This window comes from Sphingobium fluviale, assembly GCF_004122115.1.
Classification (GTDB): domain Bacteria; phylum Pseudomonadota; class Alphaproteobacteria; order Sphingomonadales; family Sphingomonadaceae; genus Sphingobium; species Sphingobium fluviale.
In genome coordinates this window covers 220,061-276,421 of sequence record NZ_SBKP01000001.1, presented here as the reverse complement: position 1 = coordinate 276,421, position 56,361 = coordinate 220,061, and the positions used below count along the sequence as shown (strand labels likewise).

General features: G+C 61.8%; 52 protein-coding genes, 1 tRNA gene and 1 other RNA gene (1 of these 54 running past the window's edge). 27 read left to right on the top strand and 27 right to left on the bottom strand.

Going from position 1 to position 56,361, the window contains the following annotated elements; genetic code table 11:
• The 5 genes from EQG66_RS01500 to EQG66_RS01480 form a co-directional block, all read right to left on the bottom strand.
• Positions 1 to 920 carry the 5' portion of a nitrite/sulfite reductase gene (locus EQG66_RS01500; protein ID WP_129402754.1) on the bottom strand. It extends 712 nt beyond the left edge of the window, so the window shows 920 of its 1,632 coding nt (coding positions 1–920); its start codon is at positions 918 to 920; the stop codon falls past the left edge of the window.
• 1 nt (position 921) lies between these two features.
• Positions 922 to 1,218, bottom strand: a complete 297-nt coding sequence (locus tag EQG66_RS01495; protein WP_129402753.1) for a DUF2849 domain-containing protein — start codon at positions 1,216 to 1,218, stop codon at positions 922 to 924.
• Positions 1,215 to 2,003, bottom strand: coding sequence for a uroporphyrinogen-III C-methyltransferase (cobA, locus tag EQG66_RS01490; RefSeq protein WP_129402752.1), 789 nt, complete (start codon positions 2,001 to 2,003; stop codon positions 1,215 to 1,217). The genes EQG66_RS01495 and cobA overlap by 4 nt, the downstream gene beginning before the upstream one ends.
• 88 nt (positions 2,004 to 2,091) lie before the next feature.
• Entirely contained in the window at positions 2,092 to 3,525 is a 1,434-nt protein-coding gene (locus EQG66_RS01485; protein WP_129402751.1) for a succinylglutamate-semialdehyde dehydrogenase, read from the bottom strand.
• Positions 3,526 to 3,571: 46 nt separating this feature from the next.
• Positions 3,572 to 4,966 carry a protein adenylyltransferase SelO family protein gene (locus EQG66_RS01480; protein ID WP_129402750.1) on the bottom strand — a complete coding sequence of 465 codons (1,395 nt, stop codon included), beginning with the start codon at positions 4,964 to 4,966 and terminating at the stop codon, positions 3,572 to 3,574.
• A gap of 37 nt (positions 4,967 to 5,003) precedes the next feature.
• Between EQG66_RS01480 and EQG66_RS01475 the strand changes: the two genes are divergently transcribed.
• The 3 genes from EQG66_RS01475 to EQG66_RS01465 all read left to right on the top strand — a co-directional run bounded on the left by EQG66_RS01475 (position 5,004) and on the right by EQG66_RS01465 (position 8,550).
• The gene (locus EQG66_RS01475; protein ID WP_129402749.1) at positions 5,004 to 5,882 is read left to right on the top strand and encodes an alpha/beta fold hydrolase; all 879 of its coding nucleotides are present in this window, start codon (positions 5,004 to 5,006) and stop codon (positions 5,880 to 5,882) included.
• Positions 5,875 to 7,038: a glycosyltransferase gene (locus EQG66_RS01470; RefSeq protein ID WP_245987769.1), complete on the top strand. Its 1,164-nt coding sequence runs from the start codon at positions 5,875 to 5,877 to the stop codon at positions 7,036 to 7,038. Before EQG66_RS01475 ends, EQG66_RS01470 begins: the two co-directional genes overlap by 8 nt.
• A gap of 108 nt (positions 7,039 to 7,146) precedes the next feature.
• Entirely contained in the window at positions 7,147 to 8,550 is a 1,404-nt protein-coding gene (locus EQG66_RS01465) for an NAD(P)H-dependent flavin oxidoreductase (protein WP_129402933.1), read from the top strand.
• A 95-nt stretch (positions 8,551 to 8,645) separates the two neighbouring features.
• On the opposite strand, the gene EQG66_RS01460 is transcribed toward EQG66_RS01465, so the two are convergent.
• Entirely contained in the window at positions 8,646 to 9,365 is a 720-nt protein-coding gene (locus EQG66_RS01460; protein ID WP_129402747.1) for an endonuclease/exonuclease/phosphatase family protein, read from the bottom strand.
• Between the two features lie 88 nt (positions 9,366 to 9,453).
• Here EQG66_RS01460 and radA point away from each other — a divergent pair, with 88 nt between their 5' ends.
• Positions 9,454 to 10,833, top strand: coding sequence for a DNA repair protein RadA (gene radA / locus EQG66_RS01455; RefSeq protein WP_129402746.1), 1,380 nt, complete (start codon positions 9,454 to 9,456; stop codon positions 10,831 to 10,833).
• Between the two features lie 9 nt (positions 10,834 to 10,842).
• Positions 10,843 to 11,409, top strand: a complete 567-nt coding sequence (locus EQG66_RS01450) for a CvpA family protein (RefSeq protein ID WP_129402745.1) — start codon at positions 10,843 to 10,845, stop codon at positions 11,407 to 11,409.
• Positions 11,410 to 11,426: 17 nt separating this feature from the next.
• On the opposite strand, the gene EQG66_RS01445 is transcribed toward EQG66_RS01450, so the two are convergent.
• Entirely contained in the window at positions 11,427 to 11,705 is a 279-nt protein-coding gene (locus tag EQG66_RS01445) for a chorismate mutase (protein WP_129402744.1), read from the bottom strand.
• 100 nt (positions 11,706 to 11,805) lie between these two features.
• Here EQG66_RS01445 and EQG66_RS01440 point away from each other — a divergent pair, with 100 nt between their 5' ends.
• Positions 11,806 to 12,819, top strand: coding sequence for a polyprenyl synthetase family protein (locus tag EQG66_RS01440; RefSeq protein WP_129402743.1), 1,014 nt, complete (start codon positions 11,806 to 11,808; stop codon positions 12,817 to 12,819).
• A 58-nt stretch (positions 12,820 to 12,877) separates the two neighbouring features.
• On the opposite strand, the gene EQG66_RS01435 is transcribed toward EQG66_RS01440, so the two are convergent.
• Positions 12,878 to 12,951: transfer RNA gene (locus tag EQG66_RS01435), tRNA-Gln, on the bottom strand.
• 173 nt (positions 12,952 to 13,124) lie between these two features.
• On the opposite strand from EQG66_RS01435, the gene EQG66_RS01430 reads away from it, so the two are divergent.
• Positions 13,125 to 14,222, top strand: coding sequence for a Ppx/GppA phosphatase family protein (locus EQG66_RS01430; protein ID WP_129402742.1), 1,098 nt, complete (start codon positions 13,125 to 13,127; stop codon positions 14,220 to 14,222).
• A complete protein-coding gene (locus tag EQG66_RS01425) occupies positions 14,219 to 14,899 on the top strand; it encodes an RlmE family RNA methyltransferase (protein ID WP_129402741.1) in 681 nt (226 codons plus the stop codon). Before EQG66_RS01430 ends, EQG66_RS01425 begins: the two co-directional genes overlap by 4 nt.
• Here the strand turns inward: EQG66_RS01425 and EQG66_RS01420 are convergent, their stop codons facing one another.
• Positions 14,900 to 17,161, bottom strand: coding sequence for an NADP-dependent malic enzyme (locus EQG66_RS01420; RefSeq protein WP_129402740.1), 2,262 nt, complete (start codon positions 17,159 to 17,161; stop codon positions 14,900 to 14,902).
• Between the two features lie 151 nt (positions 17,162 to 17,312).
• On the opposite strand from EQG66_RS01420, the gene mutS reads away from it, so the two are divergent.
• Both mutS and EQG66_RS01410 read left to right on the top strand, forming a co-directional pair.
• A complete protein-coding gene (mutS, locus tag EQG66_RS01415) occupies positions 17,313 to 19,955 on the top strand; it encodes a DNA mismatch repair protein MutS (RefSeq protein ID WP_245987767.1) in 2,643 nt (880 codons plus the stop codon).
• Positions 19,956 to 19,963: 8 nt separating this feature from the next.
• Entirely contained in the window at positions 19,964 to 22,729 is a 2,766-nt protein-coding gene (locus EQG66_RS01410; RefSeq protein WP_129402739.1) for a [protein-PII] uridylyltransferase, read from the top strand.
• A 2-nt stretch (positions 22,730 to 22,731) separates the two neighbouring features.
• On the opposite strand, the gene EQG66_RS01405 is transcribed toward EQG66_RS01410, so the two are convergent.
• The 12 genes from EQG66_RS01405 to EQG66_RS01350 form a co-directional block, all read right to left on the bottom strand.
• On the bottom strand, positions 22,732 to 23,256 hold the full coding sequence (locus tag EQG66_RS01405) for a L,D-transpeptidase family protein (RefSeq protein WP_129402738.1): 525 nt from the start codon (positions 23,254 to 23,256) through the stop codon (positions 22,732 to 22,734).
• Between the two features lie 58 nt (positions 23,257 to 23,314).
• A complete protein-coding gene (ribA, locus tag EQG66_RS01400) occupies positions 23,315 to 24,388 on the bottom strand; it encodes a GTP cyclohydrolase II (RefSeq protein ID WP_129402737.1) in 1,074 nt (357 codons plus the stop codon).
• Positions 24,388 to 25,182: an exodeoxyribonuclease III gene (locus EQG66_RS01395; protein ID WP_129402736.1), complete on the bottom strand. Its 795-nt coding sequence runs from the start codon at positions 25,180 to 25,182 to the stop codon at positions 24,388 to 24,390. Before EQG66_RS01395 ends, ribA begins: the two co-directional genes overlap by 1 nt.
• 249 nt (positions 25,183 to 25,431) lie before the next feature.
• A complete protein-coding gene (locus tag EQG66_RS01390) occupies positions 25,432 to 26,049 on the bottom strand; it encodes a LolA family protein (protein ID WP_425470203.1) in 618 nt (205 codons plus the stop codon).
• A 68-nt stretch (positions 26,050 to 26,117) separates the two neighbouring features.
• Positions 26,118 to 26,789: a COQ9 family protein gene (locus EQG66_RS01385; RefSeq protein ID WP_129402734.1), complete on the bottom strand. Its 672-nt coding sequence runs from the start codon at positions 26,787 to 26,789 to the stop codon at positions 26,118 to 26,120.
• Between the two features lie 45 nt (positions 26,790 to 26,834).
• On the bottom strand, positions 26,835 to 27,257 hold the full coding sequence (gene ribH, locus EQG66_RS01380; protein ID WP_129402733.1) for a 6,7-dimethyl-8-ribityllumazine synthase: 423 nt from the start codon (positions 27,255 to 27,257) through the stop codon (positions 26,835 to 26,837).
• A 10-nt stretch (positions 27,258 to 27,267) separates the two neighbouring features.
• Entirely contained in the window at positions 27,268 to 28,548 is a 1,281-nt protein-coding gene (ribB, locus tag EQG66_RS01375) for a 3,4-dihydroxy-2-butanone-4-phosphate synthase (RefSeq protein WP_129402732.1), read from the bottom strand.
• A gap of 49 nt (positions 28,549 to 28,597) precedes the next feature.
• Complete coding sequence (locus EQG66_RS01370) at positions 28,598 to 29,221, bottom strand: riboflavin synthase (protein WP_129402731.1); 624 nt, start codon at positions 29,219 to 29,221, stop codon at positions 28,598 to 28,600.
• Positions 29,222 to 29,230: 9 nt separating this feature from the next.
• The gene (gene ribD, locus EQG66_RS01365; protein WP_281273882.1) at positions 29,231 to 30,214 is read right to left on the bottom strand and encodes a bifunctional diaminohydroxyphosphoribosylaminopyrimidine deaminase/5-amino-6-(5-phosphoribosylamino)uracil reductase RibD; all 984 of its coding nucleotides are present in this window, start codon (positions 30,212 to 30,214) and stop codon (positions 29,231 to 29,233) included.
• On the bottom strand, positions 30,211 to 30,693 hold the full coding sequence (locus tag EQG66_RS01360) for a DUF4200 domain-containing protein (RefSeq protein ID WP_129402730.1): 483 nt from the start codon (positions 30,691 to 30,693) through the stop codon (positions 30,211 to 30,213). The genes ribD and EQG66_RS01360 overlap by 4 nt, the downstream gene beginning before the upstream one ends.
• 212 nt (positions 30,694 to 30,905) lie before the next feature.
• Complete coding sequence (gene rpoH / locus EQG66_RS01355; protein WP_129402729.1) at positions 30,906 to 31,808, bottom strand: RNA polymerase sigma factor RpoH; 903 nt, start codon at positions 31,806 to 31,808, stop codon at positions 30,906 to 30,908.
• A gap of 69 nt (positions 31,809 to 31,877) precedes the next feature.
• Positions 31,878 to 32,837 (bottom strand): RluA family pseudouridine synthase, encoded by a 960-nt coding sequence (locus tag EQG66_RS01350; RefSeq protein ID WP_129402728.1) that lies wholly within the window; start codon positions 32,835 to 32,837, stop codon positions 31,878 to 31,880.
• A gap of 17 nt (positions 32,838 to 32,854) precedes the next feature.
• Here EQG66_RS01350 and EQG66_RS01345 point away from each other — a divergent pair, with 17 nt between their 5' ends.
• From EQG66_RS01345 to EQG66_RS01310, 8 genes are all read left to right on the top strand, one after another.
• Complete coding sequence (locus tag EQG66_RS01345) at positions 32,855 to 33,265, top strand: M67 family metallopeptidase (protein ID WP_129402727.1); 411 nt, start codon at positions 32,855 to 32,857, stop codon at positions 33,263 to 33,265.
• Positions 33,266 to 33,332: 67 nt separating this feature from the next.
• Positions 33,333 to 33,998 (top strand): histidine phosphotransferase family protein, encoded by a 666-nt coding sequence (locus EQG66_RS01340; RefSeq protein ID WP_129402726.1) that lies wholly within the window; start codon positions 33,333 to 33,335, stop codon positions 33,996 to 33,998.
• A gap of 82 nt (positions 33,999 to 34,080) precedes the next feature.
• Positions 34,081 to 36,498: a chemotaxis protein CheA gene (locus EQG66_RS01335; RefSeq protein WP_129402725.1), complete on the top strand. Its 2,418-nt coding sequence runs from the start codon at positions 34,081 to 34,083 to the stop codon at positions 36,496 to 36,498.
• On the top strand, positions 36,495 to 36,950 hold the full coding sequence (locus tag EQG66_RS01330) for a chemotaxis protein CheW (RefSeq protein ID WP_129402724.1): 456 nt from the start codon (positions 36,495 to 36,497) through the stop codon (positions 36,948 to 36,950). Before EQG66_RS01335 ends, EQG66_RS01330 begins: the two co-directional genes overlap by 4 nt.
• A 75-nt stretch (positions 36,951 to 37,025) precedes the next feature.
• Positions 37,026 to 37,388, top strand: coding sequence for a response regulator (locus EQG66_RS01325; RefSeq protein ID WP_129402723.1), 363 nt, complete (start codon positions 37,026 to 37,028; stop codon positions 37,386 to 37,388).
• Between the two features lie 35 nt (positions 37,389 to 37,423).
• Positions 37,424 to 38,503 (top strand): chemotaxis protein CheB, encoded by a 1,080-nt coding sequence (locus EQG66_RS01320; RefSeq protein ID WP_129402722.1) that lies wholly within the window; start codon positions 37,424 to 37,426, stop codon positions 38,501 to 38,503.
• Complete coding sequence (locus EQG66_RS01315; protein WP_129402721.1) at positions 38,500 to 39,339, top strand: CheR family methyltransferase; 840 nt, start codon at positions 38,500 to 38,502, stop codon at positions 39,337 to 39,339. Before EQG66_RS01320 ends, EQG66_RS01315 begins: the two co-directional genes overlap by 4 nt.
• A gap of 121 nt (positions 39,340 to 39,460) precedes the next feature.
• On the top strand, positions 39,461 to 40,090 hold the full coding sequence (locus EQG66_RS01310) for an N-acetylmuramoyl-L-alanine amidase (protein WP_129402930.1): 630 nt from the start codon (positions 39,461 to 39,463) through the stop codon (positions 40,088 to 40,090).
• Between the two features lie 68 nt (positions 40,091 to 40,158).
• Here EQG66_RS01310 and EQG66_RS01305 read toward each other — a convergent pair whose 3' ends face one another.
• Positions 40,159 to 40,962: a PEPxxWA-CTERM sorting domain-containing protein gene (locus EQG66_RS01305; RefSeq protein ID WP_129402720.1), complete on the bottom strand. Its 804-nt coding sequence runs from the start codon at positions 40,960 to 40,962 to the stop codon at positions 40,159 to 40,161.
• Positions 40,963 to 41,090: 128 nt separating this feature from the next.
• Positions 41,091 to 41,514, bottom strand: an RNA gene (gene rnpB / locus EQG66_RS01300) — RNase P RNA component class A.
• Positions 41,515 to 41,621: 107 nt separating this feature from the next.
• Between rnpB and EQG66_RS01295 the strand changes: the two genes are divergently transcribed.
• On the top strand, positions 41,622 to 42,155 hold the full coding sequence (locus tag EQG66_RS01295) for a J domain-containing protein (protein WP_129402719.1): 534 nt from the start codon (positions 41,622 to 41,624) through the stop codon (positions 42,153 to 42,155).
• Here the strand turns inward: EQG66_RS01295 and EQG66_RS01290 are convergent.
• The 3 genes from EQG66_RS01290 to EQG66_RS01280 all read right to left on the bottom strand — a co-directional run bounded on the left by EQG66_RS01290 (position 42,145) and on the right by EQG66_RS01280 (position 44,238).
• Positions 42,145 to 43,146 (bottom strand): LLM class flavin-dependent oxidoreductase, encoded by a 1,002-nt coding sequence (locus EQG66_RS01290; RefSeq protein ID WP_129402718.1) that lies wholly within the window; start codon positions 43,144 to 43,146, stop codon positions 42,145 to 42,147. The two genes, EQG66_RS01295 and EQG66_RS01290, sit on opposite strands and share 11 nt — an antisense overlap.
• A 40-nt stretch (positions 43,147 to 43,186) precedes the next feature.
• Positions 43,187 to 43,591, bottom strand: a complete 405-nt coding sequence (locus tag EQG66_RS01285; protein WP_129402717.1) for a SufE family protein — start codon at positions 43,589 to 43,591, stop codon at positions 43,187 to 43,189.
• Positions 43,592 to 43,674: 83 nt separating this feature from the next.
• Positions 43,675 to 44,238, bottom strand: a complete 564-nt coding sequence (locus tag EQG66_RS01280; protein ID WP_129402716.1) for a urate hydroxylase PuuD — start codon at positions 44,236 to 44,238, stop codon at positions 43,675 to 43,677.
• 228 nt (positions 44,239 to 44,466) lie between these two features.
• On the opposite strand from EQG66_RS01280, the gene EQG66_RS01275 reads away from it, so the two are divergent.
• The 3 genes from EQG66_RS01275 (at position 44,467) to EQG66_RS01265 (ending at position 48,521) form a co-directional block, all read left to right on the top strand.
• A complete protein-coding gene (locus EQG66_RS01275; RefSeq protein ID WP_129402715.1) occupies positions 44,467 to 45,081 on the top strand; it encodes a superoxide dismutase in 615 nt (204 codons plus the stop codon).
• 74 nt (positions 45,082 to 45,155) lie between these two features.
• On the top strand, positions 45,156 to 46,274 hold the full coding sequence (folP, locus tag EQG66_RS01270; protein WP_129402929.1) for a dihydropteroate synthase: 1,119 nt from the start codon (positions 45,156 to 45,158) through the stop codon (positions 46,272 to 46,274).
• Between the two features lie 93 nt (positions 46,275 to 46,367).
• Positions 46,368 to 48,521 (top strand): glycosyltransferase, encoded by a 2,154-nt coding sequence (locus EQG66_RS01265; protein WP_129402714.1) that lies wholly within the window; start codon positions 46,368 to 46,370, stop codon positions 48,519 to 48,521.
• Here the strand turns inward: EQG66_RS01265 and EQG66_RS01260 are convergent.
• Complete coding sequence (locus EQG66_RS01260; protein WP_129402713.1) at positions 48,484 to 49,263, bottom strand: hypothetical protein; 780 nt, start codon at positions 49,261 to 49,263, stop codon at positions 48,484 to 48,486. The two genes, EQG66_RS01265 and EQG66_RS01260, sit on opposite strands and share 38 nt — an antisense overlap.
• A gap of 196 nt (positions 49,264 to 49,459) precedes the next feature.
• Here EQG66_RS01260 and EQG66_RS01255 point away from each other — a divergent pair, with 196 nt between their 5' ends.
• The 5 genes from EQG66_RS01255 (at position 49,460) to EQG66_RS01235 (ending at position 56,355) form a co-directional block, all read left to right on the top strand.
• Positions 49,460 to 50,242 (top strand): succinate dehydrogenase iron-sulfur subunit, encoded by a 783-nt coding sequence (locus EQG66_RS01255; protein ID WP_129402712.1) that lies wholly within the window; start codon positions 49,460 to 49,462, stop codon positions 50,240 to 50,242.
• Between the two features lie 16 nt (positions 50,243 to 50,258).
• Positions 50,259 to 51,368 (top strand): cell division protein ZapE, encoded by a 1,110-nt coding sequence (gene zapE / locus EQG66_RS01250; RefSeq protein ID WP_129402711.1) that lies wholly within the window; start codon positions 50,259 to 50,261, stop codon positions 51,366 to 51,368.
• Positions 51,369 to 51,516: 148 nt separating this feature from the next.
• Positions 51,517 to 52,479, top strand: a complete 963-nt coding sequence (mdh, locus tag EQG66_RS01245) for a malate dehydrogenase (protein WP_129402710.1) — start codon at positions 51,517 to 51,519, stop codon at positions 52,477 to 52,479.
• Between the two features lie 83 nt (positions 52,480 to 52,562).
• Positions 52,563 to 53,447: a succinate--CoA ligase subunit alpha gene (sucD, locus tag EQG66_RS01240; protein WP_129402709.1), complete on the top strand. Its 885-nt coding sequence runs from the start codon at positions 52,563 to 52,565 to the stop codon at positions 53,445 to 53,447.
• A gap of 94 nt (positions 53,448 to 53,541) precedes the next feature.
• Complete coding sequence (locus tag EQG66_RS01235) at positions 53,542 to 56,355, top strand: 2-oxoglutarate dehydrogenase E1 component (protein WP_129402708.1); 2,814 nt, start codon at positions 53,542 to 53,544, stop codon at positions 56,353 to 56,355.
• Positions 56,356 to 56,361: the final 6 nt, after the last annotated feature.

Here is a 56,361-nt window from a genome sequence, read left to right as displayed (position 1 = left end):
CGGTCGAGATCGTCCGACAGGCCGCTTTCATAGGCGGGGGTGGCGAAATGCGCCGCAATCCGTGCCAGCTCTTCGCGCGGGGGATTGAGGCCCAGTGCCTTCATGTGCGCAAATTCCTCGGCCACCTGGCGGCGATATTCCTCGACGCCCAGTTCGTGCACCAGAATCTTGATGCGCGCCTTGTACTTGTTGTCGCGGCGGCCATAGCGGTTGTACACGCGCAGGCATGCCTCGACATAAGAGATGATTTCATCTTCGGTTATGAACGCATTGATTTCAGGTGCTACTATCGGCGTCCGCCCCATGCCGCCGCCCACGAACACGCGCGCGCCAATGACGCCGTCCTTCTTCACCAGCTCCAGCCCGATGTCATGCAGGCGCATCGCCGCGCGATCTTGCGCCGAGGCGATCACGGCGATCTTGAACTTGCGGGGCAGATAGCTGAACTCCGGGTGGAAGCTGGACCACTGGCGCAGCAGCTCTGCCCAGGGGCGGGGGTCTGCCACCTCGTCTGCCGCAACACCGGCATATTGATCGGAGCTGATGTTGCGGATGCAGTTGCCGCTGGTCTGGATCGCGTGCATCTCGACACTCGCCAGATCGGCCAGGATATCCGGCGCGTCAGACAGCTTGATCCAGTTGTACTGAATGTTCTGTCGCGTGGTGAAGTGGCCATAGCCGCGGTCATATTTGCGGGCGATATGCCCCAGCATGCGCATCTGCTTGCCAGACAGCGTGCCATACGGCACCGCGACGCGCAGCATGTAGGCGTGGAGCTGAAGATAGAGGCCGTTCATCAGGCGCAAGGGACGAAACTGCTCCTCCGTCAGCTTGCCTTCAAGGCGGCGGGCTACCTGATCGCGAAACTCCGCCACGCGGGCATCGACCATGGCCTGATCGTAATTGTCATACTGATACATCTTAAATCACCCACGCTGTAAGGTCGCCCGCTTCGGGCTTCAGGGTCAGGTCCGGACGCACGGTGGGGCCGAGGCCGCGAATACGCTCCTTGATATGGGCGGGGCGGGGGCCGTCTGCGGTCTGCTCGGCATCCACGACGTAAGCGCCGACGACATGCCGCGCGGCTTCCTCACGCTTGCCGATGTCCTCGCCATCCGCGCCTGTATCCACCGCTTGCTCCAGCAGGCGGCTCCAGCCATCGCCTGCCCACCAGACGACATCGCCGGTCGCGAGATCGTTTGCCGTTAAAATCTTCACGCTGCTTTCTCCCTTGCTCGGTCTGCCATTGACCGTAGCGATTGTTCCTCGGCCCTGCCCGCCACTTCGCCAATGACGATAAGCGCCGGGCTGACCACCTGTTCCGTTTCAACGATATACGCGAGTTCTGACAGCGCCCCGCGCAGCACCCGGCTGTCCGATCGTGTGCCCTTTTCGAGCACAGCGACCGGGATATCTGGCGACAGCCCGTCAGCGATCAGTTTTTCGGCGATCAGTGGCGCGGAGGCGATGCCCATATAGATGACAAGCGTGCGGTCTTTTCCCGCCAGCCCCGCCCAATTCTGCTCGGCCAGCCCCTGGCACTGCCCGGCGACAAAGGTGACGGCGCTCGACAAGCCACGATGGGTGAGCGGCAGGCGCGCTTCCGCTGCGCAACCAACAGCGGCACTGACGCCCGGCACCACCTCAACCGTGACACCGGCGGCGGTGCAGGCGTCCATTTCCTCGCCACCACGGCCAAAGATGAAGGGATCGCCGCCCTTGAGGCGCACCACATCGCGCCCGGCCAGCGCCTCGCGCACCAATAGCGCGTTAATCTCTTCCTGCGGCAATGTGTGGCGCGCCCGACTTTTGGCGACCGAGATCAGCTCTGCTCCTTGTGGTGCCAGCGCCAAAATCGCTTCGTCGACCAGCCCGTCATGCACAATAAGGTCTGCCCCGCCGATCAACCGCGCAGCGCGCAGCGTCAGTAGCTCCGGGTCTCCCGGACCCGCGCCAACGAGATATACCGTCCCGCGCACTAAAGAGGATGGAACTTCGGCCATGTTCGGGAGATGGCGCGATGCGGATCATTTCGCAACGCAAAATGATTTTGGCACTGCCAAGCAAAACTATTGTTGGCGATAAGGGCGCTTAATCGCCCATGCCGCTCGTGTCGATAGGCGTCAAACCAATGCCGATGCTGGCGCGCGGCTGATCCGCCTCCGAGGACGTAACCGGATAGGCGCAGAAATCCGCAGCGTGGCCACCTGCCGGGCGATGATTGCCCGACACACCAACGCCGCCGAAAGGCGCGGAGCCGCCTATGCCGAAGGTTGGGCCGTTCCAGTTGATGATCCCGGCGCGAACCTGCCGCCAGAACTGCTCATAATGCTGGGGTGAGCCGCCTATGAGCGCGGCGGAGAGCCCATAGCGCGTGGCGTTCGCCTCCTTGATCGCGTCGTCGAAATTTTCGACGCGGATGAGCTGCAGGATTGGGCCGAAAAGCTCGATGTCAGGCCGCTCAACCACCTGAGTCACGTCGATAAGCGCGGGGGTGAGGAACGGACGCGTCGCATCCGGCCTGCCCAAATGCACCAGAGGCCGCCCGCCCATGCTCATCAGCGCCATGAAGCTCTCGCCCAGCCCGTCCGCCGTTTCGTTGTCGATCACCGGCCCCATGAACGGCGCCGGGCTGGCGTGAGGCGGACCGACTATCAGACGCGCAATCAGCTTACGCAACTCGGCGATGATACCGCTGGTCAGACTATCCTTGACGATCAGCCGCCGCGCGGCGGTGCAGCGTTGGCCGGATGTCCCATAGGCGGACTGCACGATGATGGCGGCGGCGGCGGCGAGGTCCGGCGTGTCCCACAGGATCAGAGGATTATTCCCACCCATCTCCAGCGCGACGATCTTCTCCGGGTAGGCGCCGAGCGCGCGGTTGATGGCGATGCCAGTTCGTGCCGAGCCGGTGAACAGCACGCCGTTGACGCCTTCATGCCTCACCAAGGCCTTGCCTTCATCCGGCCCGCCAACAAGCAGACGCACCACATCACGCGGCACTCCGGCCTCATAAAATAGTTCAATGAGCATCGCGCCGCTCGCGGGCGTCTTTTCCGAAGGCTTGAACACCACAGCATTGCCCGCAATCAGCGCCGGGATGATCTGGCCTGCAGGCACATCCGCCGGGAAGTTATAGGGGCCGATTACAGCCACAACGCCATGCGGCTTGTGGCGCACGGACTGGCGGCTGTTCATCGCGCCGTCCATGCGTTTTTGCCCGGTGCGCTCGGAATAGGCGGATATGTGCATATCCACCCGTGCGATGACGGAGGAAACCTCCATCCGCGCTTCCCACAATGGTTTGCCAGTTTCGCGCGCGATAAGGTCACACAGCGTATCCTCTCGCCCCCGCACGGCGTTGGCAAAGCGGCGCATCGCTTCCATACGAGTGGTAACGGGCTGCGCTGCCCACAGCGGCCAGGCGGACGCGGCGCGTTCCACCTCCGTATCGACATCGCCTTGCAACCCTTCCCACAGCAATGCACCCGTAGCGGGCTCAAAGGACTGGAGATTTTCTATCATTACCCCATGATATGCCCGATTTTTGAGCGCGAGGGAAGCGGGGCTATTACGCCTGCGACATGGCTTCGCGCAGCATATTGATTTCCGCGATCTTGGCGTCGAGAGGGCTCCAGTCGTCGCGCCCGTCTATCGCCGCCCAGATCGCCTCCACCTCGTCGATATGCATGGAGCAAGGGGCGTTGCCCTGCCAATAGGGATGTCTGGCGGCGGCGGGGTTGGCGAACGGCGCGATCTGTTGACGAAATTCCGCCCACTCCGGCCCGGCATAGCGGCCTGCCGCTTCGGGATTGCGCAGCGTGCCACCGCGCCAGTCAAAGAAGAAACGGTCTACTGGCGTCTTGCTCTCCATCATCGCGCGCACCGCGCTTTCGGTAAGAGCAGAAGTTACGTTGATATCGCGCTCTGCTACACCCAGCCTCCAGCAGAAGCGCCGACGCATCGCCGCAGCGTAGAGATCGGGAAACAGATTGAGAGCCTCTACCAGTGGCTCTGTCTCCGAAAGCGTGCGCAAGGATAGCGCGAGTTGCGCTACATCCCAGTGGATCGCTTCCGCCTGCCGTGCGAACGCATATAGTCCCTGATGATCGAAATAGGCGGCGGTAAAGCCGGGCTCCCAGAGCGGCGTAAAGCGCCAGGGGCCATAGTCGAAGCTCTCGCCGGTGACGTTGATATTGTCGCTGTTGAGGACGCCATGAACAAATCCCGCGATCATATAGCTGGCAGCTAGGTCTGCCGTGCGCTCGACCACGAGGCCGAGAAGCTGAGCGGCCGGGTTGTCGCCCGGCGTGGTGTTGTAAAGCTTCGTTAGCGCATAATCGGTCAGTGCCTCCAGCAGAGCCTCGTCCTGAAGTGCCGCTGCGCGCTGAAAACTGCCGATACGAATATGGGAGTGCGACAGCCGCACCAGCACCGCGCCACGGGTGGGCGATGGTTCGTCGTTGCGCTCAAGCGCCTCGCCGGTCTCGATTAGCGAGAAGGTCTTGGAAGTATGTACGCCCAGCGCCTCCAGCATTTCGGTCGCCAGTATCTCGCGTACCCCGCCTTTCAGCGTCAGGCGCCCATCGCCAAAGCGGCTGTAAGGCGTCTGGCCTGATCCCTTGGTGCCAAGGTCCATGAGTCGGCCGAGATGATCACGCATCTGGGCGAACAGGAAGCCGCGCCCGTCGCCGATATCCGGGTTATACACGCGGAACTGATGGCCGTGATATCGCAGTGCCAGCGGTTTCTCCAGACTGCCCTCAAGCGATGCGAACCGCCCGAAATGATCGATCCACTCCGTATCGCTCAACCCCGCAAGCCCGATGCTCTGTGCCCAGCGATCGTTCCGATAGCGCAGAATGTGGTGCGGGAAAGATGCGGGAGCGACCGGATCACCGATGCCGGTGACATCGAGGATTTCGCGCGCGGGAGTGAATTTCGCGGGTTGCGGGCTGAGGATCATGCGTCAATATGGGGGGCGAGGCAGGCAGGGATCAAGTATGGCGCGCTATGAGGACAAATATTGGTGGTCGAACGATGGCCTGCGCCTGCATTACCGCGACTTTGCGGCGTACGCGGGGAATGACGCCCGCCCGGCGCTGCTTTGTCTGCCGGGGCTGACCCGCAACGCGCGGGATTTCGCCAATCTTGCGGAACGCTATGCGGGGGCATGGCGGGTGATCTGCCCGGAGATGCGCGGGCGGGCCGAAAGCGCCTATGCGAAGGACCCGATGACTTACGTGCCGCTCACTTATGTGCAGGATCTCGAACGGCTGCTGACTGACCTCGCGCTCAAGCGGTTCGTTGCCATCGGCACCTCGCTTGGCGGGATCATGACGATGATCATGGCGCCCACGCATCGGGACAGGCTGGCGGGCGCGCTGCTCAACGACATCGGCCCAACGATCGAGAAGGCGGGGCTGGATCGCATCCGCGCCTATGTCGGTTCGGGCGGGGGCTATCCCACCTGGGTGCATGCTGCGCGGGCGCTGGCAGAGAATCAGGGAGATATATATCCGGGCTATGGGCTGGAGGACTGGCTGGCAATGGCGAAGCGGCTTTACCGGCTGAACAACCACGGGCGGATCGTGCTGGATTATGATTTGCGCATTGCCGAGCCGCTGAAAGTGCCGGGCAACGAGGCGGGAGTGGACATGTGGCCGGTATTGACGGCTTTCCGCGATTTTCCATGCCTTTTTCTACGTGGAGAGTGTTCTGACATCATGAGCGAGGCGACCGCGTGTAGGATGTTGGAAACTGTTGGAAATAGCGCGGAGCTGGTGACGGTGCCGGGCGTGGGCCATGCGCCGACGCTGGACGAGCCCGAAGCGGTGGCAGCGATCGACCGGCTGTTGGAGCGGGTGCTCGCGCGTGCCTGAACGGTCGGAAACGCCGCCGCGCATCCTGCACCTTCACAGCGGCTTCAACCTTGGCGGCAAGGAGGCGCGGGCGGTGCGCCTGATGAACCACTGGGGCGGGAGGGCGCACCACACGATCATCAGCGCCGATCACGCCGCGATGGGCGCGCGCGACGCCATCTCACCCATAGTCCCCTGCGCCTTCCCGATGGACTCCGCCCCCTCGCTCAATGGCCTGCCGGGATTACGGCGCTATCTCGAATGGGCGCGATACATGCGCAATTTCGATCTCATCCTCACCTATAACTGGGGTTCGATGGACGGGGTGATGGCGCACCGCATCTTCAGCCCCTTCGTGTGCCTGCCGCCGCTGATCCACCACGAAGATGGCTTCAACGAGGACGAAGCCGAGCGCCTGAACCCCAAGCGCAACCTGTTCCGGCAGGCGGCGCTGGCGCGCGCATCCGCGCTTGTGGTGCCCTCGCGGGTGCTGGAAGACATCGCACAGGGCGCATGGGCGCAGCCCAAGCGCCGGGTCGTGAGGATTTCCAACGGCATTGACGTTGCCGCCTATGAGGTGCCGCCGAAAGCCGACGCAATCCCCGGCCTTGCGGCGCAACGGGGCGTCGTCACCATCGGCACGCTCGCCGGTTTGCGCGCGGTCAAGAACCTGCCCCGCCTCGTGCGCGCCGCCGCGCCGCTTGGGGATAAGGGCCGGCTCGTGATCGTCGGCGAGGGGCCGGAGCGAGACGCGATTGTCGCGCAGGCGCGCGCGCTAGGCTTTGAAGACCGCCTCATCCTGCCCGGCTTCATGACGAACCCGGCGCAATTCATCGGCCTGTTCGACATTTTTGCGCTGTCGTCTGACAGCGAACAGTTCCCGATATCGTTGGTGGAGGCGATGGCGGCTGGCCTGCCGGCGGTGTCCACCGATGTCGGCGATGTGCGCAATATGGTGACGGAGGAGAACCTGCCGTTCATCGTGCCGGTGCGGGATGAACACCGGTTCGCCAGTGCGCTGATGCGGCTTGCAGGCGATGCGGACCTGCGCGCCACCCTGGGCGCCGCCAACCGGAAGAAGGCGCGCGCCGAATATGGACAGGCGGAGATGCTCTCTCGCTATGCGGCGCTTTATACCCAGGCAATGGGCCGCCCCGGAGTGCTTTCAGGGGGGTGAGCAGCTGCGTTCTGCCTTCCCTCACTTTTTCCATGCGCGTCCCATAAAAGTTGCTATAGGCGGCGTTTCACCCGGCGTATCCGGGGTCGCGGTTAGGAGCTGGTGATAGTGTTCAAGGGGTTGAAGCCCATTAATTACGGCGGGCGGGAAGTGTGGCCGCTGGTCGAGGGTGGCAAAGGTGTCGCCGTTTCCAATCATTCCAGTTCCGGCGCGTGGGCGGCTGCTGGCGGCATCGGCACCGTCTCTGCCGTCAACGCAGACAGCTATGACGCGGATGGCAACCCGATCCCGCAGATCTATCATGGGCGCACCCGGCGCGAGCGGCACGACGAGCTGGTCGCCTATGCTATCGAGGGCGGGGTGGAGCAGGTGACGCGCGCGCATGAGATTGCGGGCGGCAAAGGCGCGATCAACATCAATGTGTTGTGGGAAATGGGCGGCGCGCAGCAGGTGTTGCATGGCGTGCTGGAGCGCACGCGCGGCATGGTTGCGGGTGTAACCTGCGGCGCGGGCATGCCCTACAAGCTTAGCGAGATCGCCGCGCATTATGGCGTCTATTATCTCCCTATCGTCAGCTCTGGCCGTGCGTTTCGCGCGCTGTGGAAGCGGTCTTACTCCAAGGCGGCGGAGTGGCTGGCGGCGGTGGTCTATGAAGACCCGTGGCTGGCGGGCGGGCACAACGGCCTTTCCAATGCCGAAGACCCGCTGAAGCCTGAAGATCCCTATCCGCGTGTGAAGGCGCTGCGCGATGTGATGCGCGAAGGCGGCATTTCAGACGAAGTGCCGATCGTGATGGCGGGTGGCGTGTGGTATCTGCGTGAGTGGGACAACTGGATCGACAACCCGGAGCTGGGCAGCATCGCCTTCCAGTTCGGCACTCGCCCGCTGTTGACTCAGGAAAGCCCGATCCCGCAGCTGTGGAAAGACCGGCTGACCCAGCTCAAGGAGGGTGATATCCTCCTCCATCGCTTTTCGCCCACCGGCTTTTATTCGTCCGCCGTGCGCACGCCGTTTCTGCGCAGCCTTGAAGGGCGGTCAGAGCGGCAGATTGCCTTTTCGCTGGAGCATGCGGGCGACCATACCTATCAGCTCGATGTGGGTGTGAAGGGCAAGAATTTCTGGGTCACGCCCGGCGATCTGCTGCGCGCGCGCGAGTGGTTTGGCGCGGGCTACACCAGCGCGCTGAAGACGCCGGACAACACGCTCGTCTTCGTCACCGACGCCGAGCGCGCCGAAATCCGCAAGGACCAGACGGATTGCATGGGCTGTCTCTCCCATTGCGGTTTTTCGAGCTGGAAGGATTATGACGACTACACCACCGGGCGGCTCGCCGATCCGCGCAGCTTCTGCATCCAGAAAACCCTGCAGGACATCGCGCATGGCGGAGACCCGGACCGCAACCTGATGTTCGCCGGGCACAGCGCGTTCAGGTTCGGGCAGGATCCGTTCTATTCCAACGGCTTTGTGCCGACGGTGAAGCAGCTCGTCGACCGCATATTGACGGGAGATTGAGCCGCGTGCTCCTGCGCAGGCAGGAGCCCAGGGTATTGGACGCCGCGCCTCGCACTCTGGGTTCCTGCCTGCGCAGGAACACTTGGGTGCGGGCTTCAGGCGATGGTAAAATCCGCCCAGATCGGCAGATGATCGGACGCGCGGCGGGCGAGGGCGCTGTCATGCACCCCCGCCGCCACCGCCTCCAGCCGGTCGCAGTGCAAAATCCGGTCGAGCCGCGCCACGGGCCTGCGCGCATGAAAGCTCTTGCCCGTCTCCGCGAACCGGAAATGGCGCGCGAAATCGGCGAGGCAGCCGCGCTCGGCGCTCCATTCGTTCAGATCTCCCGCCAGCACGGTCGGCATTGCGGGCAGATGCGCCTGCGCATGAACGATCGCCGCTGCCTGCCGCCTGCGCCATAGGCCGGAAAGATCGAGGTGCATGCCGATCAGCCTTAGTGTAAATCCATTCAGCTCGACCTCGGCCAGCACGGCTCCGCGCGGTTCCAGGCAGGGCAGGTGAATGATGTCGGATTGGCGTAACTCCGCCGATTTGCGCAGCAGGATCGCGTTGCCGTGCCAGCCGATACTGTCGGACTGCACATTCAGGGGCGCAGCGCGATAGGCGCTGTGCGACTCCAGCAGCACGGGGGGCAGGGCGGCGGTGCGCAGGCCAAAGCGCCGGTCTGCCTCCTGCAGCACGACAATATCGGCGTCGATCTCTGCCAGCACGGCCAGAATCCGCTCCGGGTTGCGGCGGCGGTCTGTGCCGATGGCCTTGCGGATGTTATAGCTGGCAATGCGGACGCTGTCGGGTCGGCGTGTGGAGAGGGGCATCGTTGCCCAATGCCCCAAGCCCGGTCCCGTTTCCAGCGCGATGTCGATTTCCCCTTGATGTTCCTGAAATGTTCTGCATAGTGGCGGCATGGCGAAGGCGAAAAAGACATTCACATGCCAGCAGTGCGGCGGCACATCGCCGCGCTGGCAGGGGCAGTGCGACGATTGCGGCGGCTGGAACACTCTGGTTGAGGAAGCCGCGCCTACCGTCTTTGCCGCGCGGCATGATCTGCAAAAGGGCGGGCGGGCGCTGATGCTCACCACGCTTGATAGCGAGATTGCCCTACCCGAACGCGCGGCGACCGGCATTGCCGAGTTCGACCGGGCGCTGGGCGGCGGGCTGGTGGCGGGCAGCGCGACGCTGATCGGCGGTGATCCGGGCATCGGCAAATCGACCTTGCTGCTGCAAACCGCGGCGCAGATGGCGCGGGCTGGCCTCAGCGTCGCCTATATCAGCGGTGAGGAGGCGGCCGATCAGGTGCGGCTGCGCGCGCGGCGGCTGGGGCTGGGCGATGCGCCGGTCCTGCTCGCCAGCGCCACCTCTGTGCGGGATATTTTGACCACGGTGGGCGGGGCAGGGCCGGATGGCGCCGCGCCCGATCTGCTGGTGATCGACTCGATTCAGACGATGCACTCTGACCTGATAGACAGCGCGCCCGGCACCGTGAGCCAGGTGCGCGCCTCGGCTCAGGAGCTGATCCGCTTTGCCAAGGAAAGCGGCACCGCGCTGGTGCTTGTGGGCCATGTGACCAAGGATGGCAGCATCGCCGGGCCGCGCGTGCTGGAGCATATGGTCGATACCGTGCTCGCCTTCGAGGGCGAGCGCAGCCACCAGTATCGCATTTTGCGCGCGCTCAAGAACCGCTTTGGCGGCACGGACGAGATTGGCGTGTTCGCTATGGTGGAGCAGGGGCTGGAACAGGTGCCCAATCCCAGCGCGCTGTTCCTTACCGACCGTGCCGAGAGCGTGGCCGGCGCAACTGTGTTTCCGGCACTAGAGGGCACACGCCCGGTGCTGGTCGAGATTCAGGCGCTCACCGTGCGGCTGCAAAGCGGGGCGACGCCGCGCCGCGCGGTTGTGGGGTGGGACAGCGGGCGGCTTGCGATGCTGCTCGCGGTGCTGGAGTCGCGCTGTGGATTGAGCTTTGCCAATTGCGAGGTCTATCTCAACGTTTCCGGCGGATACAAGATCGCGGAACCGGCGGCAGACCTTGCGGTCGCGGCGGCGCTTGTCTCCGCGCTGGCGGAAAAGCCGGTGCCGACTGGCGCGATCTTCTTTGGCGAGGTGGCGCTGTCTGGCGAGATTCGTCCCGTCTCGCACGCCCCGCTCCGCCTGCGCGAGGCGAAGAAGCTAGGGTTCGAGATGGCGGGCGTGCCCGCCAACATCAGCGCGGAGGAAAGCGGCCTCAAAGTACAAGGCTATCGCGCGCTCTCGCAATATGTTGACCGGGTGCTGGGGCGCGGCTAGCGAAGGTGCATGACCGCGCTCGATATGGCCTTGCTGCTTTTGATGGGGGGAATGGCCGTGATGGGCTTTCTCCGGGGTTTTGTGCAGGAGGTGCTGTCTCTCCTCGCCTGGGGCGTGGCGGTGATCGCGGTGCGCCTGTTCCTCGCGCCGGTGGCGGACCTTGCGGGGCTGTGGATCGGCGCGGGTGCTGCGGCCTCTTTGCTCGCATTTGCGGGGCTGTTTGCGCTCACCTTTTTCGCGGGCAAGCTGATCGCGGGCAAGGTGGGGCAGGGGGTGCGCTCTTCGCTTGTCGGGCCGGTGGACAGGGTGCTCGGCGCGGGCTTTGGCGCATTGAAAGGGCTGGTGATCGCGACGCTCGCCTTTCTTGCCTTCTCGCTCGGCTATCAGTTCTTCTTTGGCAAGGAGGGCGGTCTGCCTGGCTGGATCAGCACCTCGCGCAGCTTCCCGCTGTTGAACGCCAGCGGAGAGGCGATGAGCCAGATGATCGGCCGCCGGATGGACGATACCGAAACGCCTGAGCCAGAGCCGGATGCAGCCTCAAGCCCCTCGCTCGCGGACGAAGAAAGCGCGATATAGGGCGCTGGGCGCCTAGCTCAGCCTTCGCGTATCTGCTGGTGGTGGCGGATCACCTCATCAATGATGAAACGCAGGAATTTCTCCGCGAACACCGGGTCTAGCTGCGCATCCGCCGCAAGCTGGCGCAGCCGCGCGATCTGCCGCTCCTCGCGCCCCGGATCGGCGGGGGGCAGCGCATGCTCGGCCTTGTGGCGGCCCACCGCCTGCGTCACCTTGAACCGCTCGGCCAGCATATAGATGAGCGCCGCGTCGATATTGTCGATGCTCTGCCGATACTGCTCCAGCGATTCGCTCACCGCCACTCTCCCCTGTTGATCAAGCGCCTTTTTGCCGCTGGGAAGCGCGGGCGCAAGGGTTAAGACTTGCCTTTGGCGCATGAGGGCGTAAATCCCCGCCATGACTGCAACCATTCACCGCATTGGCCGCGCCACGCCGCCCTCGCTCGATCCGCTGATGACCCTCGTGGCGGAGGATATGAACAGCGTCAACGCCGTGATTCTCGACCGGATGCAGTCGCGCATCCCGCTGATCCCGGAGCTGGCGGGCCATCTGATCGCGGGTGGCGGCAAGCGCATGCGCCCGATGCTCACGCTCGCCTGTGCGCGCCTCATCCAGTATATGGGCACGCGCCACCACAAGCTTTCCGCCGCGGTGGAATTCATCCACACCGCGACGCTGCTGCATGACGATGTGGTCGATGGCTCTGGCATGCGGCGCGGGCGCAAGACGGCGAACATCATCTGGGGCAACAGCGCCAGCGTGCTGGTGGGGGATTTCCTGTTCAGCCGCAGCTTTGAGCTGATGGTGGAGGATGGTTCGCTGAAGGTGCTGAAAATCCTCTCTCATGCCTCCGCCGTGATTGCGGAGGGCGAGGTGAACCAGCTTTCCGCCCAGCGCCGGATCGAGACCGACGAAGAGCAATATCTCGATATCATCAATGCCAAGACGGCCGCGCTGTTTGCCGCCGCCTGCCGCATCGCCGCCGTGGTGGCGGAGAAGGACGAAGCGCAGGAGCAGGCGCTGGATACCTATGGCCGCCATCTTGGCATCGCGTTTCAGCTGGTGGACGATGCTATCGACTATGCGTCTGACGAGGCGACGATGGGCAAGGACGCGGGCGATGACTTCCGCGATGGCAAGGTGACGCTGCCCGTCATCCTCGCTTATGCGCGCGGCAATGACGAGGACCGGGCCTTCTGGCGCGCGGCGATTGCCGGGCACAAGATCTCTGACGACGATCTGGCGCATGCAACAGCGCTGCTGCGGCGCTCCGGCGCGATTGACGACACGCTCGCCCGCGCCCGCCATTATGGCCAGCGCGCGACGGATGCACTCGGCATTTTTCCCGCCAGCAAGGCAAAGGACGCGCTGATCGAGGCGGTAGAGTTCGCGATTGCGCGGGCGTATTGACAGGCCGTCTGCGCAATGGAGCGCACAGCACTGTAATCCGGCATAAATTTTGTAAGGTTGGATGCCCCGCGAGGATTCGAACCTCGATTGACGGAGTCAGAGTCCGTAGTCTTACCTTTAGACGACGGGGCAACGGAGGCGTCGATCTAGGCGGGCGCGTCGGCGCTGTCAAGGCGAGAGACGCCGGATTCTCCCGCCGCTGCATCGCTCACTGCCCGCACGGCTTGCGCATGGCGCGCCGAACCCCTAGGGTTGGAACCAAGTACCGCGCGCTCCGCGTGGAATATATAAGTGAGTGACGAGGCATGGCGCAGCAGACCCGCCAAAGGGCCGAGAAAATGCGCCCTTCCGGGGCCAATGAGGGAACGGGCAGTGCCGCACCCGCTTCAGGCAGGCCGCCGGTTCGTTCTGCTCCCCCGCGCTCTGGCCCCGCCCGCACCGGCGCCTCGCGCACCAGCTATGCCGCGATCGATCTGGGCACCAACAACTGCCGCCTGCTGATCGCCAAGCCCTCCGCCGATGGCTTTGTGGTGGTCGATGCCTTTTCGCGCATCGTGCGACTGGGCGAGGGGCTGGCGGCGACGGGCGCGCTGTCCGACGCGGCGATGGACAGGGCAGTGGCGGCGCTTTCCGTCTGCGCGGAAAAGCTGCGCGCCCGGCAGGTGACGCTGGCGCGCTCGGTTGCGACCGAGGCGTGCCGTCGCGCGTCCAACGGCGCGGCGTTCATTGAGCGGGTGAAGCGCGAGACGGGCATCGCGCTCGATATCATTTCGGCGCAGGAAGAGGCGCGGCTCGCGGTGCTGGGATGCCATGCGCTGCTGGAGCCGGGGGATGGCCCGGCGCTGATCTTCGACATTGGCGGCGGCTCTACCGAACTGGTGCTGGTGGATAGCACCGGCCCAAGCCCGCGCATCATCGACTGGCTGAGCATGCCGTGGGGCGTGGTGTCGCTCACGGAGTGTGAGGCCGCGCCGGAAGACAGCCATGTGGATGTGCGGGCGGCGGCCTATGCGCGGATGCGGGCGCGCGTGGCCGATGCGATTGCGCCCTTTGCCGAGCGGGTGCCCCCTGACGCGGATCAGCCCCGCCTGCTCGGTACATCGGGCACGGTGACGACGCTGGCCAGCGTCCATCTCGACCTTCCCAAATACAACCGCCAACTGATCGACGGGCTGATTGTGCCGACCGGCTCTATGCGCGCGATTTCGCAGCGGCTCTCGCTGTTGACGCTGGACGAGCGGCGCGCGCTGCCGAGCATCGGGCCGGACCGGGCCGATCTGGTGGTGGCGGGCTGTGCGATTCTGGAGGGCATACTCGATATCTGGCCCGCGCCGCGCCTTGGCATAGCGGACAGGGGCATCCGCGAGGGGATATTGCGCTGCCTGATGGACCAGCGGCTATGAGGGGCGCGGGCGCAGGGCGCGTGCGGGTCAAGACCGCGAAAAACCGTACTGCGCAATCGACACGCTGGCTGCAGCGGCAACTGAACGACCCTTATGTGAAGCAGGCGAAAGCCGAAGGCTGGCGTAGCCGCGCTGCGTTCAAGCTGATGGAGCTGGATGACAAGTTCGGGCTGCTGAAGGGTGCGCGCGTGGTGGTGGATCTCGGCGTGGCGCCGGGCGGGTGGGCGCAGGTGGTGCGCAAACGCGCGCCGCATGCGAAAGTGGCAGGCATTGACCTGCTGCCGGTGGACCCGATGGATGGCGTGGTGCTGCTCCAGATGGATTTTCTGAGCGAAGAGGCGGATGCAGCGCTGGCCGAGGCGCTGGGCGATGCGCCCGATCTGGTGCTGTCAGACATGGCGGCCAACACCGTCGGCCATGCCCAGACGGATCATCTGCGCACCATGGGTCTGGTCGAGGCAGCGGCGTGGTTCGCGGTGGAGCATTTGAAGCCCGGAGGGGCGTTTGTGGCGAAAGTGTTTGCGGGCGGCACGGACAAGGATCTGCTCGTGCTGTTGAAGCGCAATTTTGCTACGGTAAAGCATGCCAAACCCCCTGCCAGCCGCAAGGGCAGCAGCGAATGGTATGTCATTGCGCAAGGATTCAAGGGGCGGGCTGAGCCACCCCCGGAAGTCTGATTATCCCGCGATTCCGCCTGCCGCCAGCACTGCCAGCGTCAGCAGCTCGCTGGCGTTCGATGCCATCGTCGCCACCTGAACCGGCTTTTCCATGCCGACCAGCATCGGGCCGATCACGCTGTCTCCGCCCAGTTCGCGCAGCAGCTTGGCCGAGACATTGGCCGATTGCAGGCCGGGCATGATGAGGCAGTTGGCCGAGCCGGAGAGGCGGCAGAACGGATAATTCTTCATCACAGCCGGGTTGAGCGCGACATCGGGCGCCATTTCGCCCTCATATTCGAAATCGACTCCACGCTCGTCGAGGATCGCGACCGCCTCGCGGATATTTTCCAGCCAGTTGCCCCATGGATTGCCGAAGGTTGAGTAAGACAGAAACGCGACGCGCGGCTCATGACCCATGCGGCGCGCAACCGCGGCGGTGCCCTCGGCGATATCGGCCAGCTCGATGGCCGAGGGGCGCTCATGCACCGTCGTATCAGCCATGAACACCGTATGGCTCTGGCCGACAAGAATGTGGATGCCGAAATTGGTGCGGCCCGGCACGGTGTCAATCACCCGGCGCACTTCGCGCATTGTCTGCGCATAGGTGCGCGTCATGCCGGTGATCATCGCGTCCGCCTCGCCCATTTTGAGCAGCAGAGAGCCGAAGATGTTGCGATCCCGGTTCACCATCCGCTCGCAATCGCGGCGCAGATAGCCGCGCCGCTGCAGGCGTTCATAGAGCGCATCCACCATCCTGGGCACCAGTGGCGAGTTGACGCTGTTATGCACCTCAAAGCTGTGCGGATCGGCAACGCCGAGCGCGCGCAGCCGGTCATACACATCTTGCCGCCCGACCAGCACCGGGATGCCATATCCGCCATCGCGGAACTGGATGGCGGCGCGCAGCACCACTTCCTCTTCGCCCTCGGCAAAGACGACGCGTTTCGGGTGGGCCTTCGCACTCTCATAGGCGAGGGTGAGCACCGATGTCGTCGGGTTGAGGCGCGCCTTGAGGGACTGGCGGTAGGCGTCCATATCCTCGATCGGCTTTTGCGCGACGCCGCTGTCCATCGCCGCCTTGGCGACGGCGGTGGAGACGACCTCCATCAGACGCGGGTCAAACGGGGCGGGGATGATATAATCCGGCCCGTAATTATGCTGTATGCCATAGGCCCGTGCCACTTCCTCCGGCACCTGCTCCCGCGCGAGGGCGGCGATGGCGTTTGCGGCGGCAATCTTCATCGCCTCGTTGATCGCGGTGGCTCGCACATCGAGCGCGCCCCGGAAGATGAACGGGAAGCCGAGCACGTTGTTGACCTGGTTGGGATAATCCGAGCGGCCGGTGGCTACGATGGCGTCTGGCCGGGCCTTTTTGGCATCGGGCGGGGTGATTTCCGGGTCCGGGTTCGCCATTGCGAAGATGATCGGCTTGGGCGCCATCTCTTGCACCATGTGGGGTTTGACCGCTCCAGCCGCCGATAAGCCGATGAAAATGTCCGCGCCCTTGAGCGCTTCTTCGAGGCTGCGCTTGTCCGTCTTGGCGGCATGGGCGGATTTCCACTGGTCCATGCCCTCGGCGCGGCCCTGATAGATGACGCCGGCGCGGTCACACATGATGATGCGGGATTTGTCCGCACCCATCGCGATGATCAGCTCTGTGCAGGCAATCGCCGCTGCGCCCGCACCATTAACGACAATAGACACATCCTTGATGTCGCGCCCGGTGATGTGCAGCGCGTTGATGAGGCCCGCAGCACAGATGATCGCGGTGCCATGCTGGTCGTCATGCATGACCGGGATGTTCATCCGCTCTTTCAGCGCCTGCTCTATGATGAAACATTCCGGCGCCTTGATATCCTCAAGATTGATTCCGCCGAAGGTAGGCTCCAGCAGCGCGACCGCCTCGATAAAGGCCTGTGGGTCTTCGGTCGCCACCTCGATGTCGATTGAGTCCACATCGGCGAAGCGCTTGAACAGCACCGCCTTGCCTTCCATCACCGGCTTGGATGCGAGCGCGCCCAGATTGCCCAGCCCCAGTATCGCCGTGCCGTTGGATATGACCGCGACGAGGTTGCCCTTGGCGGTATAGTCATATGCAGTGGCGGGATTCTCCGCGATCGCCCGCACAGGCACCGCGACGCCGGGCGAGTAGGCGAGCGAAAGATCGCGCTGTGTCGCCATCGGCTTGGAGGCGATGATCTCGATCTTGCCGGGGCGCCCGGTGGAGTGGAAAAACAGGGCTTCACGCTCGGAAAATTCGATGGTGGGGCGGTCAGACATGAATGTCTCCAGTTATAGGAACCGATGCGTGCAGGCGGTTTTGCACTAGCTTCATTTATAGGCGCGCCACAAGGGGAAGGGCGCAATTTTGTTTGCATCAAACCCGTCGCTCAATTCCCAAACCGCATTGGAGGCGCTATCGCATTGGTCGATGAACCGCCCCGCTGCCTCTGTAACTGACACGCTTGTGCCGATGACGCCGATGATGGCGCAATATTTCGCGCTGAAGGCGCAGGCAGAGGACTGCCTGCTATTCTATCGCATGGGCGATTTCTTTGAGTTGTTCTTCGATGACGCCAAGGCGGCGGCGGCTACGCTCGATATTGCGCTCACCTCGCGCGGGGATCATGGCGGAGCGCCGATCCCCATGTGCGGTGTGCCGGTGCACAGCGCGGAGGCCTATCTCGCGCGCCTCATTCGCGCAGGCCATCGCGTGGCGATTGCCGAGCAGACCGAGACGCCCGCCGAGGCGAAGGCGCGGGGGGGAAGCAAGGCGCTGGTCGCGCGCGGGATCGTGCGTTATGTCACGCCCGGCACTTTGACCGAGGACACGCTGCTCGATGCGCGGGCGGACAATATGCTCGTCGCTGTCGGCGAGGCGGGCGGCGAGATCGCGCTGGCGGCGGCGGATATCTCCACGGGCCGGTTCGAGGCGATGAGTGTTGATGGCACAGCTTTGGGGGCAGAGCTGGCGCGGCTTGGCGCGTCTGAGATTGTGGTGGCGGAAGGCTGTGCGCTCGATGTGCCGGGCGCGCATGTGTTCGATAAATCGGCATTTTCCTCTGCGCGGGCCGAGACGCGCCTGAAAAGCCTGTTCGGGGTGGCGACGCTGGACGGCTTCGGCAGCTTTTGTCGCGCGGAGCTGGCGGCCATCGGCGGACTGCTGAGTTATCTCGATCATGCCGGGCAGGGGCGTCTGCCTCACCTCGCGCCGCCGGTGCACATCGCGCCAGGCAGCCATATGGCGATCGACGCCGCCACGCGCGAGAGCCTGGAGATCGTCTGCACGATGAGCGGCAGCCGGGCGGGCAGTCTGCTCCACAGCATCGACAGGACCGTGACCGGCGCGGGCGCGCGTCTGCTCGCCGCCGATCTCGCCGCGCCGCTGCTGGATGAAGGCGAGATCGGCGCACGGCTCGATCTGGTGCAGTGGCTGCATGACGACAGCGGCAGAAGGGAAGCCCTGCGTGCGGCGCTGAGGGCGCTGCCGGATATCGGGCGGGCGCTGGGGAGGGTCGCGGTTGGGCGTGGGTCGCCGCGTGACCTTGGGCAGTTGCGCGATGGCCTCTCCGGTGCGCGGACCCTGCGCGAGCGGCTGGGCAGGACGGAGGCACAGCCGTCGTTGCTCAACAGCTTGCTTCCCGCTCTCGATGGCCATGGCGCGCTGGTGGATGAGCTGACATGCGCGCTTGTGCCCACGCCGCCGACCGAGGCGTCTTCCGGCGGCTATATCGCGGAAGGGTTTGACGCGGCCCTCGATGAGCTGCGCCGCCTCGCAAGCGACGGTCGCCGCGCAATCGCGCAGCTTGAGGCCCGCTATCGCGATGAGACAGGCATTTCCGCCCTCAAGATCCGCCACAATGCGGTGCTGGGCTATCATGTTGAGGTTCCGGGGAAGCATGGCGATGCGCTGATGCGCGAGGGATCCGGCTTCACCCATCGGCAGACGCTCGCCGGAGTGGTGCGCTTCAACTCTGTCGATCTGCACGAGGAGGCTACCCGCGTTTCTCAGGCGGGCGCGCATGCGCTGGCCGCCGAAGCAGCGCATCTCGAAAGCCTGATCGAGATGGTGCTTACCCGCAAGGAGGCGATCACCCGCGCGGCGCAGGCGCTGGCGCGGCTGGATGTGGCGGGGGCATTGGCCGAGCGCGCGGCGGAAGGGGGATGGGCGCGGCCTGCCTTCGTGGCGGAACAGCGGCTGGACATCGTCGGCGGGCGGCATCCGGTGGTGGAGGAAGCCTTGCGGCGCGAGGGACAGGCGTTTGTTGCCAACGATTGCGCGCTTAAGCCAACGGACAGGCTCTGGCTCGTCACTGGCCCCAATATGGGCGGCAAATCGACGTTCCTGCGGCAGAATGCGCTGATCGTGCTGATGGCGCAGGCGGGGAGCTATGTGCCTGCCCAATCCGCCACGCTCAGCCTTGTCGACCGGCTTTTCAGCCGCGTTGGCGCGTCAGACAATCTCGCGCGCGGGCGCTCTACCTTCATGGTCGAGATGGTCGAGACCGCAGCAATCCTGTCTCAGGCGACCGAGCGCAGCTTCGTCATCCTCGATGAGGTGGGGCGTGGCACCTCGACTTATGATGGCCTTGCGCTGGCATGGGCGGTAGTGGAGGCGGTGCACGAGGCCAACCGCTGCCGCTGCCTGTTCGCAACGCATTATCATGAGCTGACGCGCCTTGCCGAAACATTGCCCGCGCTTTCGTTGCACAATGTCCGCGCGCGTGAGTGGAAGGGCGATCTGGTGCTGCTGCATGAGGTGGCGGATGGCCCGGCGGACCGCAGCTATGGCATCGCGGTTGCGCGCCTCGCGGGCTTGCCGCCCGCTGTGCTGGCGCGCGCCAAGGCGGTGCTGGCAAAGCTGGAGGCGGGGCGGGCAAAGACTGGCGGCATCGCGGCGGGGCTGGACGATTTGCCGCTGTTCGCTGCCACAATGCCCGATAAGGAAGACCTTAACCCCGATCCGCTACAAGAGCTGATAAACGCCACAGACGCGGACGCATTGACGCCGCGCGAGGCGCTGGAGCTGATATATAAGCTCAAGGCGGTAGCGGATGCGGCGAGGAAACCCTAGATAAGACTATGACCGATTTTTTCTCAGCATTGCCCAATCGCCGGGCGATCATAGACCGCCGCGCGGTGGCCGACCGTCTGGAGCAGTTGCTGGCCGAGGCGGCGGGGCAAGACGCGACGGCGTTGCGCGGCAAAATAGTCGCGGTGCTTGCCGACGCTCTGGCTTCGGGCCGCGCGGAGGCGATGCGGCGGCTGGACGCACACCCCACAAACGGGCGCGAGACAGTGCAGGCATTTGCGTTCCTGACCGACCAGATTTTGCGCATCCTCTATGACGCGACGCTCCGCCATCTTTATGACCCCGGCAACCGCAGCACGTCCGAGCAAATGGTGTTGCTGGCCGTTGGGGGCTATGGCCGGGGCGAGATGGCACCCGGCTCTGACGTCGATATCGCGTTCGTTACCCCCTACAAGCCGACAAGCTGGACCGAGCAGGTGATCGAATCCATGCTCTATTCGCTGTGGGATCTGGGGCTGAAGGTCGGGCACTCCAGCCGCTCGATCGACGAGATGATCCGCATGGCGAAGGCCGACCTCAGCGTGCGCACCGCCCTGCTGGAGGCGCGCTATGTTTGGGGCGACCGCGCGGTCTATGACACGGCGCGCGGGCGCTTCGGCACCGAGGTTGTGAAGGACGGTGCGCGGAGCTTCGTTGCCGAAAAGCTGGCCGAGCGCGAAGCGCGGCACAAGCGCATGGGCGATAGCCGCTATGTGGTCGAGCCGAACGTCAAGGAAGGCAAGGGCGGGCTGCGCGATCTCCAGACCCTGTTCTGGATCGGCAAATATGTGAACCGGGTAGACAACATCGCCGGGCTGGTCGAGGCCGGGCTGCTCAGCCCGCAAGAGCTGAAACAGTTTCAGAAGGCGGAAAATTTCCTCTGGGCCGTGCGCTGCCATCTTCACAGCCTCACCGGGCGCGAGGAAGACAGGTTGACCTTCGATTTGCAGCTGGAGGTTGCCAAGGCAATGAACTTCACGCCGCGCGCCGGGCGATCGGGCGTCGAGCGGTTCATGCGATATTACTTCCTGATGGCGAAGCTGGTGGGGGACCTGACCGGCGTGTTCCTCGCGCATCTGGATGACCAGTGGGCGGTGCGCGGGCGGCGCTTCATGCCGACATTGTTCCGCCGCCCGCGCAAGCTCGACGGCTTTGTGCTGGAGCGGGGGCGCATTGCGCTGCCCGAAGACGACTTTTTCCAGAAAGACCCGGCACGCCTGCTGGAGATATTTGCGCTGGCGGACAAGCATGGCCTTGCCATTCACCCCAGCGCGATGATCGCGGCACGGCGGGATGCGCCGCTGATCGACAACGAAACGCGCAAAGACCCCCGCGCCAACGCCTTTTTTCTGGATGTACTCACCTCGCCGCGCGACCCGGAAACGGTGCTGCGCTGGATGAACGAGGCGAATGTCTTTGGCCGCTTCGTGCCCGATTTCGGCCGCGTCGTGGCTCAAATGCAGTTCGATATGTATCATCACTATACGGTGGACGAGCACACGATCCGCGCTGTCGGCCTGCTCGCTCAAATTGAGAAAGGCGAGTTGGCGGAGGATCATCCGCTGTCCAGCAATCTTATGGGCAAGCTCGTATCGCGCAGGGTCCTCTATGTCGCGGTGCTGTTGCACGATATCGCCAAGGGGCGGGGCGGAGATCACAGCGTCCTCGGCGCAGAGGTCGCGGAAAAGCTCTGCCCGCGCTTGGGCATGAGCGCGGCAGAGACCGAGATGGTCGCCTGGCTGGTGCGCTATCATTTGCTGATGAGCGCCACGGCCTTCAAGCGCGACCTGTCAGACTATAAGACGATCATGGATTTCGTCGAGGTGGTGCAGAGTGCCGAGCGGTTGCGGCTGCTGCTGATGCTGACGACGGTGGATATCCGCGCTGTTGGGCCGGGGGTGTGGAATAGCTGGAAGCGCCAATTGCTGAGCGATCTCTATCACGCCGCCGAAGAAGTGCTGCGCCTTGGCCACAAGTCCAACGGGCGTAAGGAAAAGGTCGACGCCAAGCTCGCGGCGCTTAAGTCCGCACTCAACGTGAGCGAGGCGGAGTTCGCGCGGTTGGCGAAGCGCCTGCCCGAAAGCTATCTCATCGCAGAGGCGGATGACATATTGGCCCACAACGCGCGTCATATTTTGGCGGCGGGCAAGGCGCCGCTCTCCATCGCCGCACAGGTATATCCGGAGCGTGGGGCGAGCCTCGTCACCATCTATGCGGCGGATCACCCCGGCATTTTCTATCGCATTGCGGGCGCGATCTATCTCGCGGGCGCCAGTATCATCGACGCGCGCATCCACACCACGCGCGATGGCATGGCGATCGATAACTTTCTGGTGCAGGACCCGCTTGGCCGCCCATTTGATGAGCCGAGCCAGCTCGCGCGGATCGAGCGGGCCATCGAGGATGCGCTGGCCAACAAGCAGAAGCTTCAGCCTAGGCTGGAGGCGCGGCCGCTCTCGCGCACCCGCGCCGAGGCCTTTGCCATCGCGCCGGTGGTGCTGATCGACAACAAGGCCTCCAACCGCTTTACCGTGATAGAGATCCACGCGCGCGACAAGCCTGCGCTGTTGTTCAATCTCGCCTATGCGCTGTTCCAGTCCAAGGTGACGGTGCATAGCGCGCACATCTCCACCTATGGCGAGCGGGCTGTGGATACGTTTTACATCACCGATCTGCTCGGCGGGAAGATAGAGAGCAAATCCCGCCTGCAAACGCTGGAGCGCAGGTTGCTCGATGCGTCAGAAGTGCGGGCGGTGGAACAGCAGATCGCGGCCTGAGGTCAGGCGATTTCCATCATCATCCCCGGCTCCAGCAGGGGCAAGATGCGGTCCATATCCGCGCGCGATATGGCGATGCAGCCCTCGGTCGGCTTGGGGGTGCTGTCATCTCCCGTCACCCAGATATGCCAGAAGATCGCGCTGCCCATGCCCGGAACGGGCGGCGCATCATTATGACCCAGCACGATGACGATGTCATAGGCGGCGTCATCGCGCTGAAGGCGCTCGTGCGAAAAGGAGTGGGGGAGGGTTACGGGGCGGTTATAGGCGGGGTCGTCCGCGCCATCTGACCAGCCATCATTGTCGCGCGTCCAGCGCCAGGGAATGTGCAAAGGCTGCGCAAACGTGACCCGGCCCGCCCTCAAAAGCGCGCCCCGGATTGGCCATCTCCCCAGCGGCGTGCAGCCATCGCCCTCATGCTTGGATTCGGCCGCGCAGGCGCCGCCCTTGCCAATGGCGCAGGGGATGATCTCGCCATTGAAATGCAGCAGCCGCGCGGCGGTGTCCACGCGCACAGCCATGCTCATGTTAGTGTGCTCGCATCGCTGTGTGCGGAAAACCGGTGCCTACTTTTCCGCGCGATGCTCATAGCTGATGCCCGGTGCGGTCCCGCTTGGTGTCGAGATAGCGGGCATTATGCGGGTTCGCGGCGATACTGAGCGGTACGCGCTCCGTCACTCTCACGCCTTCCGCCTCCAGCCCGGCGACCTTGGCGGGATTGTTGGTCAGCAGGCGAATGTCGCGGATGGCAAGCAGCTTAAGCATCTGCGCCGCGACCGAAAAATCCCGCGCATCTATCGCGAAACCGAGGCGGGTGTTGGCGTCCACCGTGTCAAACCCCTGATCCTGCAGCGCATAGGCGCGCAGCTTGTTGATCAGGCCGATGCCGCGCCCCTCCTGCCGCAGATAGAGCAGCACGCCCCAGCGCGCCTCGGCGATCTGGTGGAGCGCGGAATGGAGCTGCGGCCCGCAATCGCATTTGAGGCTGCCGAGCACATCGCCGGTCAGGCACTCGCTATGCAGCCGCACGACAGGCAGGCTGTCGTCGCGCGTACCGACGACGAGGGCAACATGCTCGCGCGGGTCGCCGGGAGTACGGAAGGCGACGATCTCCGCGTTTTCCGCCGCCGATACAGGCAGACGCGCGCGCGTGGCGATATGCAGTTGCGAGCCGCCGTCAAAGGCCACTATCGCTGCCGACTCTGCGCTTGCCTCTGTGATTATGGGAGCGGGCGCGACGAAGAAGGCGGGCAAAATCCCGGCCAGCCGGGCAAGGCGCAATGCCGCCGACGCTACATCAGGGTCGGCGAGGGGCAGCGCACGATACGGCCCTTTCAACGGGGTGGCGAGATCGCGCACCGGGTCCGCTATTGCCATTGCACCGCCAAGGTCGATCCAGCTTTCCCGCTGCACCAGCACCGGGGCTTCAGGGTCTGCCGCCTCGCGCTGGTTGGCGAGGCGAAGCGTCTGCGCCCGCGCGGCGGAGATGAGGATATTTGCCCGGCTGTCTGCATCGAAGGCAGGCAGGCTCGTCTCGTCCGCGCTTTCGACCGCTAACAGATGGAGGCTCCGATCGCCCGCCGAAACCGTGACCGGCCAGCCGCGCCGCAGCGCGTCGATCGCTCTGGCGACAGCCCGCGCGGTCGCCTCGGCGCTCATCAGAACACGAACTCGGTAATGAGCGGCGCATGATCAGAGGGTCTTGCCCAGCTGCGGCAGTTTTCAGCGACGCGATGACTGACCGCCTTGCTCGCCAGTTCCGGGCTGACCCACATATGATCGAGCCTGCGCCCACGATCAGACGCGAGCCAATCCTTCGCGCGATAGCTCCACCAGGTATATAGCCGCTGCGGCGCGGGGTAGAACTGGCGACCCAGATCGACCCAGTTGTGCGCGGCCTGCATCCGGCCGAGCAGCTCGCACTCGACCGGCGTGTGGCTGACGACATCGATGAGCTGCTTGTGACTCCATACATCGCACTCAAGCGGCGCGATGTTGAAATCTCCCGTCAGGATAGTCGGCGTCGAGAGATTGGAGGACCACTCGATCATTCTCTCAAGGAAATCGAGCTTCTGGCCGAATTTGGGGTTCTCTACCCGGTCCGGCACTTCGCCGCCAGCAGGCACATAGACATTTTCCAGCCGCACGCCGTTGTCGAGCCTGACGCCGACATGGCGTGCCTCGCGGTTGGCCTGCCAGTCCAGCCGGTCGTCCTCCCGGATAGGCACCTTGCTGATGATAGCGACGCCGTGGTGCATCGGCTGGCCATGAAGAATATGGTGGTTATAGCCCATCTGGCGGAAGACTCCGCCGGGGAAAATATCGTCCGTCACCTTGGTTTCCTGAAGGCACAATATGTCTGGCGCTTCTTCGGTGAGGAACCGGGTGACAAGGTCTATACGGGCGCGGACACTGTTGATGTTCCACGATGCGATTTTTAGAGTTTGAGGCATGGCCCCATCCCCTAGGAGGCTTGGCAGGACGACGCAAGAGGGCTTCAACGTTAATGAAAGACCCTCGCTCCGGGGGCGTGGAGCGAGGGTCCGAGTGTGCGCTATTGGGCGCAATCACAAAGGGGCAGGCCGGATAACAGGGGGGAAGTCCGGCCTCTTCCTCTGCGGTTGATCCCTTCTACCTGAGTCTGGCTGTCGCCAACATTAACGGATGAAAAAAACGCACCGTTTATCGTTTGCGAAGACCGCTTAACCGCCTCCGCGCGGGCCGGGTGTGCGCGGGTCGCGCCAGCGGAACGCCGAATCCGCCACCGGCGCGTTATAGCGCTGCCCGCCGAGACGGACGGCGGTGCGGTTGCCCTGCGCATCACGCGCCACCCAGCCATAGAGGCTAAGGCCTGCCGGCGCGGAAGGCTGGCGCTGGAAGACCAGCGTGATCGTGCCGAACTCCGGTCGTTTGGGGTCTCGCGCCTCGACAGAGAGCAGGGCGGAGTCGCCGGTCTGGATTACCTTGCTGAACTTCGTGAAATCGCGCGAGGGATCAATAAGCGCGCCGAGTGGCGAGCTGCCGATCGGCCAGCGCTGAACCTGCCGCACTTCATAATCGATCACGGTCAACGCCTTGCCATCGCCCACGATGAGCAGCGGCACGCCCTTCTGATATTGAAAGCGGATTTTGCCGGGTTGCTTGAGGGTGAGCACACCTGTCAGCGTCTGGCCGTTACGGTCGGTCTGCGCGAAGTCCGCGACGAGGCTCCTGGTCTGGCGGATATAGTCCGCCACGCGGGCGAGGTCTTGCGCATCGGTGCCGGTTTGCGCGCGCGTGGGCATCTGCACAGTGAGCGCCTGCAAGGCGCAGCACATCATCAAGAGGGCGGAACGAAGAGCTTTCATTGCTGGGGTCAGTATCCGGCGCGGGGTGAACTGGGGGTGAATCAGGATTGCGCGCGATAGCGCAGACGACCGATGAAGCGCGCGAGGCTGGGGCGGTGTTCCGCATTGGCGGTGAGCCGCGCCTTGGCCTTTTCGAACTGCATCACGCCTTCGATTCTGCGGGCCAGGAAGGCGCGGGTATCGGCATGGCCCTCGCTCTCGTCGTTCACGAACGCGAGCAGCGTTGCAGAATATATGCCGGTGAGCAGCGTACGCTTGGTGTAGTGGTTGTAATCGACCGCCGTATCACCCGCCGCGCGCCACATATGGTCCGCCGCGCGCCAGCCGAGCTTTGCGGCGTGGGCGATATTCTGTGGCAGGGCAAGGATGGACAGCGCCCGACGCAGTGCTTCTTTGTCTGCCGATGCCGCATCAAGCCGTGCCTCGACCAGCGCTGCTATTTTCTCGCGAATCTTCATGGCTGAGAGGCGTTCTGGTGGGCAGGCGGCCAGCATGCTTGCGTCAATATGTGCGAACCAGGCGTCGATCATGCTGAGCGCCTTGCCTTCAAAGGCGAGGGCGGCGATTTCCGGGTCTACCCCAGCCTGTGCCGCCGCCAGCTCCACCGCCGCTGCGCTCCAGCCATCGAACGCGGCATTGCGCGCGACGAGCGGAGCCAGTGCGGCGCGCACTTCGTCTAGAGTCGGGTCATCGGGGAGGGGGGGGCTGGCCATGCCTCCTATTTAGGGCCGGTCGTGATGGAGGCAAGGCGTAACCTGTCAGCCCGCAAATTTCTCGCGCAGTTCCAGCATCCGTATCGCCGCCTTTGCGGCCTCGCCACCCTTGTCTTTTTCGGTGCGGCGGGCGCGGGTGAGCGCCTGCGCCTCGTTCTCCACGGTGAGGATGCCGTTGCCGATGGGGATGCCATCGAGCGAGAGCGCCATCAGCGCGCGCGCACTCTCGTTGGAGACGACCTCGAAATGATAGGTCTCACCACGGATGACGACACCGATGGCGACATATCCGTCATAGCGCCCGCTCTCCGCCGCCAGTGCTACCGCGCCCGGAATTTCCAGCGCGCCGGGAACGGTGATGACCTCGTGGCTGTGCCCCGCCGCAGCGAGAGCGGCGACCGCGCCCTCAATCAACAGGTCGTTGAGGTGATCGTAAAAGCGCGCCTCGACAATCAGGAATTTCGACATACCGTATCTCCTAAATCTCGATGGTGCGCTGGCCGACGACGGCGAGGCCATAGCCATCAAGCGCGATCAGGCTGTGGCTGCTGTTGGTGAGCAAGATCATGTCATGCACGCCCAATTCTGCAAGGATTTGTGCGCCTACGCCATAGTCGCGCAGCTCATCCATATCGCGGGGCTGTGCGCCGTCGCGCATCATCAGCAGGCGGGAAAAATCGTCTGGCGCGCGTCGATTGATGGCGACGATAAGCCCAGCGCCTTCTTTGCCGATAATCTCCATCGCACGGGCCAGCAGGCCGCTGCGTTCAATATCCTCGCCGAATATATCGGCGAAGGGGTTGATCTGGTGCATGCGGACGAGGGTGGGGCTGTCAGGATCGATATTGCCCTTTTGCAGCACCAGCTGTTCGGATTGCGTGGCGGAGTTGAAGAAGGTGATCGCTTTCCATTCGCCGCCCCAGCGGCTGGTGAAGCTCGCTTCGGCCCGGCGCTCCAGCAGATGATCATGCCGCCGCCGATAGGCGATGAGATCGCGGATCGTGCCGATCTTCAGCCTGTGCTTCTGCGCGAAGGGGATGAGATCATCGAGCCGGGCCATGGTGCCGTCATCCTTCATGATCTCGCAGATCACGCCGGAGGGATTGAGGCCTGCGAGACGCGAGACATCTACTGCCGCCTCGGTATGGCCGGTGCGGATCAGGACGCCGCCATCACGCGCGACCAAGGGGAAGACATGACCTGGCGAGACGATATCCTGCCGCCCTTTGGATGAGTCTATGGCAACAGCGATAGTTCGTGCCCGGTCCGCCGCCGATATGCCGGTGGTCACGCCCTCGCGCGCCTCGATGGAGACGGTGAAGGCGGTTTCATGCCGGGTGCCGTTGGCGCGGCTCATAAGATCCAGCCCAAGCTGATCGACCCGCTGCTTGCTGAGCGCGAGGCAGATGAGACCGCGCCCGTGAGTCGCCATGAAATTGATGGCATCCGGCGTCGCCATCTGCGCGGGGATGATGAGATCGCCCTCATTCTCGCGGTCTTCATCATCGACGAGAATATACATGCGCCCGTTGCGCGCCTCGTTGATGATTTCCTCCGGGCTGGCGAGTGCGGTGCCGCTTTCGCGCTTCGTCAGATAGGCCTCAAGGCGGGAGAGGGTTTCAGCGGTGGGGTTCCAGTCGCCATCGCCCAGCTTGCGCAGGCTGTTGGCGTGGAGGCCGGCCGCACGGGCAAGGCCAGAGCGCGACATGGCGCCGCTGCGGATGAGGGATGTGATCCGATCGATAAGCTGTATAGACATTTATGAATAAAATCACATCACAATGTGATCGTCAAGACGGTAAATCACATCATACGACGGTGATGCGTTCCTTCATCCGTGCAAGATAGCGCGCCAGTACATCGATCTCGATGTTTACCGCGCGCCCCTGCACCAGCTCGTCCAGTGTGGTGACGGACCATGTGTGCGGAATGAGGTTAACGCTGAAATGCGTCTCGCCCTTGTGATCTGTGACCTCGTTCACGGTGAGCGACACACCATCTATGGTGATAGAGCCCTTCTGCGCGACAAAGGGCGCTATGTCAGGCGATACGGTGAAGCCGACGCGACGCGATTCGCCTTCCTCGCACACGCCGATCACGGTGGCGACGCCATCGACATGGCCGGTGACGATATGCCCGCCCAGCTCATCGCCCAGCTTGAGCGCCCGCTCAAGGTTGAGGCGGCGGCCAGATTCCCACATGCCCACAGCAGTGCGGCGCACGGTTTCGGCCGAGGCGTCGACCGCGAACCAGCCTTTGCCATCGGCGCCTGTGCCCTTGTCCACCACCGTGAGGCACACGCCGGAACACGCGATTGACGCGCCGAGCGCCACACCGTCCATGTCATACCCGCAGGCGATGACGAGGCGCAGATCTCCGCGCTGATCGGCAGAGAGGATAGTGCCAATGTCTGTGATGATGCCGGTAAACATGGCTTGGCTCTAGCCCGCTCTTGCGCGCGCGTAAACCTCCATCGCGTCGACACCCAGCATACGCCTGTCGACAAGCCGCCAGCGGCCGTGTGCGGCATCGAGCGAGGGCAGGCCGATGTCCGCCACGCCGGGTTTGCCGCCGCCAAGGATGATGGGCGCACGATAAAGCAGTAGCGTATCGACCAGATCTGCCGCGAGAAACGCGGCGGCTGTCTGTGCGCCACCCTCTACCATCAGACGGGACGCGCCTTCGATGTCCGCTATGCGGGTGGGATCGTCGATGATTGCCCAGCCATCAGGTGGGGCGCCATGGCCCAGCAGGATGCGCTGCGGCGCGTGGTCTTCGAGGCCGGGCAGGCGTATGTTGAGACGGGGCTTGTCTGCCCACCATGTTCCACGTCCGACAAGTATCGCGTCATGATGCGCGCGCATCACATGTGCATGATGGCGGGCGGGAGCAGAAGTGATCCACTGGCTGCTGCCATCTCCACAGGCAATGCACCCATCCAGCGACAGGCCTAGCTTGAGTGTGACCGCCGGGCGGCCCAAAGTCTGTCGGGCGAAGAAGCCATCCATCGCGGCGCGCGCTTCATCCGCCAGCACGCCTGTGTCGACCGTGATGCCCTGCGCGCGCAGCCAGGCGATGCTCTGGCCGTTGGTACGGGGATCTGGATCGGCCGCGGCGATGACGACGCGTGCAATCCCGGCGCGGGCGATCAATTCCACACAGCGCGGGCCACGGGGGGAGAGATGAAAACAGGGTTCGAGCGAAGCATAGGCTGTCGCGCCGTCGGTCAGGCCATCCGCCTGGGCCAGCGCCTGCGCCTCGGCATGGGGGCGACCGCCGGGTTGGGTCCAGCCGCGCCCGATGACGACAGTACCCTTGACAATGATACAGCCCACATTGGGGTTGGGCGCGGTGCGGCCCTGCCCGCGCAATGAGAGCGCAATCGCTGCGCGCATGAAGCGCGCGTCATTCCGCGTTGCCGTCATTCCACCGGGCCGGAGGGGGAAGGCTCTGGCCTCGCAAGCGGCTGGCCCGCGTCCAGCTTGGCCTGTGCCTCGGCCAGCTTCTTGTCGAGCTGGGCGTTGAGATAGCGCACTGCCTCGGCCTCACGCGCGGCGTTGCGCTTGGCATCCTCGCGCCATTCGATGCCGAACATATCGGCAATCTTTTGCATTTCCTTCTGCTTGGCATGCAGCGCCTTAACCCGTGCCGCCAGATCCGCCTTCTGTTGCAGGATAATGGTGACGTCGGATCGGTCCGCCGTCCAGTTCTGGAAATACATGATCTGGTTTTGCTTGGGCATCGTGTTGGTGTTCGCATCGACCATGAACACCCAGATGATCACCCATGTCAGCGCGGCCGAAACACCGAGTAGCGGCCAGCGATGAGTCCGCTTTTCGAGCAGATAGCCCCACAGGTCTCCTGCTGCGCTTTTGGGAGAGACGGGGCGAGGAAAGATAGCCATGAACGTCCTATAGGGGCTGCCCGGCCCGGATGCAAAATTTACGATGTTTGACTGAAGTCACGGAACATTAGCACAAGATATTTATTATGATGACCGCGACCTGATGGGATTGCCAATGGCTATCCTTATCACCTTACCCGGCACTCCTAACAGGGTGCCGGGTTTTTCCTTTTCTATCAGATTGATACGCAAAATAAGCCAGTCGAACCCGCTCAGGCGGGCAGCAGATGCCGTTCGCCAGCGATTCGCATCATCGCCTTTTGCAGCTTCTCGAACGCGCGCACCTCGATCTGGCGGACGCGCTCACGCGAGACGCCATAGACCTGGCTCAGTTCTTCCAGCGTTTTCGGCTCTTCGGCGAGGCGACGCTCGGTCAGGATATGCTGCTCGCGGTCATTAAGGCTGTCCATCGCTTCCAGCAGCAGCTGGTGGCGCATGTCCTGCTCTTCGGCATTGGCCACGCGCTCATCCTGCAACGGGCCATCGTCGGCCAGCCAATCCTGCCACTGGCCCTCGCCATCCTCGCGCATCGGCACATTGAGCGAGGTATCCCCGCCCATCGCCATGCGGCGGTTCATGCTGACGACGTCCTCCTCGCTGACGCCGAGATCAGTGGCAATCTTGGTCACGTCATCGGGGTGAAGATCGCCGTCCTCAAACGCCTCGATATTATTCTTCATGCGCCGCAGGTTGAAGAACAGCTTCTTCTGCGCCGCCGTGGTGCCCATTTTGACCAGCGACCAGCTGCGCAGGATGAATTCCTGTATCGATGCCCTGATCCACCACATCGCATAGGTGGCGAGGCGGAAGCCGCGATCCGGCTCGAACTTCTTGACGCCCTGCATCAGACCGATATTGCCCTCCGAAATCAGCTCGGAAACCGGCAGGCCATAGCCGCGATAGCCCATCGCGATCTTGGCGACGAGGCGCAGGTGGCTGGTGACGAGCTGCGCGGCGGCTTCGGGATCCTGATGTTCCTGATAGCGCTTGGCGAGCATATATTCCTGCTCCGGCGTCAGGATCGGGAATTTCCTGATCTCTGCCAGATAGCGGTTGAGGCTGGCGTCTGAGCCGAGAACCGGCACGACTGCGTTGGAAGTATTGCCTTTGGCCATGTTTTCTAACCCTGGTCCCTTTCTGCCGTCCCCGTGTGGGCGGCGGCGTTGCACACTGCCAGCCCCCGTCTATACGCGAAGCTGGCTTAACAGTTCCTGCATATCGGCGGGCAATGCGCTTTCAAACGCAAGCCGTTCTTTCGTTATAGGATGGATAAACCCCAGCGCGGCGGCATGCAACGCCTGCCGGCCAAAGCTTTGCTTGGTGGCGCCATTGCCAAACTTCATCCGCCCAGCGCGGCCATAAACCGGATCGCCGATCAGCGGGTGGCCGAGATGGCTCATATGCACGCGCACCTGATGGGTACGGCCTGTCTCCAGCTGACATTCCACCAGCGCCGCGCCCTTAAGCGCTTCTATCGTGCGGTAATGGGTGATGGCATTTTTGCCGCGCCCCTCGCGCAGCACGGCCATCTTCTTGCGGTCATGATCGGAGCGGCCCAGCCAAGTCTCTATCCTGCCTGACGACGGGCGCGGATGGCCGCGCACAATGGCACGATAGCGGCGCTCAATGCTGTGATCACGGAACTGAACGGAAAGCCCCTCGTGCGCCGCGTCAGTCTTGGCGACGACGAGCAGGCCGGAGGTGTCCTTGTCTATGCGGTGGACGATGCCGGGCCGGGCGACCCCGCCAATGCCCGAAAGCTGGCCCCCACAATGATGCAGCAGCGCATTGACCAGCGTGCCATCGAGATTGCCCGCCGCCGGGTGAACGACAAGGCCGGCGGGCTTGTTCACCACCACGAGGTGCGCGTCTTCGTAGGCGATATCGAGCGGGATGTCCTGCGCCACCGCTTCGGCCGGCGCGGCTTCGGGCAGAGTGACGGTAAAACTCTGCCCTGCCGCTACTTTCAGCGCCGGGTCTCGCAGTGGCTGGCCCCGCTTGCCCGATACATGGCCATCCAGGATAAGCGCCTTCAGCCGCTCGCGCGAGAGGCCCGGCACAAGCCCGGCGAGCGCCTTGTCCAGCCGTGCGCCGGAAAGAGCCTCGTTTACGATGGCTGTCATACTGGAACTTGCTTCCCCCATAGGCTAGCCATGTGGGGATGGTGGTTCATATATCAAGAGATGTGCTGGAGCAGATTTTGGCGCAGGCGGCAGCGGCGCCAGAGATGGAGGTTTGCGGCCTGCTTCTGGGTGGGGAGGGGCGGATTACCGAGGCGCGCCCCGCTGCCAATATTGCCGACGATCCTGCCCATCGGTTCGAGCTGGACCCTGCCGTGCTGATCGCTGCGCACAGGGCCGCGCGCGCTGGCGGCGCGCAGATTCTGGGCCATTATCATTCTCACCCCGGCGGAAACACCGAGCCATCGGTGTGTGACGCAGCAATGGCGGATGTTGCCGGCGCGCTCTGGCTCATCTGCGCACCGAATGGAGGCTATGCGTTGTGGCGCGCAGGAACAGACGGGCTGCATGGCCGTTTCACCCGAAATAGGTTTGAAGTGGAGGGGCAATAGCCCATAATGCTTGCTTCCCTGACGGCATGGCGGCAAAGACCAAGGGAAGTATTTTTCGGGGGATGGGATGAGCAGTCAGTCAACAGGGCAACAGGGCGATCCGGCGCTGGATTTTGCGGCGCTGCTATGTTCGCGCCTGTGCCACGATCTCTTGAGCCCGGTCGGCGCGTTCAACAACGGGCTGGAGCTGATGGCCGACGAGACCGACCCGGAAATGCGGGCGCGCTGCCTCGATCTGTTGGCAGAAAGCGCACGGACATCGGCGGCGAAGCTCAAATTCTTCCGTTTGGCCTTCGGTTCCGCTGGCGGCTATGGCGACGCTGTGCCGCCAGAGGAAGCGCGGCAGGCGATTGAAGGGATGTTCGCTTCGTCCGGCCGCGTGAAGATTGGCTGGCTGGTGCCGCAGGAGGCAATCAACAAGCGCGCGGTTAAAGTGCTGCTCAACCTCGCGCTGATTGCGGGCGATGCGCTGGTGCGCGGCGGACAGCTCGATATAGGGGTGGAGATACAACCCGGCGGCATCGAACTGGCCGTGCGCGGGCAGGGGCAAAAGATCGTGCTGGATGAGGAGTTGCGCGCCGCGCTCTCCGGCCAGTTGCGCGACGATGCAGTGACATCCCGCTCCGCCGCAGCATGGATGGCGCGCCAGATGGTTGAGCGCGCGGGCGGCTCGATGATGCTGTCCGCCCCCGGCGAACCGGCTCTGGTTTTTGGCGCGGTTTTGCCCACATAACTTCCGATTATTCCCCGTTTTTAACGCGGAATTAACCATGGCTGTTCGATCATGCCTGAGAACAGGTGTCGCGAGCGGGTGAATGGAAGAACTGCTTTCCGATTTCGTAGCGGAAACCCAGGAGGGGTTGGAAGCGCTCGCCAATGTAGTGGTGGCGCTGGAGGCGGACCCGTCTGACCGCGTCCGGCTCGACGAGCTGTTCCGCTTTTTTCACACCGTCAAGGGCAGCTCCGGCTTCCTCAACCTGCCGCGCTTTGAAAAGCTGAGCCATGCGGCGGAAGATGTGCTCTCGGAAATGCGCGGCGGCGAGGGCACGCCTGATGCCGCGACGATCACCGCCGTGCTCGCGATCATGGATCGCATCGCAGAGCTGTGTGCCGCCATCGAATCTGGCGATACGCTCGATCGCAAGGATGATGAGGTCATTATCGCCACGCTGCGGCAGTGCGTTGCACTATCGCGTGGCGATCACGGCCAGGGTGGTGGCGATGGGGATGCAGGCAACGCCGATAATGAAGAGGCGCAGGCGCGCCTGCCCGGCGCCGCACGGACCATCCGCTTGCCCTTGATGCTGATCGATCAGCTGATGAACGGCGTGTCAGATATGGTGCTGGCGCGCAACGAGCTGTCGCGCAAGCTGCGCGTGACCGAGCCTGAGCCTGAGCTTGAGGCGGCGTTCGAGCGCCTGTCGAGCTGCATCGCCGATATGCGCGACACCATTTCCAAAACGCGGATGCAGCGGGTGGACCGCCTCTTCATGGCAATCCCGCGCATGGTGCGTGACCTCTCGCGCGAGCTGGGCAAGAAAATCGAGCTGGTGCTCGAAGGCGGCGATGTCGAGATGGACCGCGAAATGGTGGAGGCGGTGATCGACCCGCTCACCCATATCGTGCGCAATAGCATCGATCATGGCATAGAAACGCCCGAACAGCGCCGCGCGGCGGGCAAGCGCGAGGCAGGGCAGCTGCGGGTATCGGCGCACCAGTCCGGCAGCCAGATCGTGATCGAGGTGGCGGACGACGGGCGCGGGATCAATACCGATGCGGTCGTCGCCAAGGTGGTCTCCGCCGGGCTGATGAATGCGCAGGAAGCGGCGCTGCTAGGCGATCAGGCCAAGCTTGACCTTATCTTCACCCCCGGTCTTTCCACCGCCCAGGCCGTTACCGCGATTTCCGGGCGCGGCGTGGGCATGGACATCGTTCGCGCCAATATCGAGCGGATCGGCGGGCTGATCTCGCTGTCGAGCGAGCCGGGGCGCGGCCTTACCATCACGATGCGCGTGCCGCTCACGCTCACGATCATTCCGGGACTGATCCTGAATGCGGGCGGCATCAACTTCGCTATTCCGCGCTCGGCGGTCGTGGAGATTTTGCACGACAATAACCCCACCGTCTTCGTTTCGCGGCTGGGCGGCGGCCAGACCGCCACGATCCGCGATACCCGTTATTCGATGATCGATCTGGAAGAGGTGATCGGCATGCCGATGCTGGAGCGGCATGGGCCGCGCTCGCTGATGCTGGTGCGTTCGACTGGCGGAAACCCCTATATCCTCGGCGTCGCCGCCGTGGAAAACCACGAGGAGCTGGTGATCCGCCCTGCTGCGCCGATGGTAATGGCGGCTGGTATCTATGCGGGTATGACTCTGCCGGATAACGGCCAGCCAATGCTGCTGCTGGACGCGGGCGGCATAGCCGAAGTGGCGCAGCTGCCGCTGATCTTCGAGACGAATGAACAATCGGCCAAGGATCATGCCGGCGCAGCCTTGCAGGGCGCCAGCTATAGCGGCCTGCGCTATATTGAGCTGTCCGGCGAGGAGCGGATCATTCGGCTTTCGCTGGTGGAGCGGGTGGAGGATATCGCGCTCGATCATTTCGGCGTTTCGGCCGGGCGGCCCTATGTCACGCTGGGCGGGCGCATCGTCAACTGCGCGCGCGCGGTGGGCGAGGCCGAGTGTCAGCCAGGGATGCGCGAGGTGACATGTCTGCGCATCCGCGATGATCTTCACGAGCTATGCTATCCCATTCGTATGGTGCTGGACATCGAGGATGTGTCTACCGAGCTGGATATGTCTGCCCGCCATGGCCTTGTCGCAGGGCTGGTGCTGCTCAATGGTCGGCAGGTCGAGGTGGTGGACAGCATGGCGCTGCTGGCACTCGCCGGTATGCAGGACATTCCTGCGGAGGGCGCTGTCAAGCCCACGCGTTGCCTGATCGGCGATGCGGATGACCCGTGGAACCGCGAGATACTGGCTCCTTTGCTGACGCAGGCGGGCTTTGAGGTGGTCTGGGCAGGCAAGGACATGGAAGCCGCGCAGGGCGATGTCGTGGTACTGACATTAGACGATGCTCAGGCCGAGGCGATGCCGCTTGATGCCCCTGTCGTTCGCCTGCGCCGCGCCAGCCAGCCGGGCGGGCCGGAAGACGCAAGCATCTATCGCTATGATCAGGATGCGCTGATTGGCGCTATTGCTGCGCTGGGCAGGGGGAGCGTGACGGCATGAGCGCGCTTTATCTGTTCGCACGGATCGCGGGCACCGCTGTCGCCATCAGCACCGATGAGGTGGATGCCGTGGTGCGGCTGCACGAGCTTTCGCCGGTTCCTGGGGTGCCTGGGCATGTCGCGGGCCTCGCGGCCTTGCGCAGCCGGGTGCTGACCATCATCGATGCAGCCACTCTGGTTCGCAGCGAGCGCCAGCTGCCCGATGATGCGCGTGCGCATGACGGCGATTGCCATGCCATCGTCTGCGAGATCGGCGGCCATGGTTATGGCATATTGGTGGATAGGGTAGACGATATCCAAACCGTGGAAGCTGCGCCGCTCCCCATATGCGGCAGGATAGAACCGACCTGGCAATCCTATGCCAGAGGCGTGATCGAGACAGGGGGTGAGCCATATTTCGTGGTGACGCTCGCGAGTTTTCTCGATTCCTGCCTCTCCGCGCAAGCAGCCTGACCCACCTGTTTACCTTTCGCTCAGCTTTGTATCCTATAATCATGAAATAAGGCCAACTTTTCAGGAAAAGCCGCTATGAAAAACTGCTTGGTGGTGGATGACTCAAAGGTCATTCGCAAGGTCGCGCGTCATATTCTCGAATCCCTCGACATTACGGTCAGCGAGGCCTGTGACGGGCGCGAAGCGCTGAGCCAGTGTCAGAGCGGCAATCACGATGTGGTGCTGCTGGACTGGAATATGCCGGTGATGAGCGGCATGGAATTCCTTCAGCAGCTGACTGCCACGCATAGCAGCCGCCCCAAGGTGATCTTCTGCACCACAGAAAACGGGCTGGGCCATATCAAGGCCGCGCTCGATGCCGGTGCGGACGAATATGTGATGAAGCCGTTTGACCGTGACACGCTGGAAAGCAAGCTTCAGATTGTTGGTGTGCTCTAAGCCAGCATAGCCTGCTTTTCGTTCAGGATCGGGCGATGAACGCCATTTTACCGGCCCATGTGCCCAGCGCCCCAACCAAGGTTCCGGTGCGGGTGCTGATGGTGGACGATTCGGCGGTCACGCGCTCGGTTATTGGCGGCATACTGAATGATGCGACGGATATAGAGCTGGTCTGCCGTGCGGGCAGCCCGGACGAGGCATTTGCCTTTCTTGCGCGTGAGCGGGTGGACATCATCCTGCTCGATCATGAAATGCCGGGGCGTAACGGGCTGGATGCTCTGCCCCATATGCTGGATGCGGCGCATGACGGGCATGTGATCATGCTTTCCTCTCATTGCCAGCGTGGCAGCAAGACGGCCGTAGCCGCGCTCTCGATTGGCGCGAGCGATGCGCTCGCCAAACCTGCGAGCGGGCACTCCGGCCGCGAGTTTGCCGCGCAGCTTCTGTGCCGTATTCGCCGCCTCGCATCGGCACGCGCGCCGCGCGACGCAGAGGGCGGGCCCATGGTACTGCGCCCGTTCCCGGTAGGATTTCGTCTGGAATGCGTCGGCATCGGCGCTTCGACCGGCGGCATTCACGCGCTGGCGGAACTGCTGTCTGCGGGGCTGGCAAAACCCGATGCGCCGATCCTCATTACCCAGCATCTGCCGGCCGCCTTTATCCCTCATTACGCAAAGCAGGTGGCGCGTATGTGCGACCTGCCAGTCAGCGTGGCGCGCGAGGGAGAGGCGCTGCGCCCCGGCCATATCTATATTGCGCCCGGCGAGGCCAGCCTCTCGTGTATTCGCGACGGTGGCAAGGTGCGCGTGCGGCTGATCGCGGAGCGGGATGTTTTCTCCTCCGCCCTGCCTTCGGTGAACCCGATGTTTGCCGGCATGGCGGATTGTTATGGCGGCGGCGCACTCGGCATCATCCTCACCGGCATCGGGCGCGATGGCACGGCAGGCAGCAAGGCGCTGGTCAAGGCGGGTGGCGCGGTGATCGCACAGGATGAGGCGAGCAGTACCGTCTGGGGCATGCCCGGTTCGGCAGCTCGCGCGGGTCTGGTCTCTGCCTGCCTCGCTCCCGCCGATATGCCGCGCTATCTGCAAGAGCAGTCTGGGGTGGGCGCATGAAGGAAATCATCCTTACCCCCGCCATGCGGATGCTGACCGAACTGCTGGAGCAGAGAACCGGGCAGATCCTGTCGGAAAACCGGCTGTGGCGTATCGAGACGTCGCTCGGCCCGGTGCTGCGCGCGCATGGGCTTAAAACGCTGGATGCGCTGGCTGACGCCATCCGCGCGGATGCGAGCGGCGCAATGGGCACGCAGGCAGTCGATGCCTTGCTCAACAACGAAACGAGCTTCTTCCGCGATGCGCATATATTCGCCTTGATCGGCGATCAGCTCATCCCCGCCGCCATGCGCCACGCCGAGGCGCTGGGGCGCGAGAAGCAGCTGCGCATCTGGTGTGCGGGTTGTTCGACCGGGCAGGAGGCATTTTCGATCGGCATGCTGTTCCAGAACAACCGCGCTCGTTGGCCGGACTGGCGGATAGAGATCCTTGCAACCGATATTTCCCACACTGCGATAGCGCGGGCGCGCTCTGGCGTGATCCCCCAGATGGAGGCGCAGCGCGGCCTGCCTGTGTCTGATATGCTGCGCTGGATGGAGCCGGAGGGCGACGACTGGCGCATCAGCCCGGCGGTGCGCGGCATGATTGACTTCCGCATCGATAATCTCGTCGCCCCGCAGGCGCCCACCGGCACATACGACCTCATCCTGTGCCGTAACGTGCTGCTCTATTTCACGGCGGAGCGCAAACGCGCGCTGTTCTCTGCCCTCGCGCGCTATTGCGCATCGGGCGGGGCGCTATTGCTTGGTGCAGGCGAGACGACAATCGGCCTCACGACAGATTTCACCGCCAGCCCGGAGCATCGCGGAGTGTATCGGAGAGTCGATCCCGCTTGATCGTTGCGTCGCAGTCCGTCATTGTGCATCATCGCATGGAAACAAGGGCAGGACAGGGGCACAACATCCGGTGAAAGAACGGCCGTCCCCCAATCATGACGTGCGCAAGCTGCCGGTTTCCATGCTGGTGCTGCATTACACTGGCATGCCCGATGCGCAGAGCGCAATAGACTGGCTCGCCAACCCGGAATCCAGGGTTTCCGCGCATTATGTCGTGACCGAGGATGGCGAGGTCGTGCGCATGGTGGCGGAAGAGCATCGCGCCTGGCACGCAGGGCAGAGCTGGTGGCGCGGCATATCAGACATCAACTCCGCCAGCATCGGCATAGAGATCGTCAACCCCGGCCATGAATGGGGCTATCGCGCCTTTCCGGACGCGCAGATCGATGCGCTGATCCCGCTGATGCACGACATCGTGACGCGCCACGGCATCACGCGCGGCAATATCGTCGGCCATTCGGATGTCGCGCCGGGCCGTAAGCAAGACCCAGGCGAGCTGTTTCCCTGGGGCCGCCTCGCGCGCCTGCGCCTCGCCCTGCCGCGCCCGACCAAGCACCTGATGGACCCGCTCTGGTCAGACAGCGCCTTCATGCTGGCGCTGGAGCGCTTTGGCTATGACATCAAGGAGCCGGAGGCAGCGGTGCGCGCGTTCCAGCGGAGGTTCAGGCCCGAAGTGATCGACGGGGTGATTTGCGGCGAGTGCAGGGCGATATTGCTGGCGCTGTTGCTGCCCAAGCCGACGGGGGATTGATGCTATATTCTCCTACCCCTTCGGCTCGGATTGAGGCTGGTGACTCGATCCGAGGATGAGGGGTGGGGTCAGGCCGCCAGCGCCGCAGCGCTCTTCACCCGCCGCCGCATCGCCGCGCCGATGCCGCCAAAGCCGAGAATGAGGAGGGACCATGTCGTGGGTTCGGGGGCGCCGCTGCTCGTATCCACATAGCTGGCGAAGGTCAGGTCGTTATCTACGCCCATTGCGCTGGTGACATCGTTACCATCCGAGTAAACAGTTAGCTTACCGCCGGCGTAATTAGGAAGATAGCTGTTCAAGAGAACAGGTGATCCTGTACTGAAATCATACTCGGCATATCCTCCGTTGAAATATATCAAGCCCGTATTCGCTGATTCAGTACTGAAAACGATGCTAATTTTCTGGCCTTGTTTAACTCGATATTTAAAAGAACTGGTCTGAAAAGTAAAATTCAGAATATTAGCGTCAAACTCGACATTTGGCAGAGCTGCCAAGTCATATGCTGCTTGACCAACTACCTTTTGTGCGCCCGAAGCATAATCTCCGTCAATCAGCGAGAGAGTGAGGTTGCCAGAACCTACACCAAAAGCTGCAGAATTGAAGAATACGGAGAAGTCGACATGGTCAAGGGTCCCTGTCGCGTTCGCGGTCAGGCTTTGTGCTGATGTAAAATGGCTGCCCGTAAAAGGACTAGAGCCAAAAATAACTGGATCGGCATATCCTACTGGTGCGGCATAGAAGCCCGTAATATTGCTCGGCGCATTCTGAACCTGCGACAACTGATCCAATAGCACGACCGCCCCCGCGTTCCCCGGCGGCGCCGCCATCATCGCGCCTGCAATCGCCGCGCTTGCCCATTTTGCCAGTTTCATGCTGTCCCCCAGAGAAGTATTACACGCGGCTCATCACAAAACATACGCGGCCTGACAAGTAAAATTCACACTGAAATGAAGGCGCTCCACAATTGTTTCAGTATGGGACTGTTTTTCTTGAGAATAAAAGCGCCAGAGGGTCTATAAGCCGGGTTTTGTCCACCGCGCCGCCGTTTCCCGTGAGGGACGTTCGGGCGGATGGGCGGCCATTCCTCTAGGAGGCGGATTGCTCCGCCCCTCAAGCAACCAACCCGGACGATCTGGGGCGAAACACCCTGCTTGGCCCTTGCGGGCAAGCGCGCCGTCCCTATTCGGTCTTGCTCCCGGTGGGGTTTACCGTGCCGCCCGCCGTTGCCGGGGGCGCGGTGCGCTCTTACCGCACCCTTTCACCTTCGCGCGGCCGAAGCCTTAAGCCTTGCGGCTGACGCGACCTGCTCTCTGTTGCACTGTCCCTGGGGTCGCCCCCGCCGGACGTTATCCGGCACCGTTGTTTCGTGGAGCCCGGACTTTCCTCGCCGGGGTTGCCCCCGCCGCGGCCGCCCGACCCTCTGGCCCGCCCGCCCTAGCAAAGGGTGGCGCAAAAGGCGACGAGAAAAATCTGCCCTGTGTCGTCCTTGCGTCTTCCTTCCGCAATGTTCGGCGGCTACACTGCACGGCTTATGGCACGAGCAGGACGCAGAAACGATTGGGGCTTTCCCCGCTGGGGCGGATATGGCGCGGATCGCGCGGCGAGCCAGGTGCGCCTGTGTGATCGGCATGGCTGCGAGGAGCGGGGAGATTGCCCTGCGCCCAAATCGCCCAACAGCAAGGAGCGCTGGTATTTCTGCCAGGCTCATGCCGCCGAATATAACCGCGGCTGGGACTATTTTCAGGGGTTGGACGAGGAAGAGCGGGCAAGGCGCGAGCATGATGAGCGGCGCGACGCGGGCGGCTTTTCCGGCGGCGCCTTCTATGGCTGGGGCGCAGCGGGCGACGGATCGAGAAGCCGTGACGAGATGCGCGCGCTGGAGATACTGGAGCTGGAAGTGGACGCGGACTTCGAGGCCGTCCGCAAGAGCTGGAGACGGCTGGCGAAGGCCAATCACCCCGATGTGAAGCCCAATGACAAGGACGCCGCGCTCAAGTTTCAGGCGATACAGGCGGCCTATGATGTGCTGCGCACCGCCGAGGAGCGCCGCACCTTCAAGCCGTAACCGCCGCGATAGCTTTCATCGCCGCCATGCCGATCTCTAGCGAGTGTTTGCGCACTGAGGGATCATATATATGCCCGCTGACAATGACCTCATCCACGCGGGTGCGGCGGATGAAAGCGGCAAGATCGCGTTCCACGTCCGCTTGCGTCCCGATGCTCGATGCCGCGAAGAAATTGGCCAGCATCGATTGCGCCATTGGCGGCAATGTATCGCGATATCCCGCTATAGGTGGCTTGAGCTGCCCCGGCTGGCCAGTGCGCAGCGCGACTACGGTCTGCATCATCGACGTGGCGATCAGTTCCGCTTCTTCCGCTGTATCGGCGGCGAAGATATTGAACCCGGCCATCGTATAGGGCTGTTGCAACTGCGCTGACGGTTTGAAATCACGCCGATAGATGTGCAGCGCTTCGTCGAGCATGTCCGGCGCGAAGTGCGAGGCAAAGGCATAGGGCAAGCCCAGATGGGCGGCGAGCTGAGCGCCATAGAGGCTTGAACCCAGGATCCAGATCGGCACATCCGCGCCATCGCCCGGTGTCGCCGTGAAGCCCAGCCGCGCGTCCCCTGCGAAATAGGCTTGCAGCTCCATCACATCCTGCGGGAAGCTCTCCGCGCCACTCATGAGATTGCGGCGCATCGCCTGCGCGACGCGTTGGTCAGAGCCGGGCGCGCGGCCTAGCCCCAAATCGACCCGGCCGGGGAAAAGCGCCTCCAGCGTGCCGAATTGCTCGGCAATGGGAAGCGGCGCATGATTGGGCAGCATGATGCCGCCCGCGCCGATGCGGATGGTCTTGGTCGCCGCGCCGATATGGGCGAGTACGACAGAGGTGGCGGCGGACGCGATGCCGGGCATGCCATGATGCTCGGCTGTCCAGTATCGGTGATACCCCAGCGCCTCGGCGTGCCGGGCCAGGTCTGCGGCACGGATCAGCGCCTCGCGCACAGTGCCGCCCTCGGTGACGGGGACAAGATCGAGAAGGGAGAGTTTGGTCATACGCCGCTATATGGGGCGCGATACGCTCTGCGTCACCCCCTCAGTCATACCGCGCGGCGGTTTCGCGGATCAGCGCGATCATGTTGGGGATGCCCTGAGTCCTGTTGGAGGAGAGCTGGTTCTTGAGATCGAAAGGTGCGAGCGCGCCTTCAATGTCGGTGGCTGCCACTTCTGCCGCTGTCTTGTTCTGCACCGTTTTTAGCACGAGCGCGATGATGCCCTTGGTGATGGCGGCATTGCTGTCTGCTAGAAAATGCAGCCGGTTTTCGTCTGTGCGCTGTGGGTAAACCCAGACAGCAGCAGAGCATCCGCGCACCAAAGTCGCGTCGGTCTTGAGCGCATCAGGCATGGCTTCAAGCGCACGGCCCAGCTCGATCAGCAAGCGATAGCGGTCGTCAGCGTCGAGGAATTCATATTCCTCGTATATGTCGGAAAGGTCGGTCATGCGTGCGGCTATAATATGAAAACGGGGAGAAGGAAGCATCTGCCGCCTTCTCCCCGTTTTTTTGATAGATCTGTCAGCCCGGCTTAGCCGTGATTGGCGTTGACCATGGCATAGAGCATCGCGAGCGACAGCAGCGTGTTGGTGCGAGAGAATATCATCGCGCGGGTTGCTGCCGCAGCCTTGGTGGCATCGTCAGCGGCAACAATGCCCAGCGCCTTCTTCTGCGCCGGCCAGATCACGAACCAGACATTGAACGCCATGATGAGCGCCAGCCACATGCCGATGCCAATCAGGCGGAACGGCTCTTGCAGTGCCAGCGCCTGGTGCAGATAGCCAGAGAGATGGGCGACGACGAGGCCGGTCAGCACTGTGAAAGCCGCGCCCCAGCGGAAGAAGAATAGCGCGGAAGGCGCAATGTGCTTGCCTACCGCAGGCTTCAGTTCTGCCGGGATTTTCGGCATGGTGGGTATCTGCACGAAGTTGAAATAATAGAGCAGGCCGATCCAGACGATTCCGAAGAAGAGATGCAACCAGCGGAACACCGCGCTTACCGTCACCATGTCCGCATGCGCGCCAAACATCACCGCGATCGCCAGCAGCAGGCCGACGACCAGCACCATATGAAGATTTCCGAAAAACTTGGTCATGGCTTCCCCCATGCTATGATTTTGAATTTACCGCGGCCTCCAGCGCCGCCGTGGGCAGGGTTTATTCCAAGATGAACCCATTGTCACACCCTTAATGTATTTCGTCGTGCGGGAGCTGGCGTTTGTCGTTCGATGCCAAAGGGGAGGGGCAATGGCGGACCCTTCGCGTTGCGCAGGCGTTATTGCCTTGCGCACATTTGCCTTAGCCCCAGGAATCAGGACTATGTTATGCCTTTCACGCTCCCAGATCTGCCCTATCCCAAAGACGCCTTTGGCGAACTCCTGTCCCCGGAGACATTCGACTATCATCATGGCAAACATCATAAAGCCTATGTGACAAAGGCGAATGAGCTGATCGCTGCGGATCCGGCGCAGCAGGGCAAATCGCTGATAGAGCTGATCCGCTCGTCGTCTGGCACACTGTTCAATCAGGTGGGGCAGATATGGAACCACAGTTTTTACTGGCAATGCCTCAGCCCGAAGCCCACTCAGCCCAGTGCGGACTTGCAAAAGCTGATCGATGAGGGCTTTGGCTCGACCGACGCTCTGCTCGATGCGCTGAAGGCAGAGGCGGTCGGTCATTTCGCATCCGGCTGGGCCGCGCTCACCCTATATGACGGTGCGTTGGAAGTATCATCCTATCATGATGCCGATACGCCGGTCGCCTATGACGCTGTAAAGCCGATCTTCCTTCTCGATGTGTGGGAACACGCTTATTACATCGACTATCGTAACGCGCGGCCAGATTACATCGAAGCAGTGCTGAAAAGCGCGATCAACTGGGAATTTGTGGCTCAGAATCTGGACGGCAACGGCGCCGCTCGCGCAGATCAGCCGGGCTGACGGTTCCGGGAACAAGGCGGGGCAGGCGCGTCAGCCAGCTTGCGCTGTGCCGCGTGCCGATCCATAACGCCGACATGATTGATCCTTCGCTACTCACCGCCGGCACGCAGCTCTATCTCCGCCCGATCTGGTTTGCTGAAAGTCCGGTAGGGCTGGATGGGCAGACGGCGCGCATGGGCGGAGGGTTGATCTGGTTTCAAGGGTATGAAGTGACAGCGCGCTCTGGCGGGGTGATCCAGCGTCACCGTGTCTCCGTCGCGGAGTTCGATGACTGGTGCGCGCATCTGATCGCGCCGCTGGCAGAGCGGGTGGCGCAGCTTGTGCGTAATATCGGTGCGATCCGACCGCCTGTTGCACTGAAGGACCGCATGATCCGCTTCGATGTGCCGCAGGTGATGGGCATATTGAACATGACGCCAGACAGCTTCTCTGACGGCGGTAAGAATCTGGGCGATCCGCAGGCAGCGGCGGATGCGGGCTTCGCAATGGCGGCGGCTGGCGCGGCCATCATCGACGTGGGGGGGGAATCGACCCGCCCGCGCGCGGACAAGGTGTGGGAGGGCGACGAGATCGCCCGTGTCGTGCCGGTGATAGAGCGGCTGGCGGCAAGCGGCGTGCCCGTCAGTATCGACACGCGCAAGGCCGCCGTGATGGAGGCGGCACTGGCGGCGGGGGCGGGCCTCGTCAACGATGTGTCGGCCCTCGCGCATGATCCGCGCAGCGTGGAAGTGGTCGCGCGGGCGGCCTGCCCGGTCGTGCTTATGCACAGCCCATCCTGTGGGGACGATCCGCACGAAGGCGGGGTTTATCAGGATGCGCTGCTCGATGTGTATGACGCTTTGGAGGGGCGCATCGCCGCGTGCGAGGCTGCGGGTATCGCGAGGGACCGCATCATCGTCGATCCGGGGCTGGGCTTTGGCAAGTCACTGGCCGACAATCTGGCGATCATGAACCGGCTGGCGCTGTTTCAGGGGCTGGGCGTGCCCGTCTTGCTGGGCGCGAGCCGCAAGCGCATGATCGGCGCGCTGTCGAACGAGGCGCCGGCGGATGCGCGGCTGGGTGGCTCGCTGGCGCTGGCTGTGCGCGGCGTGGAGCAGGGGGCGCAGATGCTGCGGGTGCATGATGTGCGCGAAAGCGTCCAGGCCGTGCATATCTGGCGCGGCCTGCGCGACGCGGCGCTTATGGCTGGGTAGGCTTGAAAACAGAACTGTTGTGCTGCAATGGGCCAGAAGAAATAGGGATTAACACTTCGATCCGTACTCAGCGGGGCGGATAGGGAATTTCGAATGAAAATAATTAGTAAGAAAAAGATAAAAAAAATCAAAAAAAGCATACTGAAAATATTTTCAACATCATTCTATGCGAAAAAAGCATATATTGATAGGGATATACTAAGATTTTATATTATAAAAATAAAAATACCGAATTTTATTTTTCAAAAATATAAGAAAAAATATATTAAAGAAAATTCAGATAAAATAAAATTTCTTATACAGGAAAGTCCTGTTTACTCTATAGTCATACCTGTTTACAATAATATTCACCTAACTTTAAAATGCTTAAAAAGCTTAACTAAAATAAATCTTATAGAAAAATGTGAGATTATAATAATAAGTGATGGTTCATCCGACGAGTCTGATGAAATTCTCGATAAAATTCCAGGAATTAAATATATAAAAAATGAAAAGAATTTAGGATTTATAAGATCTTGTAACAAGGCGTCGGAGTTTTCTAGAGGTGAATATATAGTTTTTCTAAATAATGATACTGTATTGGATAAGGATTGGTTGTCTGAGCTTGCTAAAACATTTGAGGGTTCATCCAATATAGGACTGGTTGGTTCAAAGCTGGTGTATCCGGATAAGCGATTGCAAGAGGCTGGAGGCATCGTCTGGTCAAATGGAAGTGCGTGGAACTGGATGCGCAAGAAAGATCCGAGCCATCCGTCTGCCAACTTTATGAGGGATGTCGATTACGTCACGGGAGCGTCGTTGATGATCTCGCGCACTTTGTTTGAAGCGCTGGGTCGCTTTGATTCACGCTATCAGCACTCATACTACGAAGACACTGATCTCGCCATGTCGGTGCGCAAGGCGGGGTATAGAGTGGTATATCAGCCTACTTCGCAACTTATTCACTATGAAGGAGCTTCTTCCGGCCGTGACCCCAAGAAGGGTGCTAAGCGATATCAGGTCATCAACCGTGAAATCTTTGTAGAGAAATGGAAAAATGAACTCAGTTTACACCATAAGTACGGAAAGAACCCTCTGAAGGCATCGGACAGGCAGGTTAGAGGAAATATTCTTATAATTGATTCCGTTACACCTACCCCAGACAGGGATTCGGGATCGATTGATATGTATAATTTAATCAAGATATTAATTGATTTGAATTTCAGGGTTCATTTTATACCTAGCGACAATTTCTATAATGATAAAAATTATGTAAAGAATCTACAAAGGATTGGCGTTAATTGTATATATTACCCTTATTATAGCAGTGTTGATCAGTATCTAAAGAAGACTGGCGACATATTTGAATATGTGATATTATGTAGAAAAAAATATGCCAAAAGAGCAATAGATTATGTAAAGAAATACTGTAAAAATTCTATTTTGATATTTTACACAGTGGATCTCCATTTTTTGAGGGATTTGCGTAGGTATAAAATTGAGAATAATGATCTATTGTATGAAAAAGCTAAATCTTCATTTTATTCAGAAATGAAGATAATAGATTCTGTTGATTGTACGATAGTACTGAGTAAAAAAGAGAAGAGTATTCTTAATGTTCTTAGAAAGAAGAATGTAAGTACGATACCATTGATTAGGAAATTTGATATATTGGAAGGTGTAAATTTTTCAGATAGAAATGGCGTATCATTTATAGGTGGATATAATCATTTGCCAAATGTTGATGCGGTAAATTTCATGGTACATGAAATATGGCCAGAGCTGAGAAAATTGCTAGATGCCAAAGGTCTTCCTCCGATAGTGCTCAACATTTATGGCGCAGACATGCCTAAAGAGTTCATGGAGTTCGAGGCAGATGATATAGTCGTCCATGGCTATATAGAGAATGCTGAGGATGCCTTCCGAAATGTCAGGCTTAGTATGGCGCCGCTGCGTTACGGAGCGGGTCTGAAGGGGAAGCTGGCAACGAGCTTCGGTTATGGAGTCCCTGTTCTAGGATCAAGGATTGCATATGAAGGTGTCGATATCAAATCCAGAAGCGTGCTTTGCGTGAATAGCATGAACGCAACTGATTATGCTATGGCTTTGGTGAGAGTGTATTATGATGTTGATGCATTAAGTAGAATGTCTACCGAATTGTATGAATACGCCAAAAATAATTATTCATATGACACGGTGAAGGATCAGGTAGAAATCCTTTTTTCTGATCTTAAAAAGCGCCGAAATTCTGTTGCTTCAGAAAATTAGGAAAATTACATTCCAGCCAATACATTATTTTGCTGAAAATTTTCCTTGGGCGCATATGAGCTTTCAAACGCCGACATGTCCGCTGTTCTTCGTCGCTCATCTGTTTCAGAAATGCCCTCTTTTGCGCGCGCGCCTCTTGTGTTGAATATCCGCGCGTTATCGGGTGATGCACAGTGATGGCTTCATCGGTGATGGCGGTCATTCCACCGGCATAGGCGGCGCAGAGGAACAGCCAGTCTATGCCAAGGCCATAGAGGTTGTCTGTATAATCGGCCTGCTTCATGCGCGGGTATAATGTAGGGCTGAGGGCGAAGACCAGGCCGTCTGTTTGCGCGACAACGCTATACGCGGTGCCGGATATGCGGCGTATGCGGGTGCGTTGCAGTCGCCATGGCGTTCCGGTAAGTTTCGGCGCCCATATACCCAGTTCGGCAAAGCGCGAAAAGCCTTCCCTGCAGCGCTGGATTACGCCTGGCCAGTCGTCGCACCGGCAGTCCGCATGGATAACGAGCATGATCTCATCATCCGCGCAATGTTCCAGGCAGGCCTGAAACTTGTCCGCCCAGAAGAGCCGATTATCGCGACGGATAGTGCTATACTCATTCAGGCATGCCGGCTGCGTATCAGGATCAGAATAGACGATGGACAGCCTGTTTGGGGCCTCGCCTAAAGATTTGGCAATGGCCGCAGCCTTTTCGTGCTGGCCCTGCCATGAGATTATGAAAACATGGATGGCGTACATGTTTGAGCCAGCTCAAGTGGTGAAGACCGGCGCTCTATAAGCAGGTTGGGCCTGCTGCGAAACAGATTTCGTCGGTCAAGAAATTTCCATAACCTGCCTGTATGGGCATGGGTTCGTCAGGTCTTTAGTGCGGATGGCTATTGAAGTCGGCGGATCAAGGCGCTAGCAGGCAGCCAACGGCTAGGGAATTTTAGGCATGGCGACTTTCACGCTTCCGAAGAACAGCAAGATCAATGGCAAGGGCAAGGTCCATAAAGCTGATGGCGCGGCCAATGTGAAGGCGTTCAAGGTCTATCGCTATGATCCCGATTCGGGTGAGAACCCGCGCTATGACACGTTTGAGGTTGATCTAGACACTTGCGGGCCGATGGTGCTCGATGCGCTGATCAAGATGAAGAACGAGCAGGACCCCTCGCTCACCTTCCGCCGCTCGTGCCGCGAGGGCATCTGCGGCTCCTGCTCGATGAATATCAACGGCAAGAACGGCCTCGCCTGCACCACCGCGATCGAGGATTGCAAGGGCGAGGTGCGGATCACCCCGCTGCCGCATATGGACGTGATCAAGGATCTGGTGCCGGATTTCACGCATTTCTATGCGCAATATGCCTCGATCCAACCTTGGCTGAAAACGGTTTCCACTACGCCTTCGGGTAAGGAGCGGCTCCAATCACCGGAAGATCGCGAGAAGCTCGACGGGTTGTACGAGTGCATCCTGTGCGCCTGCTGCTCCACAAGCTGCCCCAGCTACTGGTGGAATTCGGACAAGTTTCTTGGCCCCGCGATCCTCCTGCAGGCCTATCGCTGGCTGGCGGACAGCCGCGATGAGTTCACCGGCGAGCGTCTGGATGAGCTGGAAGACCCGTTCCGCCTCTATCGCTGTCACACGATCATGAACTGCGCCAATGTCTGCCCCAAGGGGCTGTCTCCGGCCAAGGCGATTGCCGAGACCAAGAAGATGCTGGTGGAACGCGCGATCTGAGCGCAGTGTCGGGTCGATGACCGACCTTCTCAGCCGTTATCATGCGTTGATCGCATCGGGCGAACTGCGCGCCGACCCCGATCAGGCGCAAGCGGCCCAGCGGCTTGCACGCTTGCAGGCCGACCTTGAGGCGCAGCCGCCGCGCGGGTCTACCCTCTGGAAGCTCTTGCGCAAGGTGCCGGAGCCGCCGCGTGGGCTGTACCTGTGGGGCGGGGTAGGGCGCGGCAAGTCCATGCTGATGGATTTGTTTTTCGAGTGTGTGCAGGTGAAGCGCAAGCGGCGCGCGCATTTCCATGAGTTTATGCTCGATGTCCACGCGCGGCTGCGCGAGGCACGAAAGTCGGAAAGCGGCGATCCGATCCCGCCCGTTGTCGCCTCGCTGGCGGAGGAGGCGCGGTTGCTGTGCTTTGACGAGATGGTCGTCAACAACATGGCGGATGCGGCGATCATGTCACGCCTGTTCGCGGGGCTGATGGAACAGCGGGTAACGATCGTCACCACCTCCAACCGTGTGCCGGATGACCTTTATAAGGACGGCCTCAACCGCCAGCTTTTCCTGCCGTTCATAGACCTGATCAAGGGGCGGCTCGATGTGATGAGCCTCAATGGCCCGGTCGATTACCGGCGGGACCGGCTCGGCAACGCGAAATTATGGCAGGTGCCCAATGGCGAAGCGGCGACACAGGCGCTGCGTGATGCGTTCTTCCGCCTCACCGATTTTCCGCCTGAAGACAAGGCGCATGTGCCGAGCGAAGAGCTGTCGATCCCCGGCGGGCGGAGCATCCATGTGCCCAAGTCACTGAAAGGCGTGGCGGTATTCTCGTTCAAGCGGCTGTGCGCGGAGGCGCGGGGGGCGAGCGATTATCTGTCTATCGCGCGGCATTATCACAGCGTAATCATCGTGGGCATCCCGGTGCTGGGGCCGGAAAACCGCAACGAGGCCGCGCGGTTCGTCACGCTGATCGACGCGCTCTATGAATATAAGGTCAAGCTGCTCGCCAGCGCGGATGCGGAGCCGGATGCGCTTTATCCCACAGGTGATGGCGCGTTTGAGTTTGAGCGCACCGCCTCGCGTCTGATGGAAATGCAGTCTGACGAGTATCTTGCCAAGGGGCATGGCGAATAGCGAGGGCGTATTTATTGCAATTACTTCGCAATATCACAAATAAGTTGCAGTGCAGCGAAAACCAGTGTTGAATCCTTAACCAAATACGCCTAAGCGGGCACAGTTCATCTTGCCGGCGGGGGCCGGTGGCACAAGGAGATTGACTGCAATGGCTCGCAAGAAGATCGCGCTCATCGGCGCTGGCAATATTGGTGGCACACTGGCGCATCTCGCCGCTCAGAAAGAGCTGGGCGATGTCGTGCTGTTTGACGTGGTGGAGGGCGTGCCGCAGGGTAAGGCGCTCGATCTTTCCCAGTGCGGGCCGATCGAAGGCTTTGACGCTAGGATCACCGGCTCCAACGACTATGCCGACATTGCGGGCGCGGACGTGATCATCGTTACCGCTGGCGTGGCGCGCAAGCCCGGCATGAGCCGTGATGATCTTCTTGGCATCAACCTCAAGGTCATGAAGGCTGTGGGCGAGGGTATCAAGGCCAACGCGCCCAACGCCTTCGTCATCTGCATCACCAACCCGCTGGACGCGATGGTGTGGGCGCTGCGCGAATTCTCCGGCCTGCCGCATCACATGGTCGTAGGCATGGCGGGTGTGCTCGATAGCGCGCGCTTCAGCCATTTCATCGCGGACGAGTTCAAGGTCTCGGTGAAGGACGTCAATACCTTCGTTCTCGGTGGCCACGGCGATACGATGGTGCCGGTTACGCGCTATTCCACCGTAAACGGTATTCCGGTGCCTGATCTGGTCAAGATGGGCCTTTCGACGCAGGAGCGCATCGACGCGATCGTGCAGCGCACCCGCTCTGGCGGCGGCGAGATCGTTGCCCTCTTGAAGACCGGCTCGGCATTCTATGCGCCCGCCACATCGGGCATCGCGATGGCCGAGGCGTATCTGCGCGATCAGAAGCGCATCCTGCCCTGCGCGGCCTATGTGAACGGCGAATATGGGGTGAAGGATCTCTATGTCGGTGTGCCGGTGATGATCGGCGCGGGCGGCGTGGAGAAGGTTATCGAGATCGAGCTGGACGAGGCCGACAAGGCCGGTCTTCAGGTTTCGGTCGATGCGGTGAAGGAACTGCTGGTCGCCTGTAAGGGCATCGAGCCGAGCCTCGCCTGAACGAGCTGCACTCCCTCCCCAGGAAAAGTGTGCAGCCGGTGAGGGAAATATGAAATGCCACACCACCTGAAGAAGGGGTAAGCATGTCCATTCTCATCAACAAGAACACCAAGGTCATCACACAGGGGATGACCGGTGCAACCGGAACCTTTCATACCGAGCAGGCGCTTGCCTATGGCACGCAGATGGTCGGCGGCGTCACGCCCGGCAAGGGCGGAACCACGCACATCGGCCTGCCGATGTTCGATACGGTTGCGGAAGCCAAGACCAAGACCGGGGCGGACGCGTCCGTCGTCTATGTTCCGCCGCCATTTGCCGCGGACTCCATTCTTGAAGCGATCGACGCGGAAATCCAGCTGATCGTTTGCATCACCGAGGGCATTCCGGTGCTCGATATGGTGCGGGTAAAGCGCGCGCTGTCGGGCAGCAAGTCCCGCCTGATCGGCCCGAACTGCCCCGGTGTGCTGACGCCTGACGAGTGCAAGATCGGCATCATGCCCGGCAACATCTTCAAGAAGGGTTCAGTTGGCGTCGTTTCGCGCTCCGGCACGCTCACCTATGAGGCGGTGTTCCAGACGTCCAATGCTGGCCTCGGCCAGACCACGGCTGTCGGCATCGGCGGCGATCCGGTTAACGGCACTAACTTCATCGATGTGCTGGAGCTGTTTCTGGCCGACGATGCGACCAAGAGCATCATCATGATCGGCGAAATCGGCGGCGATGCCGAGGAGCAGGCCGCGCAGTTCCTGATCGACGAGGCGAAGAAGGGCCGCAAGAAGCCGATGGCTGGCTTCATCGCGGGCCGCACAGCGCCTCCGGGCCGCCGCATGGGCCATGCCGGGGCGATCGTTTCCGGCGGTAAGGGCGACGCTGAGAGCAAGATCGCCGCAATGGAAGCGGCGGGCATCAAGGTTGCCGCCAGCCCCTCGGAGCTGGGCACGACGCTGTTGGAAGTTCTTAACGGTTAACCATGTATGACAGGCTTCCGGGCGCGCTGCACCGCGCCGGATAGCAATGCGTCCCCCGGCTGCACGCGGGACACAAGGGCGATTGGAACACGTCATGGGCTATGAAGGTCAGGATTTCGACGGCGTAAACGAGGTGGAGCAGGGGCCAAGCTGGGCGCGGTCCGGCTGGCCGCTCAATACCACCGATGATCTTACGGCTGCGCTAGACCCCACGCAGATGGAGGTTGCCGTCAAGGCGGCGGCCAAGGGCGCGGGCAAGCCGCTATCCGATGCGGAAATCAAGCAGGCGGCCTCAGACAGCATCCGCGCCATGATGCTGATCCGCACCTATCGCGTGCGCGGGCATCTGGCCGCCAATCTCGATCCGCTGGGCCTCTCGCACCGCGATATTCCGGCGGATCTGACGCCCGAATATCATGGCTTTTCCGGCGAGGCGCTGGATCGCAAGATTTATGTCGGCGGTACGCTGGGCATGGAGTGGGCGACGATCCGCGAGATCGTGAGCATCTTGCGCGCCAACTACTGCGGCAATGTCGGCCTCGAATATATGCACATCTCCGATGTGGAGGAGCGCCGCTTCCTGCAGGAGCGGATGGAAGGCGCGGATAAGGAGATCGAGTTCACGCCAGAGGGCAAGAAGGCGATCCTCTCCAAGGTGATCCACGCCGAGCAATATGAGAAGTTTTTGGGCCGCAAATATGTCGGCACCAAGCGCTTCGGGCTGGATGGCGGCGAGTCCATGATCCCTGCCTTGGAAGCGGTGATCAAATATGGCGGCGCTCGCGGCATCCGCGAGATCGTCTATGGCATGGCGCATCGCGGGCGCTTGAACGTGCTTGCCAATGTGATGGCCAAGGGCTTCCGCGTGATTTTCCACGAGTTTTCCGGCGGCACTGCCAACCCGGAGGATGTCGGCGGATCGGGCGACGTGAAATATCACCTCGGCACCAGCACCGACCGCGAGTTTGACGGCATCAAGGTGCATATGAGCCTGGTGCCCAACCCCTCGCATCTCGAAACGGTGGATCCGGTTGTACTCGGCAAAGTGCGCGCGCAACAGGTGTTCCGTGATGACCTTGAAAAGCACGAGCAGGTGCTGCCCGTGCTGATCCATGGCGACGCGGCCTTTGCGGGCCAGGGCATCGTCTGGGAGTGCTTTGGCTTCTCCGGCGTCAAAGGATATAATACCGGCGGCTGCATCCATTTCATCATCAACAACCAGATCGGCTTTACCACCAGCCCGCAGTTCTCGCGCGGTTCGCCTTATCCGTCTGACGTAGCAAAGGGCGTGCAGGCGCCGATCATCCATGTGAATGGCGATGACCCCGAAGCAGTAACTTTCGCGTGCAAGCTGGCGGTGGATTATCGCCAGACCTTCCATCGCGATATCGTGATCGACATGTGGTGCTATCGCCGCTTCGGCCATAACGAGGGCGATGAGCCGGGCTTTACCCAGCCTTTGATGTACAAGGCGATCCGCCAGCATCCGCCGGTGAGCGAGGTTTATGCCGCGCGTCTGGTTGCAGAGGGCAAGATCGATGAGGGCTTTGCCGCTGCCGCGACCAAGGCCTTTACCGATCACCTTGAGGAAGAGTTCGAGGCGGCGAAGACCTACAAGTCCAACCATGCGGACTGGTTTGCGGGCCGTTGGTCAGGCCTGCATCAGCCGGCGGACATCGAGACCGCGCGCAAGAATGTCGAAACCGCTATTTCCGGCAAGTTGTTTGACAGCCTGGGCCGCACGTTGACGACGATCCCCGATGGCCATGAGGTCCACAAAACCCTGCGCCGCGTGATCGAGGCCAAGGCCGAGATGTTCAAGACCGGCGAGGGCTTTGACTGGGCGACCGGTGAGGCGCTGGCGTTTGGCAGCCTGTTGTCAGAAGGCTATGGCGTGCGCCTGTCTGGCCAGGACTCCGGGCGCGGCACCTTCAGCCATCGTCACTCGGTCTGGCTCGATCAGGAAACGGAAAAGCGCTATATTCCGCTCTCCACTATCCCGCACGGCAACTTCGAGGTGCTGGATAGTCCGCTCTCCGAATATGGCGTGCTGGGCTTTGAATATGGCTATGCGATGGCCGATCCCAAGAGCCTGGTGATCTGGGAAGCGCAGTTTGGCGATTTCGCCAACGGCGCGCAGATCATGATCGATCAGTATATCGCGTCATCAGAATCCAAGTGGCTGCGCGCCAATGGCCTCGTGCTGTTGCTGCCGCATGGCTATGAGGGGCAGGGGCCGGAGCATAGCTCCGCGCGGCTTGAGAGGTTCCTCCAGCTCTGCGCCGAGGGGAATATACAGGTCGCGAACTGCACCACCCCGGCCAACTATTTCCACATTTTGCGTCGCCAGATGCTCCGTCCGTTCCGCAAGCCGCTGATCATCATGGCGCCAAAGTCATTGCTGCGACACAAGCTGGCGGTGAGCAAGGCGGAGGATTTCATGGGTGCGCATCACTTCATGCGTATCTTGTCTGATACCAATCCCGCGCCGGACAAGGACACCAAACGCCTTGTGCTCTGCACCGGCAAGGTGGCCTATGACCTGATCGAGGCGCGCGATGCGGCGGGCGATGCCAATACGCAGATCGTGCGCGTTGAGCAGATTTATCCCTTCCCGACCGAGGCGCTCGCCATCCGTCTGGCGCGGATGACTAACCTTGAAGAAGTGATCTGGTGTCAGGAAGAGCCGCGCAACAATGGCGCATGGTTCTTTGTCGAGCCGTATATCGAGCAGGCGCTCGATGCCGCCGGAAAGGCCCCGATGCGCGCGCGCTATGCGGGCCGCAAGGCGTCTGCCTCGCCCGCTACCGGCCTCGCCAAACGTCACCTCGCCGAGCAGGGCGCGCTCATCGCGGATGCGCTGGGCCACAGCGTTCGCACCGAAATCAAACGTCAGCAGAAAGCGTAAGCCCCC

Coding starts and splice junctions, on each gene's coding strand:
- cobA (WP_129402752.1), bottom strand. CDS start 2,003: ATGGCCGAAGTTCCATCCTCTTTAGTGCGCGGGACGGTATATCTCGTT.
- EQG66_RS01485 (WP_129402751.1), bottom strand. CDS start 3,525: ATGATAGAAAATCTCCAGTCCTTTGAGCCCGCTACGGGTGCATTGCTG.
- EQG66_RS01480 (WP_129402750.1), bottom strand. CDS start 4,966: ATGATCCTCAGCCCGCAACCCGCGAAATTCACTCCCGCGCGCGAAATC.
- EQG66_RS01475 (WP_129402749.1), top strand. CDS start 5,004: ATGGCGCGCTATGAGGACAAATATTGGTGGTCGAACGATGGCCTGCGC.
- EQG66_RS01460 (WP_129402747.1), bottom strand. CDS start 9,365: ATGCCCCTCTCCACACGCCGACCCGACAGCGTCCGCATTGCCAGCTAT.
- radA (WP_129402746.1), top strand. CDS start 9,454: ATGGCGAAGGCGAAAAAGACATTCACATGCCAGCAGTGCGGCGGCACA.
- EQG66_RS01450 (WP_129402745.1), top strand. CDS start 10,843: ATGACCGCGCTCGATATGGCCTTGCTGCTTTTGATGGGGGGAATGGCC.
- EQG66_RS01440 (WP_129402743.1), top strand. CDS start 11,806: ATGACTGCAACCATTCACCGCATTGGCCGCGCCACGCCGCCCTCGCTC.
- EQG66_RS01430 (WP_129402742.1), top strand. CDS start 13,125: ATGGCGCAGCAGACCCGCCAAAGGGCCGAGAAAATGCGCCCTTCCGGG.
- EQG66_RS01425 (WP_129402741.1), top strand. CDS start 14,219: ATGAGGGGCGCGGGCGCAGGGCGCGTGCGGGTCAAGACCGCGAAAAAC.
- EQG66_RS01420 (WP_129402740.1), bottom strand. CDS start 17,161: ATGTCTGACCGCCCCACCATCGAATTTTCCGAGCGTGAAGCCCTGTTT.
- mutS (WP_245987767.1), top strand. CDS start 17,313: ATGAACCGCCCCGCTGCCTCTGTAACTGACACGCTTGTGCCGATGACG.
- EQG66_RS01410 (WP_129402739.1), top strand. CDS start 19,964: ATGACCGATTTTTTCTCAGCATTGCCCAATCGCCGGGCGATCATAGAC.
- EQG66_RS01405 (WP_129402738.1), bottom strand. CDS start 23,256: ATGAGCATGGCTGTGCGCGTGGACACCGCCGCGCGGCTGCTGCATTTC.
- ribA (WP_129402737.1), bottom strand. CDS start 24,388: ATGAGCGCCGAGGCGACCGCGCGGGCTGTCGCCAGAGCGATCGACGCG.
- EQG66_RS01395 (WP_129402736.1), bottom strand. CDS start 25,182: ATGCCTCAAACTCTAAAAATCGCATCGTGGAACATCAACAGTGTCCGC.
- EQG66_RS01390 (WP_425470203.1), bottom strand. CDS start 26,049: ATGATGTGCTGCGCCTTGCAGGCGCTCACTGTGCAGATGCCCACGCGC.
- EQG66_RS01385 (WP_129402734.1), bottom strand. CDS start 26,789: ATGGCCAGCCCCCCCCTCCCCGATGACCCGACTCTAGACGAAGTGCGC.
- ribH (WP_129402733.1), bottom strand. CDS start 27,257: ATGTCGAAATTCCTGATTGTCGAGGCGCGCTTTTACGATCACCTCAAC.
- ribB (WP_129402732.1), bottom strand. CDS start 28,548: ATGTCTATACAGCTTATCGATCGGATCACATCCCTCATCCGCAGCGGC.
- EQG66_RS01370 (WP_129402731.1), bottom strand. CDS start 29,221: ATGTTTACCGGCATCATCACAGACATTGGCACTATCCTCTCTGCCGAT.
- ribD (WP_281273882.1), bottom strand. CDS start 30,214: ATGACGGCAACGCGGAATGACGCGCGCTTCATGCGCGCAGCGATTGCG.
- EQG66_RS01360 (WP_129402730.1), bottom strand. CDS start 30,693: ATGGCTATCTTTCCTCGCCCCGTCTCTCCCAAAAGCGCAGCAGGAGAC.
- rpoH (WP_129402729.1), bottom strand. CDS start 31,808: ATGGCCAAAGGCAATACTTCCAACGCAGTCGTGCCGGTTCTCGGCTCA.
- EQG66_RS01350 (WP_129402728.1), bottom strand. CDS start 32,837: ATGGGGGAAGCAAGTTCCAGTATGACAGCCATCGTAAACGAGGCTCTT.
- EQG66_RS01345 (WP_129402727.1), top strand. CDS start 32,855: ATGGTGGTTCATATATCAAGAGATGTGCTGGAGCAGATTTTGGCGCAG.
- EQG66_RS01340 (WP_129402726.1), top strand. CDS start 33,333: ATGAGCAGTCAGTCAACAGGGCAACAGGGCGATCCGGCGCTGGATTTT.
- EQG66_RS01335 (WP_129402725.1), top strand. CDS start 34,081: ATGGAAGAACTGCTTTCCGATTTCGTAGCGGAAACCCAGGAGGGGTTG.
- EQG66_RS01330 (WP_129402724.1), top strand. CDS start 36,495: ATGAGCGCGCTTTATCTGTTCGCACGGATCGCGGGCACCGCTGTCGCC.
- EQG66_RS01325 (WP_129402723.1), top strand. CDS start 37,026: ATGAAAAACTGCTTGGTGGTGGATGACTCAAAGGTCATTCGCAAGGTC.
- EQG66_RS01320 (WP_129402722.1), top strand. CDS start 37,424: ATGAACGCCATTTTACCGGCCCATGTGCCCAGCGCCCCAACCAAGGTT.
- EQG66_RS01315 (WP_129402721.1), top strand. CDS start 38,500: ATGAAGGAAATCATCCTTACCCCCGCCATGCGGATGCTGACCGAACTG.
- EQG66_RS01310 (WP_129402930.1), top strand. CDS start 39,461: ATGCTGGTGCTGCATTACACTGGCATGCCCGATGCGCAGAGCGCAATA.
- EQG66_RS01305 (WP_129402720.1), bottom strand. CDS start 40,962: ATGAAACTGGCAAAATGGGCAAGCGCGGCGATTGCAGGCGCGATGATG.
- EQG66_RS01295 (WP_129402719.1), top strand. CDS start 41,622: ATGGCACGAGCAGGACGCAGAAACGATTGGGGCTTTCCCCGCTGGGGC.
- EQG66_RS01290 (WP_129402718.1), bottom strand. CDS start 43,146: ATGACCAAACTCTCCCTTCTCGATCTTGTCCCCGTCACCGAGGGCGGC.
- EQG66_RS01285 (WP_129402717.1), bottom strand. CDS start 43,591: ATGACCGACCTTTCCGACATATACGAGGAATATGAATTCCTCGACGCT.
- EQG66_RS01280 (WP_129402716.1), bottom strand. CDS start 44,238: ATGACCAAGTTTTTCGGAAATCTTCATATGGTGCTGGTCGTCGGCCTG.
- EQG66_RS01275 (WP_129402715.1), top strand. CDS start 44,467: ATGCCTTTCACGCTCCCAGATCTGCCCTATCCCAAAGACGCCTTTGGC.
- folP (WP_129402929.1), top strand. CDS start 45,156: ATGATTGATCCTTCGCTACTCACCGCCGGCACGCAGCTCTATCTCCGC.
- EQG66_RS01265 (WP_129402714.1), top strand. CDS start 46,368: ATGAAAATAATTAGTAAGAAAAAGATAAAAAAAATCAAAAAAAGCATA.
- EQG66_RS01260 (WP_129402713.1), bottom strand. CDS start 49,263: ATGTACGCCATCCATGTTTTCATAATCTCATGGCAGGGCCAGCACGAA.
- EQG66_RS01255 (WP_129402712.1), top strand. CDS start 49,460: ATGGCGACTTTCACGCTTCCGAAGAACAGCAAGATCAATGGCAAGGGC.
- zapE (WP_129402711.1), top strand. CDS start 50,259: ATGACCGACCTTCTCAGCCGTTATCATGCGTTGATCGCATCGGGCGAA.
- mdh (WP_129402710.1), top strand. CDS start 51,517: ATGGCTCGCAAGAAGATCGCGCTCATCGGCGCTGGCAATATTGGTGGC.
- sucD (WP_129402709.1), top strand. CDS start 52,563: ATGTCCATTCTCATCAACAAGAACACCAAGGTCATCACACAGGGGATG.
- EQG66_RS01235 (WP_129402708.1), top strand. CDS start 53,542: ATGGGCTATGAAGGTCAGGATTTCGACGGCGTAAACGAGGTGGAGCAG.